The sequence below is a fragment of the Amycolatopsis sp. lyj-112 genome (assembly GCF_046549055.1).
GTDB lineage: Bacteria > Actinomycetota > Actinomycetes > Mycobacteriales > Pseudonocardiaceae > Amycolatopsis.
The window spans coordinates 113,586-168,652 of sequence record NZ_JAJPWS010000015.1 but is presented as its reverse complement, the minus strand read 5'-3'; the positions used below and the strand labels follow the sequence as shown (position 1 = coordinate 168,652).

Sequence of the window (55,067 nt, the reverse complement as noted above, 5' to 3'; positions counted from 1 at the left end):
GACGGTTCCGCCGTGCCGGGGATGGAGATCCGCGTCGTCGACGGCGAAGGCACGGAGGTTCCGGCCGGCGAGACCGGCCACCTCCAGGTGCGCGGCGCGACCCAGTGCCTCGGCTACTACCGCCGTCCCGAGGTCTACGCCGAGAACCTGACCGGCGACGGCTGGTTCGACACCGGGGACCTCGCCCGCGACGACGGTCACGGCGGGATCCGCATCGCCGGGCGGGAAAAGGACGTCATCTCCCGTGGTGGCGAGAAGGTTCCGGTGGTCGAGGTGGAGGCGGCGCTGCTGCGGCATCCGTCGATCAAGGACGTCGCCGTCATCGGCTACCCCGACGACAGGCTGGGCGAACGGGCGTGCGCGGTGATCGTGCCGTCGGACGGGATGCCCCGGCTGCCCGAACTGCGCGACCACCTCGACGGGCTCGGGATGGCCAAGCAGTACTGGCCCGAACGCGTCGAAGAGGCCGAGGCGCTGCCGAAGACACCCAGCGGAAAGGTCCAGAAGTTCAAGCTGCGGGAGCGGCTGGCCACCAGCTGAGAGGCACGACATGGATTTCGCATTCACCGACGAACAACGGGCGCTGGCCGAGAAGGTCCGGGCGTTCGCCGCCGAACGCGTCGCCCCCGGCGCCGCGCACAACGACCGGGAGGAAACGTTCCCGCCGGGGTTCTTCGAGGAACTCGGCAGGGCCGGGCTGACCGGCCTCTGCGTCCCGGAAAGCCACGGCGGGCGCGGACTCGGCGCCGTCGAGGCCGGCATCGCCGTGGAGGAATTGGCGAAGGCCGAGGCGACGGCCTGTTACCCGGTGCTCAACGCGGCCCTGATCGGCGGCATCATCGACCGCAACGGAACGACCGGCCAGAAGGAGCAGTGGCTGCCGCCGGTCGCGGCCGGTGAGTCGGTCGTGGCGCTGGTGCTCACCGAACCGGAGCACGGCACCGACGCCGCCGCGATCGGGCTGCGGGCCGAACCCGACGGCGACGGCTGGGCGCTCACCGGCACTAAGACGTCGATCATGCTGGGCGCGCACGCGACACACGGACTGGTCTTCGCCAGGACGAGCGACGACGGCGCCCGCGGCGTCACCGCCTTCTACCTGGCGCTGGACCATCCGAAGGTACGCCGGGAGCGGTTTTCCGACCTCGGTGCCCGCGCCGGTGGACGGGCGACGATCGAGTTCGACCACTACCCGGCGAGCAAGGACGACGTCGTCGGCGAGGTCGGCGAAGGATTCGTCGGCGTCATGCGAGGTTTCGACCATTCCCGCGCGCTCATCGCGATCCTGGCCGTCGCGTCGGCGGACGCCGCGCTGGCCGACGCCCTGGCCTTCGCTCGCGAGCGCACCTCGTTCGGCGTCCCCATCGGCAAGCATCAGGGGGTGGCGTTCCCCTTGGTGGAGCACGCCACCCGGGTGCGTGCCGCCCGTCTGCTCGCCTACGAAGCCTTGTGGCGCAAGGACTCCGGGCTCGACCATCGCACCGAAGCCAATATGGCCAAGTGGTGGGCGCCCCGGGTCGGAGTCGAAGCGGCGCACCAGGCGCTGCTCACCTTCGGCCACCGCGGCTGGAGCGAGGACAACCCGGCGGCCCGGCGCCTGCGCGACGCCGTCGGCCAGGAAATCGCCGACGGCACCGAGAACGCCACCAAGCTCGTCGTCGCCCGGCAGTTGCTGGGCCGCGAGTACGCACCCTGACCATCGATCTCAGGAAGAGGAAGGAAGGAGTCCCATGACCACCACGCTGTGGTTGACCGGACTACCCAGTTCCGGCAAGTCGACACTCGGCGAGAAGCTCGCCGAACGCCATCGCGGCCATCGCGCCGTCGAGCACCTCGACGGCGACGTCGTCCGGCGGGAGATGTTCCCTGAACTCGGTTTCGACCGGGAAGACCGGATCGAGAACATCCGGCGGATCGGCAAACTGGCCTCGATGCTCGCCTCCCACGACGTACTCGTCGTGGTCTCCGTGATCGCCCCGTTCCGGACCGCGCGCGCCGACGTCCGGGCCGACCACGAAGGCCAAGGCCTGAACTTCGTCGAGGTCCATGTGCACGCCCCCATCGACGTCTGCGTCGAGCGCGACGTGAAGGGCTTGTACGCCAAGGCGGAACGCGGCGAGGTCGCCGGGCTCACCGGCTTCAGCGACATCTATGAGGCACCTTCGAGCCCCGAAGTCCGCGTCGACACGTCCGACTGCGACGTCGAAGAAGGTCTGCAGATGATCGAGCGCGCCCTGGACCGGTGCGAACGAGAGCAGCAGGAGGCGATTCTCCGATGAGCGCACCCACCACGGACCGGGTCGGGGCCGGGATCTCCGCGCTGGAGGCCGAGGCGATCCACGTCCTGCGCGAGGTCGCCGGCGAGTTCGACCGGCCCGCGCTGCTGTTCTCCGGCGGCAAGGACTCCACGGTGCTGGTGCACCTGGCGATCCGCGCCTTCGCCCCGATCACCCCGCCCTTCACGCTCGTCCACGTCGACACCGGGCACAACTTCCCCGAGGTCCTGACCTTCCGCGACGAACTCGTCGAGCGGTACGGCCTGCGGCTGCACATCGCCGCCGTCCAGGACTGGATCGATCGCGACGCCGTCCAGGAACGTCCGGACGGGCTGCGCAATCCGCTGCAGACGGTGCCGCTGCTGGACACCATCGCGGAACAACGTTTCGACGCGGTGATCGGCGGAGGCCGCCGCGACGAGGAGCGTTCCCGTGCCAAGGAACGGGTCTTCAGCGTTCGCGATTCCTTCGGCCGCTGGGATCCCAAGCGCCAGCGGGTCGAACTGTGGAACCTCTACAACGGCAGGCACAAGTCCGGTGAACACGTCCGGGTCTTCCCCATCTCCAACTGGACCGAACTGGACGTCTGGCGTTACATCGAACATCTCGGCATCGAGCTGCCCGACCTGTACTTCGCTCATCGCCGCCAGGTGCACGAACGCGACGGCATGTGGCTCACGCCGGGACCGTGGGGCGGCCCGGCCGAAGGCGAGGAACTCGTCGAACGGCTGGTGCGCTACCGGACCGTCGGCGACGGTTCCTGCACCGGCGCGGTCGAATCCGAGGCCGACACCATCGCCGGGATCATCGACGAGATCAAGGCCAGCAGGCTGACCGAACGCGGCGCCAGCCGCGCGGACGACCGCATCTCCGAGGCGGCCATGGAAGACCGCAAGCGGGAGGGTTACTTCTGATGACTTCGGATCTGTTGCGGCTGGTGACCGCGGGCAGCGTCGACGACGGGAAATCGACCCTGGTCGGCAGGCTGCTCTACGACACCAAGTCGGTACTCAGCGACCAGCTCGACGCGGTGCTGCGCAGCAGCGCAGAACGCGGGCTGACCGACCCCGACCTGTCCTTGCTGGTCGACGGTCTGCGCGCGGAACGCGAACAGGGCATCACGATCGACGTCGCGTACCGCTATTTCGCGACGCCAGGGCGGACGTTCGTCCTCGCCGACACGCCGGGGCACGTGCAGTACCTGCGCAACACCGTCACCGGCGCCTCGACGGCGGACCACGCGGTCCTGCTCACCGACGCGCGAATGGGTGTCCTGCCCCAGACCCGGCGGCATCTCGCGGTGATGGCGATGCTCGGTGTCCCCGGCATCACCCTCGCGGTGAACAAGCTGGATCTCGTGGGCTTCGACGAGGGTGTCCACGAGGCGATCCGGGACGAGTTCGTCGCGCACGCGCTTTCCCTGGGCTACGCCGAAGACCAGGTCACCACGATCCCCATCTCCGCGCTGGCCGGGGACAACGTGGTCACCCGGTCCGGCCGGACCCCGTGGTACGACGGGCCCACGCTGCTGGATCACCTCGAACGGGTGACCCCGGACCAGCGCGGCTGCGACGTCGGGTTCCGGATGCCCGTGCAGTACGTGCTGCGCGACGGTGACCAGGGCTACCGCGGCTACGCGGGCCAGGTGGCGGCCGGCCGGGTTCGTCCCGGCGACCAGGTGGTGGTCCTGCCCGAAGGCAAGGTCACCACCGTCGCCGCCGTCGACACCCCGGACGGTCAGGTCGACGAGGCCCCGGCCGGTACCCCCGTGACCCTGGTGCTGGACGACGACGTCGACATCTCCCGCGGCGACCTCATCGCCGAAGCCGCCCGCCGTCCCGAGGTGGCGCAGGAACTCGACGCGACGATCTGCTGGCTGGCGGGGACTCCGCTGCGCCCCGGCGCACGCGCCCTGCTCAAGCACGGCACGCGGACCACGTCCTGTGTCGTCCCCGAGCTGGTCTCCCGGTTCGAGGAACAGCAACTGTCCACAGAGGACCGTCCGGACGAACTGGTGCTCAACGAAATGGGTCAGGTCCGGTTGCGTGTGGCGGACGCCCTGCCCACGGACGCGTACACCGACTGCGCGGCAACGGGTTCGTTCCTGCTGATCGATCCGCAGGACGGCGACACCCTGGCCGCCGGGATGCTCGGCGACGCGCTGTCGGCGGTGACCACCGGGGCCGGGGATGCCTGAATCGTCGCGGGTCGCGGTGATCGGGGTCGGCGCCAGCGGCGCGCTGGCGGCCCTGCACCTGTTCCGCGCGGCGATCCGGCACGGACGGCGTCTGCACCTCGTCCTCGTCGACCGAGGAGGCGAGTTCGGGCCCGGTGTGGCCTACCGGACCACCGATCCCGCTCACCTGCTCAACACACCGGCGGGGAAGATGAGTGCCTTCCACGACGATCCCGGCCACTTCGTCCGCTGGAACCGGGCGCGAGGCCGGGAAGCCGAAGACGGCACCTTCCTGCCCCGTGGCGAGTACGGGCGCTACCTGACCGAAACGCTGGTGGCCGAGGAAGAACGGGCCGCCGGCGTCGCCACGGTCGAGCGGATCACCGCGAGCGCCACCGGGCTGAGGCCGGACGAGGACGGGGGCGTGACCGTCGAACTGGACGGCCCCGCCCCCGTCCGGGCGGACACCGTCGTGCTGGCCCCCGGTGCCGGGCACGGCGATCCACTGGCGGGCCTGCTGCCCGCCGGGTCGGACCGCTATGTGGCCGACCCGTGGCGGAGCGCGGGGCCGGAAGCGACCGCCGACGGATCGCCGGTGCTGGTCCTCGGTACCGGTCTGTCCATGATGGACATCGCCGTCTCGGTCACCCGCACGCATCCGGAGACGGTGGTGCACGCCGTGTCACGGCACGGGCTGCTGCCCCGGCCGCACCGGAGCGGGCCTCCACCGGAGACCGCGACCGTGCCGGAACCGCCGGAACGAGCGGCTTCCGTGCGCGACCTGCTCGGCTATGCCCGCCATTGCCTGGCACAGGAGCCGGAGCACTGGCGCGAGTTCGTCGACAGGCTGCGTCCGCACACCGCGCGCCTGTGGCGGCAACTGGAGCCCGGCGAACGGCGGCGGTTCCTCGACCGGGTCAACCGGTTCTGGGACGTGCACCGTCATCGCGCCGCTCCGGCGACCCACCGCCGGACCCGGGAACTGCTGCGCTCCGGACGGCTTCGCCTCCACCGCGGCCGGGTCGACCACGTGCGGCCCACCCCGGCGGGGTTCGACGTCAGCCTCGCGACCCCGTCGGGCCGCCGGAAGCTTCCGGTCGGCTGGCTGGTCAACGCCACCGGATTCCGCACGGACGCCGGGGATCCGTTGCTGCGGCGCCTGTTCACCGAGGGCACCGCCCGGCCCGACCAGGTCGGGCTGGGCATGGCCACCGGCCGGGACGGGCGTGTGCTCGGACGGCACGGCGACGGACAGCGCATCTACACCCTCGGCGCGCTACGCCGGGGCGAGGAGTTCGAAAGCACCGCGGTCCCCGAGATCCGCGGCCAGGCGGCGGCGATCGCCGAAGCCACGGTCGGGGCCCACGAGGAAGAGGTGATGCGGCGATGACCGCAGGAGAGATCTTGAGGTACCCGGCCTACATCGACGGCAAGGACGTCGAACACCCTGAGGGCCGCTACGTGCACACTGTCACCGCACGAGCCGTCCTGGAGGACACCTTCGGCGCGCTGGCGCTCAAACGCGATCTCGACACCGGCCGCATCGACCCGCGTTCGGCGGGGCCGGCCGTCGTGGGCGCTTGCGCGCTGGCGGACGACGCGATGGCGCGCCACGCCGTGGAGGCGGCGGCGCGGGCCGCGCCCGAATGGGCCCGCGTCCCCTTGCGCGACCGCGTCGCGCTGGGCGTCCGGATCGGGGAACGGCTGCGGGAAAAGCGCGACGACCTCGTCGAGCTGCTGGTGGCCGAAGGTCAGCCACGGGCGCTCGCCGGTCCGACGATCGACGAGTACTGGTACGCCGACTTCAGCGCGGAGACGCTGAACTGGTGTGCCGATCAGATGGAATCCTCGCGGCGGACGGAGAACCGGCATGCGACGGTCCGCCGCGTCCCCGACGGCGTCGTCTGCGTGAACCCGCCGCAGAACGCTTCGACCCCCAACGCGCTCTTCGGTGTCACCGCGCTGATCGCGGGCAACGCGGTCGTGGTGCGCGCACCACGCGGAGTCCCGCTGGCGACCACGTACGCGCTCCGCGAGGTGGTCGTCCCCGTCCTGGAGGAGGCGGGTGCGCCACCCGGCGTGCTCAACATCCTTTGTGGACCGCCGATGACCGACCTCTGGCTGGAGAGCCCGCACGTCAACGACATCGTCTACGTCGGCGGGAGCACCAAGGGACTCGACTTCGAACGGGCCGCGGTCACGGCGGGCAAGAAACCGATCCTCGAACTGGCGGGCAACGACTGCTGCGTGGTCTGGCACGACGCCGATCTCGACGGCGCCGTGGAGTCCATCACCGAGAACTTCCGCCAGTCCGGGCAGATCTGCAATATCCCCAACCAGGTCATCGCCCATCCCGCCGTCGCGGACGAACTGCTCGACCGGCTGACCGACGCCGCCACGCGGACGAAACCCGGCTTCCCCGACGACCCGGACACCGTACTCACGCCGGTGCTGATGGCCGGCGCCCATTTCGCCGACATCGCCGACGCCGTCGGCAAAGGCGCCCGGCTCCTGCACGGCGGACGACGGCTCGAGGTCGACGGCAAGCCGTCCGACACCGGGCTGTTCGTCGAACCGGCGGTGCTCCGCGTGGACGGGCTGCGGACCGCCCGGGAGACCCGCGCCGTCCGTGAGGAGACCTTTTCGCCGCTGGTGCCCGTGGTCGTCCCGGAACCCGGCGACGATGACGTGCTGCTCGACGACGTCCTGCGGTTCGTCGGCGAAAACGCCTACGGGCTGCGCAATTCCTTCTGGGCCCAGGACGACCAGGTCGTGCGGAAGATCGCGGACGAGGTCACGGACTGCGGCGTCGTCAACATCAACGACTCGCATTCCGCGTTCCGGCCGTTCCTGCCCACCCACGGCGGCACCGGCCTGACCGGCGGCGCTTTCGGTGAGGCCAACTACCTGATGCTGCGGACGACCCGTCTGCAAGGCGTCAACATCGTCACGGGAGGCCGGAAATGACGGAGTACGCGATCACCCTGTCCACCGCTCTGCCCGCGGACGACGTCTTCGAACGCTTGCGAGCGCAGGAACACTTCCCTGATGTCGCCCCGGAGATCCTCGCCGTGGAAGCGGTCGGGCAAGACCTCCACGAGTACGTCCTCGCGTTTCGAGAGGGTGTCGCTCGCTGGACCCAGTCGACCGAAGCCGGCCCGCTTCGTCTCGGTTTCGAACAGACCGACGGCGACTTCGTGTCCTTCGGGGGCTCGTGGGTGATCTCCGAAGAGCCGGGCGGCAGTTCCGTGACCTACCGGGTGGCGTTCCGGACCAGCGTTCCCCAGCTGGCAGGCGCGATCGATCCGATGGTCGCCCGCGTCCTCCTGCGCACCGCCGCCGACGTGGTCACCGGTCTGGCCGGGCCCGCGGAAATCGTCAGCGGCGGCGAAGCGCTCCATGAGGCTTGGGCGGGCTAGCGAGCATCGAGGGCAGCGAATCGCCGGCCCAGCAGGACCGCGGTCGCCGTGAAACCGAGACACAGACCGGCCCAGACACCCCAGCCGCCCCAAGCGAAAACGTAGGCGCACAGGGCCATGGCCGGTACACCGACCACCCAATATCCGACGAGGGTGCAACGGAGCCCGGAAACGGTGTCGCCGAGCCCGCGCAGCAAGCCGACGAGGATGTTCTGGGTTCCCTTGCTGTACTGCTGCGCGATGGCGAACAACAGCAGGGTCGACGCGGTGCCGAGCACCACTGTGTCGGACTCGCCGGCCTCGCCGTGCAGGAACGGCCAGAGCAGCAACTGAGGCACCACCAGGTATCCCAGGCTCACCACCGCCATGAAGGTCCACGACAGCGTGAGCGCCTGACGCGCGATCGTCGGGGCTTGGCGCCTCTCCCCCTGGGCGGCCGCGCGACTGACCAGAATGGACGATCCCTGCGACAGCCCGATATTGGCCTGGTAGACGATGTAGGCGAGCTGGTTCGCGACGTTCGACGCGGCGAGCATGGCCGGCCCGAAAGCGCCCATCAGCATCGTCGCGATCGAGGTGATCGCGGCTTCCGATCCGTAGGTGAAACAGATCGGGGTCCCGTGCCGGACGATCTTCCGGACCACCGCCGGATCCGCGCGCCAGAGCGCCAGGGACACCATGGGGCGCAGGAGCGGGTCCCGGCGGACGGCCGAGGCGAACACCGCGAGGGTGAAGAACTGGACCACCGTCGTCGCCAGGCCGACACCGGTGACGCCCAGTTCGGGCAGGCCCGCCCAGCCGTAGATGAAGGCGGCGTTGAGGGCGGCGTTGACCGCGATCGACACCAGCGTCACCGCCAGAAGAGACCCTGGACGCCGCAGCCCGACGGCGAACTGGCGCAGCACGTTCAGCCACACCATCGGGAACAGGCCGCCCGCCAGCGCGAACATCATCGCCCTGGCGAGCGAGACGATCTCCGGCTTCTGGCCCAGCAACGGCAAAGCCGAAGCGAGTCCACAAAGGACGGCGACGCCGATCGCCGCGGTCAAGCTCGCGACGAGCAGCGCCGACCGCAGCAGCGACCGGATCTCCCGCCGTGCCCGCTCGTCGAGTTCACCGGTGCCGGTGCGGAGTTCGCCCGCACCGGCCGCCGTCGCCACGAGGTTCCCGACGCCGGTGACCATGCCGACGCACATCGTGCGGATCTGGTTGTACAGCAGGATCGCCAGGCCGCCCGCGGCCACCGCGGTCACGCCGAGCAGCCCGAGCATGGCCAGGTCGACGCTGGTGAGCGCCACCTGCGCCAGCTGGATCCCCGCGATCGGCGCCGCGAGCGCGACGAGCGCCCGGTATCCGCTCGCCGCCGCGGGCGCCTTCACCGCCGTGCTCACGCACTCACCGCCATCGGTACCGGCAGGGGACAGCGATCGCGCGTGGCCACCCGCACGGAAACGGCGTAGGTGGTGAACCAGCGCTCCACCCGGCGATGGGCGAGTTCGTCCAGGACCCCGCGCGCCCGCAACCAGTCGTCGTCGTACACCGAGTCGAGGTACTTCTCCCCCGCGTCATTGCACAGCACGACGACGGTGCTTCCGGCCGGGTAGGAGTAGAGCCGCCGCAGCGCGACATGGATCGCGCCGCCGGTGGTCCCGCCGACCAGGACGCCGGTGCGCCGGGCGACGACGCGGGCACCGGCGAAGGCGTCGCTGTCGGACACGCGGTGCGCCTCGTCGATCACCGACCGGTCCACGTTGTCCCCCACCGGGAATCCGGCCGGGCTGCCCGCGCCGGTCTGGTGGTAGATCCCCGGCGCGCCACCGAAGATGATCGAGCCCACCGGTTCGACCGCGACAGCGTGGGTGCCCGCACCCGCCACCCGCAGGGCGCGGGCCGTACCGCACAGCGAACCGCCGGTGCCGATCGCCGCGATGAGCACATCGACGGTGCCGACCTGCTGCACCAGTTCCGCCGCCAGCCCGGTGTATCCGTTGCCGTTGCCGGGATGGTTGTGCTGGTCGGGATGGTAGGCCCCGGTTTCGGCGGCGATCCTGGCCGCGATCTCCCTCCGCTGGACCGAGCTGACCCCGCCGTCCTCCCGGCAGTCGACGAACACCAGTTCAGCGCCCAGTGCGCGCAGCATCCGGAGTTTCTCGCGGGCGGCGTGGTGGTCGACCACGGCGGTGAACCGGTAGCCGCGCTCCAGCGCGACCAGCGCGAGCCCGTTCCCGGTGTTGCCGGAGGTGGGCTCGACGATATGCCCGCCGGGCAGCAGCCTGCCGTCGAGTTCCGCGTCGTCGATCATCTGCCGGGCCATGCGCACCTTGCAGGAGCCGGTCGGATTGAGCTGGTCGAGCTTGAGCAGCAGGCGGGTCCCGGTACCGGTGCGCGCGAGCTCCAGCAGCGGCGTGTCCCCGATCAGGTCGGACGCGCGCCGGACGATGGTCATCGGATCTCCTGGATCGGGTGGTCGGTGTCGACATGCCAGCGGTCGCCGTCGACCACTACCTTGGGCGGCAAGGGAAGCTGGTGGAAACCGCTCTCGTTCTTGTCCATCTGGTAGCCGGCGGTGTTGGGGTACACGAGCAGATCGCCGGTCTTCGGCCGCGCGGGCAGTTCCACCGTGCGCCAGGTCAGGACGTCGTACTCCATACAGCTGGAGCCCGCCACCATGGTGCGCACCCGCGCGGCCGCCGGGTCTGGGGCACCGGCACGGACGAGGACCGGGTCGGGCAGGAACTCGCTGCCCTTCCACTGTTCGGACAGGCTCATGGACAGGCCCGCGATCGTGGTGATCAGGTGATCTCCGGCCGGTTTGCAGCCCAGCACCGGGAAGACCGAGAACCCTGCGCCGTCGACCAGCGCCCGGCCCGGTTCGAGCAGCAGCTCGATCCCGGACGCGCGCAGGCGGTCCGCGAGCGGGAGGCCGTCGATCTCGTGCCGCAGGATGGCGGTGACCATCGCCGCGCCGGTCGGCGCCTGGTGGTACGGATAGGTTCTGGCCGGATTGCGGCAGGCGTGGAACCAGCCGTCGTGCCTGCCGGACTCGAACCGGGCCCAGTCCTCGGAGTCCACATAGGACACGGCGATCCCGCCGCCGATACTGATCTTCGACGCGGGATGCCCGAGCGCGCGGGCGTCCCGGCAGAGATCGATCAGGTACGCGGCGAGTTCCGCCCGCGGCACGGGGTCGTAACCGTCCAGGTGGAAGGAGAAACCACGCAAGACAACCGGGCCCTCACACTGCCGTACGGCCGCGGTCAGCGCGTCGGGATCGAAGCCGAACCGGCTCTCCGGTGCGGACGGCGGACGCACGCGCAGCAGTACCTCGGCGGTCTCGCCGATCTCCGTCGCCAGTCGTGCGAGGCGTTCCAGTTCGTCGGCCGCGTCCACCGCGATGAGACAGCGATGCCGCAGGGCGAGCCAGAGGAGACCGTCCGGTTTGGCGGCACCGGTCACCCCGATCGCCTCCCCGCGCAGACCATTGCCGAGGGCGTGCACCAATTCGGGCACGCTCGCGACGTCGACCCCTGTGCCGGGACGGGTGCACTCGCGCAGCCACGCGGCCGCCTTGTTCGCCTTCTTCCCGTAGTAGACGGTGCCGGACACTCGCTCGGCGGCGAGCGCGGCGACCATTCCTTCGAGGTTTTCGGCGAAGGAATCCGGATGGATCACGTGGAACGGGCCACCGCCGACGCCGCGGGCGATCTCCCACAGCGTCGCCGAGTCACGCACCTTGTGAGCCCAGGGGCGTTCGAGCGCGGGCAAGGGCGGGGACAGGGTGTCGATCAGGTCCACAGGGCCACCTCGCGGCCGCGGCCCGCCGCGATGGCACGCGCGGCCAGCGCGTGGGCCACCGGGATGTCGGTGATGATCATGCCGCTGCTGAAGGCGAACACCCGATCTTCGGCGCCGCGTCGGCCCGGTGCGCGGCCGGCGAGGATCTCGGGCAGTTCGGCGTCGAGGCGGAACACGCCGTCCGGGCCCGCCATCCGCTGCCCGGTCACCTCGACCTGCGCGGCGTTGGTCGCCACGGTGTAGTCGGCCTCGGCGAGCGTGCCCTCCTGAACTCCCTTGCTGGCGACGGAGATCAGCAGCCCGCCCGGCGGCAGCCAGCCGAGGCGGATCTTCGGATGCGCGGCGCGACCCGACGCGGCGACCACGATGTCGGACTCGCGCGCCGCGGCTTCGACGTCGTCGACGAGTTCGACCTCACGGTCCGGGAACTGGTCCTTCAGCGCGGCGACGCTGTCACGGAGTCCGTCGGGATGCGTGCCGAACAGCCGCAGGCGTTCGAGGCCCGGCAGTGCGGTGAGCAGGTACGGCAGGGTCCGGATCCCCTGAGCGCCGGTGCCGACCATGAGCGCGGTCCGCGCGTCCGGGCGGGCACAGGAACGCGCGATCAGCGCGGTGCTGGCGGGGGTGCGGGTGGCGCCGACGCGGTGGCAGTCCATGAGCGCGAACGGCAGGCCGGTGGTGTCGTCGTAGAGGGTGATCGTCGTGTAGTACTTCTCGGCCGACGTGCTGCCCTGCCGGTAACTCGTCTTGAACGCGGCCTGCTCGAGAGAGCCGTCGTAGCCGAGCATCGAGTACGTGACGGCGTCCCGCGCGGGGTCCGGCATCGGCACCATCAGCTTCGCCGGGTTGCGCGACTTTCCGGCCGCGTAGGCCAGATAGCCGTCTTCGACCATGGTGATCGCCTCGTCCGGGGCGAGTTCGAGGTTGTGCAGATCCGTGCGCGTGAGGATATGCAGCGAGGGGTTCATGAACGGGCGGCCTTTCTTGTGGACAGGGTGGCGGACGGTGCGACAAGCGCGTCCCGGATTTCGAGAACGCGATCGGAGCACGCACCGACCAAGGGCAGGTCATGGCTGATGAAGAGCACGCCGAGGCCGTCGTCCGCGGCCCGGCGCACGGTCGTGACGACGGCCGCGGTCGTCGCCGGATCGAGGGCGGAGGTCATTTCGTCGCACAGGAGATAGCCCGGTTCACCGGCGAGCGCGCGGGCGATCGCGGCCCGTTGCAACTGCCCGTCCGACACCTGGCGCGGGAACCGGTCGAGCAGCCCGATCGGGAGATCCGCCTTGGCGCACAAGCGTTCCCAGTCGACGTCGGGGCCGGCCGCGCAGATCTCGATGGACCGGCGCAGTGTCAGGCGGGGATCGCAGGACCGGCGCGGGGACTGGAAGAGCATCGCCACCCGGCCGTCGATGCGCACCTCGCCTTCCAGCGGCCGGTTCAACCCGGCGAGGACACGCGCCAGCGACGTCTTGCCGCAGCCGGACGGGCCGACCAGACCGACGATCTCTCCCGGCTCGACGTCCAGGTCGACGCCGGTGAGCAACGGGCTACGGCCGTGACCGACCGCGACGGAACGAGCCGAAAGCATGGTCAGCTCCCATATCGGTAGTCGGCGGGCAGGTTGACGAGATCGGGAGTGGGGTGGGGCAACGGATGCAGCCCGTTCTCGGGAAGTGCGGCCAGCAGGTCGCGGGTGTAGGCGTGCCGCGGCGCCGTGAGGACGTCGGCCGCGGGACCTGTCTCGACGACGCGCGAAGCGAACATCACCGAAAGGTCCGCGTCGTGCGGCAGCGCCTCGATGTCGTGGGTGGCCACCAGGACGACGTGGTCCCGGCCCAGCCCGGTGAGCAGCGCGACGACGTCCCGCGAGCGCTCCCGGTCGAGCGCGGACGTCGGTTCGTCCGCGACCACCACCGGCGGATCGCCCGCCAGCGCGGCGGCGATCGCCGCCCGTTGCACCATTCCGCCCGACAGCTCGTGCGGGTACTTCTTCAGCGCGTCGGCTTCGAGGCCCACGAGTTCGAGCAGCTCTTCCGGCCCGCGCTCACCACGAAGGTGGCGAACCGTCTCCGCGAGCTGTCCGCCGAGCCGTCGAACGGGCGTGAAGCAGGTCATCGCGGACTGCGGCACCACACCGACGACGCTCCCTCTGCGCATTTCCTGGTGACCGTCGACCGACACCTTCCCGGTCAGCTTCGCCGTACCGGGGAGAAGTCCGGTCACAGCGGCGCACAGGGTCGACTTCCCCGAACCCGAACCACCGATCACGAAATGCGGCCTGCCGGGAACGGCGACGAGGTCGACGTCGGTGAGAGCGTGGACTTCACGACCGGGACCGACGGGGATCCGCACACCGACGCCTTCGAGCGACAACGTCACGCGGTCACCTCCGGGCGTCGGGTCAAAGAGCGGCCCAGCACCGAAAGGGCCAGGGTGACGGCGACGATCGCGCCCGCCGGGAACGCCAGGCGCCACCAGTGCCCGAGCAGCAACGCCTCCCCGGACTCGGCGAGCAGCGTGCCCAGCGACGCCTGATGCGGTGGCAGCCCGACACCGAGGAAGGACAGTGTCGATTCGTGCCACACCGCATGGGCGACAAGGAGAACCGCCGCCACTCCGGCCTGCCCCGCCGCGATGGGCAGGAAATGGATCCGCGCGATCCGCGCCCCGGACAGTCCCCGGAGACGCGCCACCTCGACGTACTCGGCGTGGCGCAGGGAAAGCAGTTCGGCGCGGACGACCCGGGCGGTCGCCGTCCAATGCGTCAGCACGAGCGAAACGACGATGGCGACGAGCGAACCCCGGAACAGCGTGACGATCAGCAGCGACAGCAGAAGACTGGGGATCGCCGTCATCGCGTCGGCCACGCGCATCCCGACGCGGTCCCACCAGCCACCGAACGCGCCGGCCGCGACACCGACGAGAAGCCCGACGAGCGTGGACAGCGCGGCGGTGGCCAGCGAAATCCCCAGTGATACCCGCATTCCCATCGCGACCAGGGTGAACAGGTCGCGTCCCGAGGAGTCGGTACCGAACCAATGCCCGGTGCCGGGCCCCTGGTCACCGGCGGCGAAATCCGTGATGGCCTCGTCGATCGGATGGACGAGCGGGGTGAGGATCGCGTAGGCGGCCAAGGCCGTGACGGCCGCGCCCGCCCACCAGGCGGCGCGTCCGCGGTCAGCCATCGGCTTCGATCCTCGGGTCGACGGCGATCGCGGCGGCGTCCGCGGCGAGGTTGCCCAGCAGGACCAGTCCCACCGTGAGCACCGTGACGATCGCCAGCAAGGGGAAATCCAAGGCCCGGGCGGAATCCACGGTCGCGTCACCGAGGCCGGGCCACGCGAACACGGTCTCCACCACCGTGGCCCCGACGAGCAGTTCCGGCAGCCTGCCGCCGATGAGGGCGAAGAACGGCGCCGAGGCCATCGGCAGAATGTGTCCACTGTGGACGACGCGCCTCGGGAGGCCGCGAGCGTGGGCTCCCCGCACGGCGTCGCTGTTCGCGGCGCCGGTGATGGCTTCCCGCAGTCCCAGCGCCAGCCACGGCACCTGCGAAACCCCGAGTACCAGAGCGGGCAGCACGAGATGACGCGCGGCCGAGGCCGCCGTGATCGGCTCCCCCGGATCCGTGAGCCCCGAGGTGGGAAACAGGCGGAGCGTGACGGCGAACAGCAGGACCGCGCCCAACGCGACGATGAACGGCGGTACGGCCTGCAGCACCACGGCGACCGCGCTGATCACCCGGTCGGCGAGACCGCCGGCCCGCAGTCCTGCCGTGACACCGAGAGCGCACGCGAGCACCACCGCCACCACCGAACCGGCGGCGCCCAGCAAAGCCGTCCACCCCAGCCGTTCGGTGAGTACCTGCGCGACAGGCTCGTGATAGGCCCGCGAGTAACCGAAGTCGCCGGTCACCGCGCCGGTGATCCACTGCCACCAGGCCCCGATCCAGCTCTGGTCGAACCCCAGCGCGTGGCGGAGCACCTCGCGTTCGGCTTCGGTGTAGCCGTCGCCCGCGCCGCCGAGGTAAGCCTCGAGCGGGTCGAACGGGCTCGCCGCGGCCAGCGCGAAAGCCGCGAGCGAAACGACGAGGACCAACGGGACGCCGAACAGCAGCCGGCGAACGGCGAGACGACCGATCCGGGCGCGGCGCGACCGCGTCACTTCCGCGTCCAGCGCGGCAAGGAGTACCACGGACCCCAGGCCACGCCGTGGGTGTGCGGCTCCAGCGCGGTGGGCCCGAACTGCCATCCGTTGTCCCGCACCACGTACACGTGGTTCTCCGAGACGAGGGCGAGCATACCGGGCGCGGCGTGGTACGCGGCCTGGAAATCCCGGTACAGCTTGGCGCGCTTCGCCGGATCCCGTTCGACGCGAGCCGCCTCCAGCGCCTTGTCGACGTCGGGGTTCACGTAGTCCGAAGCGTTGTCCCACTTCGATCCCACGCCCGCGGCCGCGTACCGGGAGTGAAACTTCGGGTACAGCTGAGTGTCCACTGTGTACGGCTGCCCGCCGCCGCCGAGCAGGAACGCGGTGCCCGCCAGGTACTGCGGGGTCATGGTCGACTTCTCCACCGCCACCGGCGTCATCTCGATGCCGATCTTCTTGGCGTCGGAGACGGTGGCCATCGTCAGATCGCGGCGCAGGATCTCCGTCGGGTAATAGGCCACGTCGAACTTCGCCCGCCGCCCGTCACGCTCGCGGACACCGTCGGCGCCGACCCGCCACCCGGCGTCGTCGAGGACCTTTCGCGCGCGGTCCGCGTCGAAAGTGAAGTCCTGCGCGGGATCGTAGGCGTCGCCGAACAGCGGAGTGACCAGCGTCGAGACCGGAGTTCCTTCGCCCTGCAGGATGTCGCGCACCATCGCACCACGGTCGACGCCGAGGTTCAGGGCGAGCCGGACGGCGGCGTCACCTGCCACCGGGCTGCCGCTGGGCAGCGTGACGCCGAGCCAGTCGTTGGCCTTGCTGACCACCGTGCGGTAGCCGTCCTTCGCGACGGCACGGGCCAGCGCCGGGGACAAGCGGGTGCCGTCGGCGCCGCCCGCGAGCTGCGCCGCCCGCGCCTTTTCGTCGTCGGTTCGCCGCACCACGAAGGTCTTCACCTGCGGCTTGGCGCCCCAGTACCCGTCGCGCGCGGTGAGGACCACCTGGTCGGGCCGCAACTCCGTCAACGCGTAGGGCCCGGTTCCGACAGGGTGATCGCCCAGTGCCAGCTTGTCCGCCGGCCCGGGTGTCGCCAGCGACTCCGACGGCGCGATCGCGAGGAACAGCCGATGCGGCACATCGCCGTAAGCGCCGTTCAGCAGGAAATCGACGGTGCCGGGGCCGGTCACCTGTGCGGAGCGCAGGAAATCGAAGTTGGCGGCGATCGGCGACGCGAACTTCGGATCCACCACCGCGTTGTAGGTCGCGGCCACGTCTTCAGGACCGAAGGCCGACCCGTCCGAGAACGTGACGCCCTGCCGGGTCCGCACTCGCCAGCGGGTCAGATCGCCGTCGACGGGTTCGGGTGCCCCCTCCGCGAGAACCGTTACCGCGTCCGGGATCCGGTCGTCCTGACCTTCCGCGACGCGGTACAGGCTCTCGTAGATCTTCGATTCACCGTTGCCGCCGTGCCCGGTCAAGGGATTGAACCGGCCGAGTTCTTCGGCGTCGATCACGACGAACCGGTCGGGCGCACCCCCTGACGCACTCGGCGCGCCACAGCCTACGAGAGCGGCGGCGGAGACAGTGACCAGCGAAGTGGCGAGCAGGCGCGAAGGCCGTCGAAGGAAAAGCACGGCCGCAGCTTAATGAAAACGATAGTCTTTATCGTTAAGTGTGAGCGGTGTCACCGTATCCAGACCCCGATTTTGTCGACCTGCTCGACCGGCCAGGGTCGAGGCCGCTGCACTGTGTGGATTTTGGGACGTCAGATGTCCCAAAATCCACACGGTCCCAAGCCCGGCCACCTCTCGCGGCCGGATCCGCCCCGTGTCGTCCGTCTGGACACGGGTGTCGTCCGTCTGGACACGAGCGTCGTCCATCTGGACACGCGTGGCGGCCCGGGCTAGACGACCTCGAGGTTGGCCATCATGCCCATGTCTTCGTGTTCGGCGTTGTGGCAGTGGAAGAGGTAGCGGCCGCGGTAGCCGTCGAACCGGGTGATGATCTCCACGCCTTCGCCCGGCCGTAAGGAAACGGTGTCCTTCAGGCCCGCGTCGTGGGGCAGTGGCGGCCCGCCGCTGCGCGAGAGCACCCGGAAGCCGACCAGATGCAGGTGGACGGGATGGTGCACGTCGGCGACCAGCCGCCACACCTCGACATCGCCGAGCCGGGTGGTGACATCGGTGCGGGCGGGGTCGAAGGGCAGGCCGCCGATCAGCCATCCGTGTCCGCCGTGCATCTGCCCGGCGCGGAAGGCGAAGTCGCGCACCCGGACGGCGTCCGCCCGGCTCCAGTACGGCAGATCGGTGGACAGGGTGCCGGGGACGCGGCTGTGGTCGGTGGCCTTGCGGGCTATCCGGAAGGCCATCACGTCGCGGGTCCGGCCGGAGCCGAGCCGGTTGAGAATCCTTACCCGGCCACCGATCGGGACACCGGTGAAGTCGACGATCAGGTCGTACCGTTCGGCCGGGGCGATCGGCAGGGTGTGGTGGATGACCGGGGCGGCGAGCAGTCCCTGGTCCGCGCCGACCTGGACGAGGTCGAGCCGCCGTCCGTCGTCGGCGACCGCTTCGAGTTCGTAGTGCCGGGCGTTGGAGGCGTTGAGGACGCGCAGCCGGTACCGGGCCGCGTCGGTCTCGTGCACGGGCCAGGGGGCGCCGTTGACCAGGATGACGTCGCCGAGAACCCCGGCGAGATACGCGTCGTGAACGCCCGGCCGCTCCCGCAGACTGGGGTCCAGCGAGGGATAGTCGAGGCTGCCGTCGGCGGCGAACGCCCGGTCGGCGATCATCAGCGGCAGTTCGCGTGGCCCGGCGGGCAGGCCGAGGTTCTCCTCGGCGTCGTCGCGGACGACGTGCAGCCCGGCCAGCCCTCGCCAGATCGCCGGAGCGGTGAAATCCATCCGGTGGTCGTGGTACCAGAGCAACGTCGGCCGCTGGTCCAGCGGGAAGGTGTAGTCCCGCGTCAGCCTGGTCACCACCGCCCGCGGATCGTGCATGCCGTGCCCGGCGTGCACGGAGGTTTCGGGCAGGACGAGGTCGGTCGGATACCCGTCGGAAGCCGCCGGAGTCCGTCCGCCGTGCAGGTGCACGACGGTCGGTACCGGTAACTCGTTGCGATGTGTCACGGTGACCGGCCAGCCGCGGCGCGACTCGATCGTCGGCCCCGGAAAGCTGCCCTCGTATGTCCACAATGGAGTCCTGACACCGGGCAGGATCTCCGCGCTCGTTTCACGCTGGGTGATCTCATACCGGTCGACGCCGTTCGCGGTGCCGGCCGGCTTCAGCACGAGGGGAATCGGCAGCGGTACCTGGAACGGCGGCGGCAGCGGGATCGCGCTGCGCAGTTCGGCGCCGGTGATCGACGGCCGCCGGGCCAGCGCGGCCGCGGTCGACAAGCCGGTGGCCGCCATCAGCCCGAGTGTCCCGCCGATGCCCAGCATCCGTCGCCTGGTGATGCCGCGCTCACGCATCACGGGCCTCCCCACGCCTCAGGAGGGGCCGGCGCCAGACGGCGATGAACTGCACGACGAGCGCGGCGACGGTCAGCACGCCCAGCGGGATGTGCAGCCATAACGCGCCGTCCAAACCGGCGAAGTACTGCACGGTCTCGGCTGCCACCACCACCATCGTGGCCAGGAACGGCAAGGCCTGACGCAGCCGGACCCAGACCACGATCGCCACGATCACCTGCAGGTAGCCGAGCGAGGTGACCACGTCGGCGCCGACCGCGTGCCACCGCAGGCTGTCGAAGTCACCGGTCAGATACACCCCGGCGAACACCGGCTGACCGACGATCGCCACCATGTGCGCGCTGACCACCGCCCGGAAGACCCACCCGGCCGGTCTTGTCCGATACACGGCAACGGATTCCGGACTGCTGACCACCAAGGACCCCCACTCTGCCTATCCCACTGCGAACGCTCCTGACGTTATGACTCATGAGTTATCTTGTCTAAGATTAATATCGCTATGGCGTTATGCACGGGGAGACATGATGGAGCTGAACTCGCTCAGACAGTTCCTGGTGGTGGCACGACTGGAGCACCTCAGCCGGGCGGCCGACGAACTGCGCACCGCCCAGCCGTCACTGAGCCGCACCATCGCCCGGCTGGAAAGCGAACTGGGCACACCGCTGTTCGACCGCGGCAGCCGGCTCCGGCTGAACGACGCGGGCAAACTCTTCCGCGATCACGTCGAACGTTCCCTCGGCGAGCTCGACGCCGGGCGACGCGCCGTCGCCGAGGCCACCAGTGAAGGCCTGGGCACCGTGAGACTGGCGTCGGAAACCTTCCTCACCCTCACCGGTCCGCTGTCGGCCTACAAACAAGCCCATCCCGCCGTCGAGATCGAGCTCCACTGGTCACCGGCCGAGGACATGACCCGTCATCTGCGGGCTCAGGACGTCGACCTGTGTGTCGCTTCGCAGCCGATCCGTGCCGAAGGCCTGCAGTCGACACAGCTGTTCGAGGAAGCCGTGGGCGTGGGCATGCCACTCGGCCATCCGCTCGCCGGACGGTCGTCCGTGACGATCGACGAGCTCGCCGACCAATCCTTCATCACCGCGCGCGAGGGTCATTGGATCCGCCGGTTGCTCGACCGGCTTTGCGCCGAACGGGACTTCACCCCGAAGATCGTCTGCGAAATCGACGAGCCCAGCGCCATCGCGACCCTGATCAGCGCCGGACTCGGCATCGGGCTCGTTCCCGCCTTCGCCCGCCGCAGCGCCCTCCAAGCCCCCGGCGCCTGGGTCGCCGTCGACCACCCCGGCTGCCGTCGCACGGTCACCCTCTACTGGGGAGCCGACAGCCACCTGTCCCCCGCCGCCCGCCTGATGCGCACCACGATCACCGACTGGGACTGGAATCCCGGCTCCCCTACGTGACACTGAGTGTCATTCAGGCTTCAGCCGCCACCGGGGCTACTTTTGCCGAAGAGCCGCTTGCACTTGAGCGACGACCTCACGCAGGGGCGTCGCCGAGGTCATCACCGCGACCACGGTGGTCTCCTCGCCGGCGGTCTCGCCGTCCGGCCGGAAAGCGTCGACGACCAGGGCGAACGCCTCGGCTGCGCTGGCCGTGAGGTCGTCCTTGCCGCCGCTTCGCAGCCATCGCCGGAGTACGTGGTTGTTGGCGGCCGCGATCGCCGCGGCGGCGACGGCCGCACGAAGGCTCGCCACCTCGTCGTCCTGGTCCTCGAACCGCGCCCGCAGGTAGCGCGCGAGCACGCGCTGGTAGCGGTCGACGGTCGCGACCTCCTTGTCGCGCAGCGAACTCACCGCGCGAGTCAGCTCGAAGCGCTTGAGTGACACATCGAGGTCGGCGGCGTACGAATCGAGCACCAGGCCGACCGCGCCACACGCCACCTCCACCGGCTCGCGCGCCGGGTTCGCGGCGGCGAAGTACTCCTCCATCTCAGCCACGATCTCGTCGTGGTTCGCGAAGAGAACATCGTCCTTGGCGTCGAAGTAGCGGAAGAACGTCCGGCGGCCGACACCCGCAGCGGCCGCGATCTCGTCCACTGTGGTCGCTTCGTAGCCGTTGACCACGAACAGGTCCACGGCGGCGGCGGCGAGCGTGCGACGAAGCCGGCGCCGGCCCGCGGGCGTCGCACCGGCGCGGGTGGCCGGCACACGACGCTTCGAATCCGTCATGCCCGGACGCTAGCAGCCGGGCTTGCTAATGACACTGAGTGCCCTTAAGGTGGCGACGACCTCCTCCCCACCGAGCGGAAGGCGTCAATGATGTCGCTCGACCACCAGCTGCCGCGGATCGAACCGATCGGTTCGGCGGATCCGGTCCGCGATCGGGCCGATGCCTACGGCCGGCTCTTCGGCTGGCCGGTCAAATGGCGCGGCGCCCACCCGTACCTCGCCCTCGAGAACGGGATCTGCGCGGTGACCCTGCCCCGGCTCAGTGCCCGGCCGATGCTCACCCGGCTCGCCGCCGCGGGGTGCGAGGGTCCGGCGTTGACCTTGCCGGCCCAGCGCGGGCCCCGGGTCGCCGTGCTGGCGGAGAACTACAGCCTCCTGCCACCGAGCGAGGCCCTGCCCCGAGACGTCGAAATCCTGGCCTGGGGAACGCTTCTCCCGTTACCGATCACGTCCCGGCACACGGAGACGAGGTCGGAATGGCTGACCGCGCCCGACACGAACCGCAGGTGGCTCCCGAGCCTCGAAGCGGTTCTCTCGAGTATCGACCGCTAGTGTCGTGCGTCGGAAATTCGTGTGCTTTATCGGCGGATCCAGGTTTCCGCTGGGCGTGCGGCCGGAAGCGGCTTGTACTGGTTGTACCTGCGCTTTCGGCTGTGCGTCCAGCGGGAAGCTGGGCCGTCGAGAAGGCCACGAATTTCCGACGCACGACACTAGCGTCCCGGCTCGCCGAGCCCGCCGGTCAGCCTCGGCGGGTCGAACCGGACGTAGCGACCTCCGCCGCCGAGCCCCTCGGCGGCTTCGTTGAGGCGATCCGGCTCCGCGCCATTCCCCCAGCGGCCGGTCTCGATACGCGACTCCAGCGCGTGCAAGGCCGCGATCGTCTCCGACGGCCGGAAAGCGCAATGCCCGGTCGCGCCGACGTAGGCCTGGCGCAGCAGTGCTCCGCCGCCGGCCCGGTGCACCTGCCCGCCGTACCAGTCCTCCTGCTCGACCGGCACGACCTGGTCGGCCGTGGTGTGGATGTTCAGCGTCGGCACGCGTAGACGCCCGGTCACCATCGAGGTGCGGGCGAGGCCGCGGACGGCTTGCGGGTCCGGCCGGATGTCGGCGTCGCGGGTCAGGGTCGCCAGGTCGGCGTCCAGATCGAGGCCCGCCGCCCGGTACAGGGCGCGGACCTGGCGGGCGTGACTGCTGCCGTGCAGCAGCGCGCGGTAGTCGACGCCCGCGGTGAACGCGCTGTTCCCGCCGGCCGCCAGCTCGATCTGGTACCGGCCGGCGACGACGAATCCGAGTACGAGCTTGGACAGTTCCTGCTGTTGCTGGATTTCCTGGCCCGCGTAGTCGGTCGGCGCCGGAGGCTTCGGGCCGGTGAACCAGCCGGGCAGGTTCATCAGGGCCGCCGCGAGAGCGATCCGCGCCTGTCCCTCGGGAGTGCTCTGGGCGTCGGTGGCGATCTTCGTCAACGCCGCGGCGGAGGCGTTGCCTTCAGCCGGGCCGGTGAACCGGACCAGCTTGATGTTCTGCTCCGGAGCGAGCAAGTGGGCCAGCGCGTACTCGCTGTCCAGCTGATAGTTGTTCAGGTTGAGGCCACCGGCGACGAGCCCGCAGGTGCTCAGCACGCCGTCGAGGCGGCGGCCGTCGTCCTCGGCCTCCAGCGCGCTGACCAGCCCGCCCATCGACGTGCCCCAGGCGATCGTGCGTCGCGGTTTTCCGGTCAGCCGCCCAAGTTCCGCCAAGGCCCCGAACTGGTCGCGAACGGCCGATTCGAGAGCCCACCACGAAGGGCCGCTGTAAGAGGAGCCGACCAGTGCGTACCCGCTGCCCAGCAACGCCTGCCTGGTCGCTTCGTCCGGCGCGTTCTGCGGGTTGAGCGGGCCGAAACCGTGGCTGTACAGGATGGTCGTGCCGTTCCAGGCGTCCGGCACGTCGGCCACCCAGGTCGCGCCGTCCGGCAGCCGTCCGGTGTGATGCCCGCTCGTGGTGCCTGCCGCGACGCCCGAGATCAGGCCGATCGCCACGATGATCGAGCCGGCCAGCGCCATGAGGCGGCCGTACCACCTGCGCATACTCGTGCCTCTTCACTCCGGGCCGAATCGCCCGGCTCGCCACGGAACCACTGGCGAGCAGAGTGCCAGGAGACCTCGAAAATGTACAGGTTTCCTGTCTTTATTCAGTGCGACGGACGATCCGACAGCGCTGTGTGGCACGCGACGACGCAGTCCCGGAAACGGGCCGCGTCGCGCGGATTCAACGCTGAGACCATCCGCTGTTCGAGCGCGGCGACGTCGTCGCGGACCCGGGCGAGGATCTCCTCGCCGGGTCCGGTCAACCGGATCACCCGCCGCCGCCGGTCCCCTGGATCGGCTTCCCGGGCGATGAAGCCCTGCCGTTCGAGCGCGACCACCATGTCGGCCATCGCCTGATCGGTGACGAACGAGTTCCGCGCCAGCTCCGCGGTGGTGAGATCCGAGCGGCGCTCCAGCACGGTGAGCGCGGTGTACTGCAACGGAGTGAGCGCGACAGGACGAAGCACCTCGTCCAGCCGGGCACGCACGGCGAGCTCGAGCTGCTTCACCAGGTACAACAGGCCGGGACCGGGCGCGCTCGAAGAAGGTACGGGCTGAGACACCGCTCAATGGTGACCCACGGCCGAACGCCTCACCGAGGCGGCGGCCCTGATCACCATCGAGGTACCGCTGAATTCGCCCGACCCGGAAGGGGCCGATCATCGCCGGGCTGCTGCTGAGCACGCTGATGGTGGGCGCGAGTTTCACCGACTCCACCGCGCTGGTCATCGTGTTCCTGTCGGTGGCCTTCTTCGGCAACGGCCTTGCCTCGATCACCTGGTCGCTGGTGTCCGCGCTGGCACCCGCAACGGTTGCTCGGGCTCACCGGCGGGATGTTCAACTTCATCGGCAATCTCTCGTCGATCGCGACGCCGATCGTGATCGGCCTGATCGTCACCGACGAGAGCTTCGCGCCCGGTTTCGCTTACATGACCGTGGTCACCATCGCGGGGATCCTGTCCTCTGCGTTCTTGGTCGGCAAGGTCGAACGGATCGGCGAGACCGACTCACGACAGATGGCCTGACTCGGCGGGAATCCAGCTGCCGTGCAACCCCAGCGGGACGCGTGCGGGCAGGTGGACCCTGGCGAGCGGCTCGCCCGCGAAGTCTTGGGCGGCCAGGATCACCAGGTCCGCCGCGCCCCGATCGGGGTCGTGGACGTAAACCAGGTTGTAGCCGTCATCCTCCGCGTCCGCCCCTGCCGCCGGGACGAACACGGTCTCCCCCGCGCTCGCGTCACGGCCGAACTCGTGGGTTTCCGTGGTCCCGGTCAGGAGGTCGTGTTTGAGGAGAGCGCTGCTGAAGCCCTCGTTGGGGCGGTCCGGCTCGGTGGTGCTCGGGGTGGCGTAGAGCTCGGCCGCCGCCGAGTAGCCGAAGCGGTAGGGCTTGCCGCTGAAACGGCCGTTCAGGCGCGGGAAATCCTGCGGGCGGTCGTGCAGCAGCGTTCGCGTGACCCTGTCGTGCTTGAGGTCGGCGGTCCAGCGTTCGAGCACGGGCTTCGAGGCGCCGACGTCGGCGAAGTCCAACGGCCGGGGATGCACGACCACATCCACCACCACCTCGCCGTTCCGCTCGAAGGCGTTCAGAGTGTGGCCCACCATGACCGGCGCGGTCTCGAACCAGCGCACCGTCCCGCCCGCCCTCGGCAGCAAACCCAGCCGTGCGGGCAGATCCGGGTTCCAGTGGAACGGCACCCCCATCGCCAGGCGCTCGGGCTCGAAGACCATCGGGGACTCGTAAAACACCACGTAGTGCTCGGTGAGCGCGAAGTCGTGCATGTACGGCAAGGTCGGTGTCCGGATGTCGGTGACGCTCCGGTTCTCCCCGTCCGGGCCGATCACGATGTGCTGCACGAAATCCGCGCCGTAGCGGAAGGCCAGCGAATGCAGTTCACCGGTCGCGTGGTCGTACTTGCTGTGTGCGTTGGCCGAGAAGCCCTGTGCCGTGGCGCCCAAGGTGGCGGGTCCGACGGTGTCGAGTTCGCCGGTCAGCTCATACGGGGCCAGGCCCCCTTCGATGAGCGCGTAAAGGCGGCCACCGTGGCCGGCGATCTGGACGTTCGGCGCGAAGTCCATGCGCTCGTCGGCGACCTGCCCGCGGCGCGGTTCCCCGAGCCGGTCGGCCACGGAGGCCGAGCGGACCCAGCGGTTGCGATACCACTCGGCACGGCCGTCGCGCAGCCGCACGCCGTGGACCATGCCCTCCCCGAGGGTCCAGATATGCGCCGACGCGTCTTCCAGACCGAGCGGATTCGGGCCGATACGCAGGTAGCGGCCGTCGAGGTCGTCCGGGATCTTCCCGGTGACGGGCAGGTCGAAGGCGGTGATCTCCTCGGCGACCGGGGCGAAGTTGCCGAGGACGTAGCGATTGGGGTTCATCGTCATTCCCTTGTGCGAGGCCGGCTCGTTCCGGCACCGACGACCATACAAGCGTCTTGTACATTTGTATAAGACGTCCGTATAAGACGCTTGTCACAGTCCCCCGCTAGGATCGGCACATGGGACAACGAGAGGACCTCCTCGAAGGGGCCAAGCGCTGCCTGGTCGAACGCGGCTACGCGCACACCACCGCGCGCGACATCACCGCCGCCTCAGGTGCGAACCTCGGCTCCATCGGGTACCACTTCGGCTCCAAAGAGGCCCTCATGAACGAGGCCATGATCGAGCTGTCCACCGAGGCGGTCGAGCGGCTGCGCGAACCGGGCGAAACTTCGCTGACCGCCACCTGGCAAGGCCTCATCGACTCCTTCACCGAGCACCGCGACCTGTGGACCGCCGTCCTGGAAAGCGCCACCCAGGCCGTCCGGTTCCCGGACATCCGCGAACGGCTCGCGGATGCCCAGGACGAAGCCCGGAAGGTCTTCGGCGAACGCCTGTCGCGCACCGAAGCCGACGCCGACGCGGCCGGTGCCGTCCAGTTCGCCCTCATCGCCGGCGTGATGATGCAACATCTCGTCAGTCCCGAGCGGGCTCCCAGCGCCGAAACGGTCATTCGCGGCCTGAAGGCCCTCGCCTCGCAGGAGTGATCGCGTCCGCCGCGGCTTCGCCCGATCGCACCGCGCCCTCGATGTAGCCGTACCAGCGCGGCGAGGTTTCCGTTCCCGCCCAATGGATCCGGCCGACGGGGGCGCGCAAGGCGGAACCGAGCTGAGTCCAGGCACCCGGCGGAAAGACGGCGGAGTACGCGCCGCGGGTGAACGGCTGCTCGTTCCAGTTCCGCTCGACGAAGCTGAGAGGTGTGCTCGCCTGCGGACCGAACAGTCGGGTCAGCGAGTCGAGCAGGATCGTCCGGCGGGCAGCCGAGGAGTGCGTGGCAAGGTCCCGGGCGGCCGCGCCGGTGACGAACCCGATCAGGATGCCTCGCCGGCCGGACCGCGGGCTGCTGTCGACGGTCAGCGCGATCGGGCCACGCAGGCTCAAAGCGGCGCCGCTGAGACCCGCCGTCCGCCAGAACGGCTCCGGGTACGTGGCGATGCACTTGATCACGCTTCCCATCGGAAGTCGTTGCAGCAGGTTGTCGCGCGCGGCCGGAAGCGCTGGGCGGTAAGCGATCCGACCCGCGAGAGGCGGAGCGGCCGCCACCACCACATGCCCGGCCCGCCAGGCGGTTCCGTCTTCGGCGGTCACCGTGACACCGGCGTCGTCATGCTCGATCCGCCGGACCGGTGTGTTGAGCCGCAAGGACGTCTCCAGCCTGTCGGCGAGCTTGCCGGCGAGGCCGTAGGCGCCACCGTCCAACCTGTCCTGTTGCGCGCCGCCTTCGAAGTCGGTCAACGCCGACAGGCTGCCCGCGGCCTTGATGTAGAACAGCGCGTGCAACAGCGACAGTTCACTCGGTTCGCAGGCCCAGATGGCATGGCAGGCCAGAGCCAGGAACCCGCGCCCGCCCCGGGTCGTCACGGTGCGGTCGATCCAGGTCTGCAGCGTTTGCCCGTCGAACGTGTTCGCGTTCGGACCGCGCCAGGGTGCTCCGGTGTCGACGGTGCGAGCGAGCCTGTCGAGGCGGGCCTGCGCCCGCGCGACATCCAGCAGCGTGAACGGGCCGAGTTTCGGCACCATGCCACGAAACCGCCGCAACCGCCCGGCCTCGGTTTCGAGTACGTTCGTGCCCGCCGTGTACGTCGGAAAGGTGGCCACACCGAGTTCCTCGGCCAGCGCGTACACCCGGTCCTGACCCGGTCCGATGAACTGGCCACCGAGATCGACGACCTCGCTGTCGACTTCGACGCCGACAGTGCGGCCGCCGACCTGCTGGCAGGCTTCAAGAAGAAGGACTTCAACTCCGCGTTGACGCAGACGGTGCGCGCAGACGAGACCGGCCATGCCGGCGCCGACCACGACAACATCGATGTCGTGATGCTGGTGGGACACTTGATCTCCTAGGTGGGTCGGTCGTGTTCACGACGAACACGACAGCGCACCCACCTACCACCATGGCGCTGACTTATGGATTCAGTTTCTCGGGAGAGCATTTCCGACCACCACCGCGGTGTCAACCGGCATACCGAACCGCACAGTTCAGTCGAGCGGGCGGGCCGGAGTCACCTCCTGGATGTGGACAAGGACGTCGAACCACTCGGCGAGCGAACCACCGGAGAGATGGTGGACGGCGTCGTCGGCGGGGCTGTAGCCAGGGCCGACCAATCGTGTCTTCGCCGGCCGGCTCAGCCATTCCCGGACCGGATCCGGGCTCGTGGCACGCAGATCCAGCAGATAGGCGTCCAAGTCGGTACTTCCCAGCGTGTTCTCGGCGAACTCGGCCGGCGGCGCGGGGACGGCGTAGGACGTCGCCCCATGGTGGAAGGTCAGCCCGACCGAGCGGTGACCGGAGCCGAAATGCTCCCGAAGGTAGCTGCCCGCATTGCGGTGGACGTCCTGCGGCCCTTGCGTGGAGATGGCGCGTGTCCTTCCGTTCATCACATGCACCATGCCGCCCCAGTAGACGACCTTGTGTCCGGTGTGTTCGTGCCAACGGATCGTGTTCTCGGCCAGCAGCCGTTCGATGTCGGCGAGAGTGCCGGGAAGGGTTGCCACGCCCGGTGAAATCTCTGCCATGGCGGCGATACGGACCGGGTCGGCCGGATTCCGCTCGTTGTGGCGCCGGATCCAGCCGACGACATCGAGGAGTTCCCCGGTTCGCCAGAACGACCTGGCGCCGGCCAGCAACGCTCGAGGGTCACCGATTCCGGTCCGCACGTACTCATCGAGCGCGACGCTCGTGACGTCGTCACCTTCGATCACGAGGGAACGAAATTCCAGTTCCTCGACGAGGAATCTCACTATCCGCTGGGAGACAACGGAAAGCTCGTGGGTGTCGCGGGCCGACGCGCCGAGCGTGACCAGATTCGCGTCACGCACCATGCCGCGCAGTGGCGCGAGATCGGCAAGCGGTCCCTCGGGATCGAAGGTGGCCAGGGGATGCGCGTGCTGTCGGATCCAGCGCGCCGGCGAGTCGGTTGTCGAAGTCTTCATCTGACCAGTCTTGTACCTGAACTTAAGTAGAGGTCCAGTCAAAACCTCGGTCAGGCGGGCTTGATCCCGTTGAGGATCAGCCGGTTGCCCGTTGTCTCCAGATACCCGGTCGCGGTCCACTCGGGTCCGGGTGCACCCGGACCCAGTTCGGGGTTCCCGCCGAGCGCGGTGTTCAGGTCGAGACCGGCCAGAAACGGGCCCGGCGGCAGGTGAGGTCGCAGCGCATCGCGTACGGAAGGCAGGCCGCTGTTCGACGTGGTGGCGCGAAGCTCGTCGGCTCGCTGCGGCTCCAGGTCGACGATCGCGTCGATCCAGAGAGTGGACGGCCCTGGTGCTGACAGTCGACCGGAGTTGTTGTCCCAGCTGACCCAGGTCGCCTCAACCGGATGGCCGAGGCCGGGGAATCGCGAGACCAGCGGATCGAGCTCATGGCGGAGCTCCTCGGATGGCGCGTCGCCGGACGGCGCGGCGCATCCCGTGGCCAGCACGGCGGCGACTGCCGTCGTGACCACCCAGCGTCCAACTTTCATCCGCGCATCCTCCTCAGCAGATTTCCGGTACGCGAGCCCGGCCGGCACAACGTGGGGCCGAGACGAGCGTGCCGATGGCCCCGCACGGAGCCAAGGGCACGATGGCGCACTTTAGATGAGATTCCGATGACACCCGCATCTCTCGGCCAGAAGCACGTGCTTGGCAAGGGCGCGCTTTGCGGCATAGAGGGTGTTTAGCAGCGCATTCGCCCGGCCCCAGCCGCAACGTCTGCCTGGGCTTGATCGCCGATGGGGGAAGCCTGGCCGATCCTGCTCAGCCGGCCGTCGGAGCTGGCAGCGTGACCGTCTCGCGCAGTTCGGCGGCGGCCTGGGCCATGAGCTGGGAGAGGGTGGTATCCGGCTCGGCCAGCCAGCGAGGCATGGCACGCCGGTGGATCGCCAGCACCACGTCGACGATGAAGCGTGCTTTGCCGGGCTCGACGCCGCGGCGCTCGAGTGCCGGTACCAGCGCGTCGGCGATGTAGGCGAGCTTGATCAGATCGCGCTCGGCCAGTGCCGGGTTGGCGGCGATCACTCTTCCCCGGCGCAGCAGGAACTCGCGCGGGCGGAAGATCTCCTCGGCGGTCCCCACCGCGGTCAGCAGCGCCTCGATCGGGGCGAGGTCCGGGTCGGCTGCCTCGACCTGGGCGACGAGGTGGGCCTCGAGTTCGTTGCCGGCGAAGAGGACTTCCCGCTTGTCGGGGAAGTAGCGATAGAAGGAGCGCTCCTTCAGGCCGGCGGCGCCTGCGATCTGCGCGACCGAGGTGCGTTCGAACCCCTGTGTCTCGAACAGCTCGAGCGCCGCGCGCTCGAGCCGGCCCTGTGCGTCGGATTCCCATCGCGGCATACCCGCCAGCATACGACAACAGAAGCTGTCATCAGCTGGTACGGTCGATGACAACAGATGCTGTCATCACAGAGGAGATCGTCATGAAGGCTCTTCAGTTCGACCGGTTCGGCTCCCCGGACGTGATCGTGCTCCGCGACGTCCCACAGCCGGAGCCCGGACCTGGTCAGATCCGGATCGCCGTGCGGGCGTGCGGCCTGACACCGGCCGACTGGCACGTCGTCGACGGTCTCCTCGCCGACCATCTGCCACCGCTGCCGCGCGGGCTCGGCCTCGAAGTCGCGGGCACCGTCGACGCGCTCGGCGACGGCGTCACCGGCGTCCAGATCGGCGACCGCGTGTTCGGCCCGGCCACCTTCGACGGCCCGACGGCAGGCGCCGCCGAGTACGCGCTGATGCCGGCCTGGGCACACATCCCCGACGGCGTCACCGCCGAGCAGGCCGCCGCGCTGCCGATGGCGGCCGAAACGGCGTGGCGTGCGCTCGACGACCTCGGCATCCAGCCGGGTGAGCTGCTGCTCGTCCACGGCGCGGGCACCACCGTGGGTGAGGCGGCGGTGCGCTTCGCGCTGCACCAGGGTATTCGGGTGATCGCCACCGCCGGGCCAACTCGGGCCGCGGCCATGGAAGAGATCGGCGCCCAGGTGACCGGCTACGGCGAGGGCATGGCCGAACGCGTCAGCGCACTGGCCGGAGGCCGCGTCGACCGCGCCCTGGACACGGCGCCGACCGGCGGGCGGATCGACCGCGCCGACCAGCCCAGCCCGGCCGGTGGCTCGCTGCCGATTCTGATCGAGCTGACCGGCGACCCCGACCGCGTCCTCACCGTCTCGGACTTCGCCGCGGCGGCTGACCTGGGAGTCCGGATCACCACCGAGATCCGCTACGACCAGATGGACGAGTTCGCCCGGCTCGCCGGCGAAGGCATCCTGGTCGTACCGGTCGCCCGCACCTACACACTCGACCAGATCCAGGAAGCGGCCAAGCTCAGCCAATCCCGCCGACCCGGCGGCAAACTCATGCTCGTCCTGTGATCACCTTGCCGCCCGGCCAGGCGATCCCGCTGCCGAACAAGTACTAAGACCCGAACACCCCTATAACCGAGTCAAACCGCTCGAACCATCCATGTGAGCAGCGCCGACGGTGACCAATTCCAACTCCCGCTTTTCGGCACGAGAGGACGTCTGCGTGTAGGTGTCCGGCCGATCTGGCTGAGTGCTGCCGGCGGCCTAGTGTCGTGCGTCGGAAATTCGTGTGCTTTATCGGCGGATCCAGGTTTCCGCTGGGCGTGCGGCCGGAAGCGGCTTGTACTGGTTTGTACCTGCGCTTTCGGCTGTGCGTCCAGCGGGAAGCTGGGCCGTCGAGAAGGCCACGAATTTCCGACGCACGACACTAGGGGCATTTCGACGCGTCGCTCGAAGTAGCCGGTGAAGTTTCGATAGATCGTCCAGGGGGTAGTCCAGCGACACGAACTGCAGTCTGGGGAGTGGTGCTCGTGTATCGGATCAAGCCGTCCAAGCCCTCCGCCGTGTTTGGCGCGGTTGTCGGCGTCGCGATGATCATCTTCGTCCTGGTGCGGTTCCCGCTGCGCGAGCCGTTCATCTGGCTCTGGCTGGCCGTCGCGGTGGGTGTCGTGGGCTTCAGCCTGTGGGCGGCGTTTGCCAAGCGCGGCGCCGAGAAAGTGGTTGTCGAAGATCGCCCGCAGTCGGATTCCTGAGTGGTACGTCCGAATTCGGTCAGTCCGTCTGCTGCCCGTCCGATCGTCGGCAAGTGCTTGCGTCGCGGCCCCGAGGTCACCGGCCCGAGCAAGCGATAGGCACGTCATGCAGGCGAAACCCCATTGCTTGCAAAGGCAGCGGCGTGATCATGGGCCCGTGGCTGGAAGGGTTGAAGTCCGGGCTCCGCAGCGCCTTCACCTGGCACGGAGACCGCACAGACCAGCATCGTTATGCCGACATCACAGGGCTGGTCGCGTCGGCCTGACCCGCTCGGGCACCTCGGCCCTACGCTGGCGCACCTGTTCGCCGGCGAGCGTCCTGCCCGTCACATGTGGGGGTGACAGCCCGTTCGAGCCGGGCCGGGACCGGGGAGCTCACGCCCCGCCGGGAGGTGTCGGGGCTCCCGCGTCAACGTGCGCTCATCGGCATGAGAGTGCGCCGACGCGGTCACCGCCGAACCCAGCGGTGATAGGCATCGAGGTCGACGTTGCCGCCGCAGATCACGGTGACGACGTGACGGCCGTCGAAACGGTCGCGGTCTTCCAGGATGGCGGCGATTCCAAGCGCGGCTGAGGGCTCGACGACCAGGCCCGTGTGCTCCAGGAGCAGTTGCATGCCCGTGATGATCGACGACTCGCGGACGAGGACGGCGTCGTCAGCAACCGCGAGAAGGTCGTCCAGGACCTCGGGGATGGGGAAACGTCCGGCGACGCCGTCGGCGATGGTGTCGGTCGATTCGGTGGTGATGACGCGGCGCTCGCGCCACGAGCGGGTCAAGGCCGGGGCGCCCAGGGGCTGCACGCAGATCACCTCGGCTCCAGGTACCAAGGTCTTCAGGACGTAACCCACGCCGGTGGCCATCGCACCGCCACCCAGGGCGATCAGAACAGCGTCGAACGGGGATTCCTTGCCCGCCAACTCAAGCCCGATAGTCGCTGCGCCCTCACAGGTCTCGATGTCCAGACTGTCCTCGGGCAGCCGGATGCCGCGCTCATGCGCGATACGCACGGCTCGCTCGCGGGCCAGTTCGAAATCGCCGTCCACCAGTTCCAGTTCCGCGCCCAGCGCGCGGATCCGATCGAGCTTGGCAACGGGTGCCCGCCCGGACGCCACGACCGTCACGTCGAGGCCGCGGCGGCTGCCTGACCAAGCAAGCGCCTGCCCGAGGTTGCCGGCGCTGGCGCACACCACGGCATTCCGGCCCTGCTCGGCCAGCTGGCTCGTGACGAGCTCGGTGCCCCGGGCTTTGAAACTGCGGACCGGGTTCACCGTTTCCAGCTTCCAGCCGGACCTGGCTGATAGCGTGATCGCCGTGGTCGATTTCGAGACCGGCGCGCCGGTCACCGGCGATCTGGCCGTGCGGTGGAACCATGGGTCGCGGTCGGTTCGGCGCGACACCGATCCGCCCATCCAGGTGCATGCGTACGACGCCCATACTTTCGTTCTCCGGCAGAACAAGGCCGTGCACTACGAAGCGCCGTTCCTCTACCTGTTCTGCGGTAACGACCGGGCTTTGCTGCTCGACACGGGCGCGACCACGGACCCGGACCGGTTTCCCTTGCGTGAGACCGTGGACGCCTTGCTCGACGACTGGCTGGCCGAGCACCCCCGGCCCGCGTACGAGCTGATCGTCGCGCACACGCACGGACATGGCGATCACGTCGCCGGCGATGCGCAGTTCGACGACCGTCCACAGACAACAGTGGTGCCCGCGGACCTGGCCTCCGTACGGTCGTTCTTCGGAATCACCGACTGGCCGACCGACATCGCGCGGTTCGACCTCGGCGGCAGGACGCTGGAGATCACCGGCATCCCAGGCCACCATGCCGCGTCCATCGCGATCTACGACCGGTGGACCGGGTTTCTGCTCACCGGCGACACCGTCTATCCCGGCCGGCTGTACATCGAGGACTTCGCCGCCTTCCAGGAAAGCCTGGACAGACTGATCGCGTTCACCCGGACCCGGCCGGTCACCCACATCATGGGCTGTCACATCGAGATGACCGCCGACCCGGCCGCGACTACCCGATCGGCGCCACCTACCAGCCGGACGAACCACCGCTGCAGATGACCACGGCACAACTCGTGGCCATCCGGGACACCAGCGAGAAGATCGCCCGTCTGCCAGGTGTGCACGTACTCGACGACGTCATCATCTTCCACGGCCCGTGCCGGCGAGCCAGGCGCCGACACAGGGCAAGGAACTTCTGGAGCACACTGCGAACCCGCTTCTTGCCCTGATTTCGTGCTAGCCGTAGATGGAGCCGGCCCATTCGGGGTGGTCGATGAAGGGGTTGCGGTTGTGCTGGAACTGGTCGTAGATGACCTGGTTGCGACGCTGCTCTCCGGCGTCGGGCGGGTCTTGGGTGTTCCAGGTCAGCAGGACCGACAGGCGCCCGATGTTCGGCTTTGAGCCGTTGTCGACGGCGTCGTTGGGTTCCAGATCGGGGTAGCCCTCGGCGCCGTCGTAGCGGACCGCCATGTAAAGGATCATGCGCGCTACATCGCCCTTGACCGCGTCGCGGGGCTCGTACGAGTCGTCGTCGGTCGAGTTCCCAGGTGCTTCGTCGACCGGGGAGCCTCCGACGTCGAAGTCCTTGTTCCCGCGGGCGCTGTTGACCGAGACATCTGTCGCCCTCAGGTGGTGCAGGTCGGTGCCGGGCCCGACCCCTGTACCGAAGTCGCCGTGGGACTTGGCCCAGACATGTTCCCGGTTCCAGTCGTCGGCCTCTCCGCCATTGGCGGTCTTCGCCCGCGAGAAACCGCTGTAAAGCAGGATGACGTTCGCCGCGTTGGCGGGATCTTCGTCGGTGGCCTTGATTCCGTCCCACACCTGCTCGTAGGTCAGCTTGGTGTTGGTGCTGATGATGCCGTGCAGCGCCGTCTTGAGCTCGGCGCCGGTCTTGCCCAAGGCATCCTGGTAATAGTCATCGGCAGACGCGTCCGCGGTCAGGGGAACGGCTACGGCCGGTGCCGCGGAGGTGATCCCGATGGCGGACACGAGCGCGAGAACGAGGGGGATACGGCGGGGCGCGTACATGGACAGTTCCTCTCCCCAGAGACGCCTGCCCTGGATCGCACTCGTCGTGGCCGCGACCCAGGAAACGTACTAGCTGACTAGTTGGAAAAAGACTGTCATGCCTGTCAATGGCCCATTCGGCCCAGCGGCGGCTCCCGGCGTCGGCTATCGATGACCGGCGCGGCGGGCGGGCCCTCTGGAGGGAACCATCGCGAGGTTCAGCTCTTCGACAGAGAACCGCACTAAATCCTGCGGCTTTCCACGCAGGGGAGATACAACGAACTGACCACCGACAAGAATGTGGTCACGAACAAAAGCTCAAAGAACTGGACGAAGCCCCAAGATGTCCCGGCGCAGTGCGCCGGTTCTGTTTGCGGGTTGCCGTTGGTGCCCCCGGTGAGATTCGAACTCACACTGGACGGGTTTTGAATCCGTTGCCTCTGCCAGTTGGGCTACGGGGGCGTTACCGCGATGAACTTTACGGGATCACGGGTGCACACCTTTCGCCGGGCCCGGCAGTGTGACGACCGTCTGACGTGGTGAACGCCATCTCGCCAACTGGATCGTTCCCGGTAGGCTTCAGGTTCGCGGACGGACCGCGAATCGAACTGCCCGACGACCCTTCAGGAGGACCCCGGTGACCGAGCAGGCTGCCGAGGCCAATGGTGCCGTCGCCGCACCTCAGCGGCGGGTGCTGGTGGCCGAGGACGAGGCCCTCATCCGTTTGGACCTCGTCGAGATGCTCCGCGAAGAGGGCTACGAGGTCGTCGGTGAGGCCGGTGACGGCGAACAGGCCATCAACCTGGCCACCGAATTGAAGCCCGACCTGGTGATTCTCGACGTCAAGATGCCGAAGCTCGATGGTATCGAGGCCGCATCCAAGATCACCGGCGACCGGATCGCGCCGGTCGTCATTTTGACCGCGTTCAGCCAGCGCGACCTCGTCGAGCGGGCCAGGGACGCGGGCACGATGGCGTATCTGGTGAAGCCGTTCGCCAAGCGCGACCTGGTGCCGGCCATCGAGCTGGCGGTGAGCCGGTTCGCCGAACTCCAGGCGCTCGAATCCGAGGTCGCGGGTCTCACGGACCGGTTGGAGACCCGCAAGGTCATCGACCGCGCCAAGGGTCTGCTGATGAGCAGCCAAGGGCTCACCGAGCCGGACGCTTTCCGCTGGATACAGCGCACCGCGATGGACCGTCGGACCACGATGAAGGCGGTGGCCGAGGCCGTCGTCGAGAGCATCAGCTGACGCTTCGCTTTACGGATTCAAAACCCGTCCAGTGTTAGTTCGACTCAGTCCGTGAGGGCCACCTTGAGGGGCTCAGAGTCCCTCAAGGTGGCCCTCACGGACTCGAAACCGGACCAGAAGCGCGGGCCGTGCGGCGCATCGGCCCGACCAAAGCAGCGACGGTCGTCGCCAGTCCATCGACATCGACGGCGTCCGGGTCCAGCAGCAACAGGCGTCCGAAGTATTCGCCGATGGCGATGAGCGAATGCGCGACAACGGCGGGGTCGACCTCCGCTGTGCCTCGACGTCCGGTGAGGGTCGCTTCGACGAGGGTCTGAATCCTTTCCCGGACGACGTCCCGGTTGCGGTCGATCCGGTCACGCACGATCGCGGGTGCTTCCACCGAGATCAGGAAGATCGGCTTCCAGGTGAGCGGATCGGCGGTGACCATCGTGGCCAGCGCGGTGATCGTCGACTTCAGATGCGCGGCCGGGTCGAGCAGGTCGACCTCGGTCGAGATCGTGGCCAGCAACTGCTCGACGGCGCGCTGCTCCTGTCGTTCGAGCAGAGCGGTCAGCAGGGCGTCCAGCCCGTCGAACGCGTTGTAGACGACCGGCCTGGTGACGTCGACTTCCCGCGCGATGCGATCGATCGAGACCGCGCGGTACCCGTCGTCGGCGATGATCCGCAAGGCGGTGTCGAGCAGTTGCGCACGTCGTTGCTCGGCCGGCATCCGCGCGGCGTAGGGGCGCCTACCGCTCACGCGATGGATCCCAGGATCGGCTCGGACTCGATGAGGCCGGCGTCGCTCGGCTTCTGTTTGCCTTCGAAGACCTTGGCGTGCTGCTTGGCGCGCCATTCCAGGTGCGCTTCGGCGGGTTTCGGGTAGCCGTACAGTTCCCGCGCTTCCGCCGGGGTGAACGTGATCGGTTTCGACGGCGGGATGCCGAGCAGGACAGGTGCCACGACGGGCACTGTAGCGGGCGAAAGCCGCTTGAGGAGGGCCAGTTTCACGCGCCGGTTGAACTGCGGGAGCCGGAACGCGATCTTCATGACCGGCGTGATCAGCCGGTCGAGAAGGCGGCCCTGCCGCAGGCCCGACATCTCCCGCATCCACTGCGGCATGGTCGCGATGGTCGCGATCCGCAGGGCACGCCCGATGAGCACGGTGACCGGCCGGAACAGTGCCGGTGTCGGCGGGAGCATGACTTCGGCGTGCAGCAGATGATCCATTGTGGACCGGGCGACGTCGGAACCGACCAGTCTCGGCCGCATGTACTCGAAGTACTCGCGCACTCCGGCGCGGTCACGCGGGATGTCGGCGACATCGCAGGTCTGGAATTCCGCGGCGATGGCGCATTCCCGCCAGTACCGCGTTTCTTCCGCTTCGCTGAGCTTGCCCGGCCCGAACTTCTCGTAGGTGTAAAGGATCGAGTGCCAGGCTGTCAGGTGGATCCAGAGTTGCGACTTCGGATCGTTGGCGTCATAGGGTTCGCCGGAGAGCGGTTCGATCCCGATCCCCTTGGAATGCACCTTCACCAGGATGTCCGCGGCCTTCGTCATCTCGCGCGAACCGGCGAAGACGACCATCGCGAAATACCGGAGGGTGCGGTCGTAGCGGGTTCGCGGCCGGTCGCGGATCGCCCGTGTCTCGTCGACCGAGGCGACCAAGGCCGGGTCCAGTTCCTCGACCACGACGGCGCGCTGGAAGCCGACGGTCAGCGAGGTCGGGTAGCTCCATACCTTCCAGGACACCGAATCCGGCCCGAAGAACCCGTAATCATCGTGCGGCTGAACGTTTTCCGCTTTGCCGGCCATCGCTGCCTCCATCGATAGGTGCGCGTCCGGGCTCAATATACAGAGGTGTAGTAATTGGGCAACCCCTCAGCCGCCCAGCGCGGCCAGGTGCTCGGTCAGCATCCGCCGAGAACGGCGCCGCACATCGGCGAGCAGTTGCGGTGCGCCGCCCGCCATCAGCCCGAGCCCGCCGATCAGCACCTGCATCCGGTCGCTTTCATAGCGCGGATCGAGGTCTTCCGGCAGCTCTCCGGCGGCCACGGCGTCACGGAAGGCCTGGACCAGCCATTCGCTGAAAGCCCCATATCCGGCGGCGGCACCCTCGCGGCTGACGAGCTTGTGCGCCTCGTGCTGACCCCAGAAGGCGAGCCAGACCGTCCAGGATTTCAGCCTGTCCTCATCCAGCGGCAGCATCGCTTTGGCGAACTGGTCGATGGCCTTCAGGCCGCTCTTCCCCGCGGTGGCTTCGAACACCCGGACCGTGGCGAGTTTGTTGTTGTACCGCAGCACCGAGGCCATGACCTCGGCCTTGTCCTCGAAGTAGTGGGTCACCGCTCCGGTGGTGACACCTGCCTCGGTGGCGATGCCCCGCATGGTCGTCGCGTGTACCCCTTGCACGGCGACGAGCCGCCACGCCGCGGCGATGACACGGCGACGGCTTTCCGGATCTCGGATACGGCGGACCACGAAATTCATCCTAGCTTCCATAACGCTTGTTGCGTAACCTGCGTTACGTTGACTCGTTCTTACCGCAGAGTAGGTAGCCGGGCGCAGGCAAGGGGGCCGCATGACAGCACCTGCACGATGGCGCACCGGCTCGGTCGCGGAGATCGGGATCCTGTTCGGTTTCGCCGCCGACACCCTGGTCGCGGCAAGGTCGGCGATCGTGCACCGGCGGTTCAACGTCCGCGAAACCCTGAACCAGATGTGGTTCCTCGCCGGAGTCACCGCGCTGCCCTCGATCCTGGTGATGATCCCGTTCGGCGTGGTGGTAGCCGCCCAGGTGGGCTCCCTGACCGCGCAGATCGGCGCGCAGAACTACAGCGGGGCCGTGGTCGGGCTGCTGATCGTCGGGCAGGCCGCACCGCTGGTCTGCGCGCTGATGATCGCCGGTGTCGGCGGCTCGGCGATGTGCGCCGACCTCGGCGCCCGCACCATCCGCGAGGAGACCGACGCGCTCGAAGTGATGGGCCTTTCGGTGCTCGAACGCCTCGTGCTCCCCCGTATCGCCGCGGCCGTGGTGATCACGATGCTGCTGGACGGTCTCGTGATGGCGGTCGGCATCTCCGCGAGCTTCCTGTTCCAGGTGACCGTCCTGGACGTCCCCGCGGGCAGCTTCCTGGCCACCATGACCGATTTCGCCCATCTGTCGGACTTCCTGGTCTCCCAGGTCAAGTCGGCGGTGTTCGCCCTGCTCGCGGCCGGTGTCGCCTGTTTCAAGGGAATCACCGTGAAGGCCGGGCCGGCCGGTGTCGGCAACGCGGTGAACGAGGCGGTGGTCCTCGCGTTCCTGCTGGTGTTCCTCGCCAACGTCGGGATCGGCGAGCTCTACGCCTTGATCTCCCCCGCGGACGGGGGTTTCTGATGTCCGTCCCGCTCGTCGGTTTGCTCGGCACGCTCGGCCGGAAGGCTCGCCCCTGGTGGCGCCGAGGGCTGGGCGCGGTCACCGAAGCCGGTGCGCAGTTCACCTTCTACCTGCGGGTGGCGGCCGAGATACCTCGCGCCGTGGCCGACCATGGGCGGCATATCGTCCGGCTGGTCGCGGAGATCAGCTTCGGTTCGGCCACCCTGCTCGCCGGCGGCGGCACCATCGGGGTCGTCTTCGCGATGAGTTTCGTGACAGGCTCACAGATCGGCTTCGAGGGCTTTCGCGGCCTCGACCTGGTGGGCCTTTCCCCGTTGTCCGGCGCGATGTCGGGCCTGGTGAACACCCGCGAACTGGCACCCGTCGTGGCCGGGATCGCCCTCGCCGCGAAGGTGGGCACGGGATTCACCGCGCAACTGGGTGCGATGCGGATCGCCGAGGAGATCGACGCGCTGGACGCGATGTCGGTCCGCTCACTGCGGTTCCTGGTGGCCACCAGGATGGTCGCCGCCTTCATCGCGGTCATCCCGCTCTACCTGGTCGGCCTGTTCGCGTCCTACGTGGCGACCCGGTTCATCGTGGTCACCGCGAACGGCCAGTCCGGCGGGAACTACGACTACTACTTCCACCTCACCGTGCCACCGCAGGACATTCTCCTGTCCCTGGCGAAGGCCTTGGTGCTGGCGATGCTCGTGACCCTGGCCCACTGCTACTACGGCTACACCGCCGGCGGCGGCCCGGAAGGTGTCGGAACGGCCGCGGGCCGCGCACTGAGGACCAGCATCGTGCTGATCATGGTGGCCGACATCCTGCTGTCGTTCGCCTTCTGGGGCGTCTATCCGACCCTTCCCGGATCGGGGGCGGGTGGATGATGGCGCGCAGGTTCACCAGCGCCAGGACGCTCGCCTTGCGCGGTATCGCCGGAATCGTCACCGGGGCACTGGTCATCGTGCTCGTGGTCGCGTACGGCGCCGGGGCGCTCAGCGCCGATCCGTCGGTGACCTCGGACATCCCCGCCCAGAGCGTCGGCATCATGGAACGGTCCACAGTGGAGTACCGGGGCGTGGTGGTCGGGACCGTCGAAGCGGTGCACAGCGACCACGCTCGCACGCGGCTCACCCTCCGGCTTTCCCCCGGCCAGGTCGAGAACATCCCCGCCGGGGTGCGCACCAGGATCCTGCCGCGCACCTTGTTCGGCGACCAGTACGTGGACCTGGCGCCGCCCGAGCGCCCCGGCGGCGGCAGCCTGGACACCGGCCGTCCCATTCCCGCGGACACCTCCGGCGAGACCGTCGAGTTGTACACGGCCTTCAAGCGGCTGTTCAGTGTCCTCCAGTCCGTGCAGCCCGCGAAGATCAATACCGCGCTGGCGGCGGTGAGCCAGGCGCTCTCGGGCCGCGGAGCCGACCTCGGCAAGCTGATCGACCAGGCCTACGACCTCACCGCGGACGCGCCGGGCCTGCTCACCACGTTCAGCGACACCCTCGGTTTCGTGGCGGATCTCAGCGAGCAACTCGACGACGTCGCACCGGAAGGCATCCAGGCGCTCAAGAACGCGACTGCCCTCTCCCAGGAACTCCTCCGGCAGAAAGCCAACATCGAGGCGCTGCTCAGCGGCGGCCTCGAACTGATAGGGCAAGGGCAGAAACTCCTGGGGGACAACAAGGATCGCGTCATCCGCCTGGTTGGCGCGGGCGGAAAGGTCACCAGCACGCTCGCCGACAACGCGAAAGGGATCACCGACCTCTACGGAAGTTTCGGCATGCTGATGACCAATATCGCCGGTGTGGTCGGTAACGGCCACACCCTGCCGGTCGATCTCGACGTCACGCTGGACGGCGTGCAGCCGTACACCGCGGCCGACTGCCCGCGCTACGGCCTCCTGTCCGGACCCAACTGCGGGTCTGTCCCGAAGCAACGGCAAGCACCGCCCCGAACGGACGCCGTCGTCGCTCCCCCGTCCTTCGGCGGAGCGTCCGGCCCGGTGGGCAGTGACGCCGAAGCGAAAGCCCTCACCCGGTTCGCGGACGGGTTGTCAGGCCAGCCGCGGCCGGATCCGGGCGCGCGCACCGGGATCCTCGGGCTGCTCGCGGGCCCGATCCTGCGCGGGACCCAGGTGCTGATGCCATGAGGACGCTGCGTGGCATGGCGCCGACCCTGGTCAAACTCGGTGTGTTCACCACGATCTGCGGGCTGTGCACCGTGCTGGTGGCCAACACCCTGACTCGTCCGTTCCAGACGGACACCGCCGGTTTCACCGCCGTCTTCAGTGACGCGCTCGGGGTCAAACCCGGCAGTGACATCAGGATCGCCGGCGTCCGGGTCGGCGAGGTCGGCTCCGTGATGCTGCGCGAGGGCAAGGCGCTGGTGTCGTTCGAGGTGACCACCGACCAGAAACTGCCGTCGGACACCGGCGCCGCGGTGCGCTACGCCGATCTGCTCGGCGCGCGGTACATCGCCCTGCTCCCGGGGCCCGGGGCCCAGGGCTCGCTCGCCGAAAACGCCACGATCCCGCTGGAGCGCACCACACCCGCGCTCGATCTCACGACCCTGTTCAACGGGTTCAAGCCGATCTTCGACGTTCTGCAGCCCGCCGACGTCAACCAGCTGGCCAAGGAGATCGTCGCGGTCTTCCAGGGTGAAGGCCCCACCATCAACGCGCTGCTTTCGCGGATCGTCTCCCTGACCGACACCTTCGCCGGGCAGGACAAGGTGATCGGGCAGGTGCTGGCCAACCTGCAGCCGGTGCTGGACAGCACGATCGGGCACGCCCAGGACTTCAAGGATCTCATCGCCGGGCTCGGCGCCCTGGCCGGCGGGCTGGCGGGCGACCGGAAGCTCATCATGGACGCGCTCGACAGCGGAGCCCGGTTGGCCAGAACCGTTGCCGGAGTGGTGGAACAGACGCAACCTTCGATCAACCGTGACCTGAAGTCGCTGTTCACGCTGTCCGGGAAACTCGACGAGAACAAGAAACCGATCGTCCAGGCCCTGCAGGATCTGCCCAAGCTGCTGGGCAAGGTCGACACCATCCTCGGCTACGGCGGCTGGGCGAACATCTACTTCTGCAACCTCGGCATCGAGATCATCGGCCCGCCGGTGGACATCGGCAGCGGCCCGCATTCGGAGGTGTGCCGGTGAGGAGAACCTTCCGCGAACGCGATCCCGCCAAGCTCGCCGGCGCGGGGCTGTTCCTGCTGATCACCGCGGTCGCGGCCGCGATCGTCCTGCCGCAGGTCGTGTTCTACCAGCGCACCACCGATTACGCGGCCGAACTGGCGAACGCCTCCGGGCTCCGGCCGGACGACCAGGTGTTCATCGCGGGGGTGCCGTCCGGCCGCGTGCGCACCGTCGAACTCGCGGGTGACCGGGTGCGGGTCGGCCTCCGGCTCGACCACGACCAGACGCTGGGCGCGGCCACCACGGCCGGCGTCAAACTGCAGACCATCCTGGGGAAGCGGTACCTCGACGTCCAGCCGCGGGGTGACGGCCGGATTCCCGCGGGCGGCACGATCCCGCTCGCCCGGACCTCGGTCCCGTTCTCCTTGGACGACCTCGGCCGCTCGGCCGCCAAGACCACCGAGCAACTCGATCTCGGTGCGCTCAAACAGATGATCAGCACTCTGCGGCAGAACACCCCGGACGCGAACCTGGCCGCACAGGCCCTGCGAGGCGTCGGCGCGGCGACCACCGTGTTCGACAAGTACAGCGAACAGCTCAAGGGCCTGCTGGCCGGCGCCCAGTCGGTGACCGGCACCCTGGTGAGCCAGCAGGACAGCCTGGTCAAGCTGCTCGGTGACGCCGACCTGATCACCAAGGCCCTGGTCGATCGCAAGGCCACCCTGGAGACCCTGATCGCCGATCTGGCCTCGTTGAGCACTCAGGTACGGTCCTTTTTGGACACTCACCGGCCGATCGTGAAACCCTTGCTGGACCGGCTGGAGACGGTCTCGAAGACCCTGGCCGAGAACCAGCGGCAGATCGGCCGGACGCTGGACCTGCTGGCTCCGGCCGGCCGGTATCTCGCCAACGCCGGCGGCAACGGTCCCTGGCTGGACGTCACCGGACCGGCGGGCCCGGTTCCGGACGACATCCTCTGCGCCCTGGGTGTCGTGAAGGGATGCAAATGAACGCGGCCGCACGGGTGCTGGCCCTGCTCTGTGTCGCCACCCTGCTGGTGAGCGGCGCGATCCTCGCCCTCCGCCCGGCACCGGCCTTCACCATCGTGGCGGAATTCCCGCAGGCGGACGGGATCTACCCCGGCAGCAAGGTGGGGGTGCTCGGCGTGCCCCTCGGCGAGGTCACCGCCGTGGAACCGCTCGGGGCCAAGGTCCGGGTCAGCCTTTCCCTTCCCGAAGGCACCAAAGTGCCCGCCGACGCGCAGGCCTGGGTGATGTCGCCGGCCGTGATCAGCGATCAGTACGTCGAGCTGACCCCGGCCTACACCGCGGGCGCCACCCTGGGCGACGGTGGCGTGATCCCGGCCGGACGCGCGCACGCGCCGGTGAAGTGGGACAGCCTGATGGCGTCGCTGAACACCTTGCTCACCACGTTCGGCCCCGAGCCGGGGAAAACGACGGCGCCACTCGGCGAACTGCTCGACTCGGTGGCGAATCTGTTGCACGGTAACGGGCCCGCGTTCAAGGACGCGATCACCCACGTGGCCCAGGCGAGCGGTTTCGTGGCCGGTGAACTGCCGGACGTGGCCGCCTTCCTGGACACGCTCAAGGCACTGGTGAGCACGCTGGACAAGAACAAGAGCACCGTCGATTCGGTGACCGGCTCGGTGAACCTGGCCGCGGCGGAGTTCGGCAAGCAGCAGGAGACCATCGCCACCACGATGTCGAACCTTTCGGTGGCCCTCACCGACGTCGCCGATCTGGTGAAGAACAGCGGTGGCACGCTGAGCACTTCCTTGTCGCAGCTGAACAACGTGGTCGCGGACGTCGCCGCCCACGGGCCGCAGATAGCCGAGATCCTCGACACGCTGCCTCTGGGCGCCCAGAACCTCAGCCGGGCGGTGTCCGAGGACGACCGGCTCCGCACCCGGCTGGACGTGTCCACGAACCTTTCGCAGTTCGCGGCCGGGAAACAGCTGTGCGAGAAGTTCCCCATCCCGCTGTGCTCGGGTGCGGGGCTGATCAACCCGGTCCGGTTCCCGCCGTCGGTGAACGATCCGCTCGGCCTACCTGTGCCACCAACACCGCAAGGAGGCAAGTGATGCGCGGCAAAGCGATCGGCCCGCTTCTGCTGGCGGGGCTGCTCGGCGGCTGCGGGGTGAGCCTGCAGAGTCTCGACGCGGTGACCGGTGTCGACGGGCCTTCCTACCGCGTCACCGCGGTCTTCACCGAGATCTCCGGCCTGCAGGTGGGCGGCGACGTCAAACTCGGGCCCGCCGCGGTCGGCAAGGTGCTCTCGACCCGGTCCGAGAACTTCCAGGCCCACGTGCTGATCGAACTGCGGGACGACGTCCGGCTGCCGCGAGGCACCCGCGCCGAGCTGAAACTGAGCACGGCGCTCGGTGCCCAGTACGTGGACCTGCGACCACCGCAGCGATCGGGCGGTGAGGTCCTGGCCCCCGGCGCCGTCATCCCGGCCACCGACACGGCACGCGGACCGGATATCGAGAACACCCTCGCCGTGCTCGGAACGGTCCTCGAGAACAGCGGGTTCGAGCAGGCTAAAACGATCATCACCGAACTCAACACCATGCTGTCCGGGCGCGAGGGCAAGATCCGTGAGCTGCTGACCCGTATCGAGGGCATTCTGTCCACATTGGATGGCCGGACCGCCGATTTCAAGCGCACCCTGGATTCGCTCAACCGGCTGAGTAAGACCGCCGCCGACAACAAGGCCCTGCTGGACGACGCCTTCGCCCAGATCACCCCGGCGGTGAACATGCTGCACAGCCAGCAGGGCTCCCTGAACGCGATGCTGGCGAGCCTCACCCCACTCGCGAACACCGCCGGTGAGACCCTCGGCCGCACCAAGGATTCGATCACCGGCATGGCGCGCGATCTCGGCCCGATCCTCGACGCGTTCAACGGGTTCGCCGGTGACCTCGGCCGGACACTCGGCACCTTGAAGACGGTCAGCGGGGTGCTGGACAAGACGATTCCGGGCGACTATCTCAACATCGACCTCAACGTCAACGTGCCGGGCTCGCTCGCGTCCCTGTTCACCTCGTTCCTCGGCGGCGCGCCCGCCGCCGCGGGCGCGCCCGTTCCCGGCGGCGCCGGGCAGCCCTTGCTGGGAGGGACCCGATGAGGATTCGCGGCGGCACCAGGCTGCCCCTGGTGCAGATCGCCCTGTTCCTGGTGATCGGCGTCGGCTGCTCGATCTACCTCGGCGTCACCGCGGTCGGCCCGGCGGAGTTCCGGGACGCCACGCACGTGACCGTCCAGATGTCCGACGCGGGCGGCATTTCACCCGGCGCGCCGGTGACCTACCGCGGGGTGCAGGCCGGGACCGTGGACGCGGTGCGGCTGCGCCCGAACGAGTCCGGTGTGGACATCGAGATCAGCTTCGACAGCCGGTTGCGGGTACCCGCCGACACCGCCGTCGCCGTGGCTCAGGACACCGCGGTCGCGCTCAAACACCTGGACCTGCGCCCGGCCGCGGACAAGGAGCCCTACCTGACCGACGGCGCGATCATCCACTCAGGACAGACGACGAAGGTGCTGCCTCTGCAGACCGTTCTGGTGAACCTGATGCGGCTCACCGACAGCGTCGACCTGGACAAGGTCTCCTTGATCGCCGACGACCTGTCCCTCGGGTTGAACGGGACAACCGCGCAGCTCGAAGAACTCATGGCCAACGGCAGTGAGATCGTCGCCGGGCTCAACTCGATGCGGCCCACCGTCACCGATCTGCTCGGCGACGCCAAGGACTTCCTCGGCGAAGGCACCACGGCGCGCCTGCCCCGGCTGGTGAGTTCGCTCAACCGGATGACCGGTGAACTGCGCGGCCTCGTCCCCCGAGTGACGCCGCTGCTGGAAAAGGCACCTGAGCTGGCGCGGCAACTCGTTCCGCTGCTGCGGGCGAACCAGCCGGTGATCGGCGCGCTGCTGGCCAATCTGGTGTCCCCGCTCGAAGTGACCGCCGACCGCGTCTCAGCCCTGCGGGCCCTGCTCACCGACGGTCCGGACGGGCTCGGCGCGCTCGCGAGCATCGCCAGAGACGACCACGCCGCGTTCACTCTGGTGCTCGCGCAGGGCAGCATCTGTTACTACCCCGTCGAGCGCCGTACGCCGACCGACACCGCGGCGAGAGAACCCGGACTCGACTTCCACTGCCCCGGCGGCCAGAAGGACGGCGCAGGGGTACGCGGTGCGGCGAACGCCCCGAGACCCGGTGGGCCGACCGCACCCCCACCCGGCGGGCCGAACCCGTCGTCCGGCGACTCCTGGTCCTCCCTGTATCTGCAAGGAGCACGATGATGAAGAACTCCCAGGTCAAGACCGTTACCCGCCGGGTGGCCGGCCGCACGCCCGCCGCCAGGGAAACCACCCGCGTCGTTCCGTCGCCGGTGCCGAGGAGGCCGAAGGCACAACCGCCCTCCGAAGAAACCGAACCTCTCGAAGGGGTGGAGGTCCCCGAAGAGGACGCGGACGAGGAAACCCCGCCCGGCCAGGCCGGGCTCAAGGCTGCGCTGCACCCGCGCCGGATCATCGCGGGTGTCCTGGCTCTGCTGCTGGTGGGCGCGGCCGCCTACGCGGGATGGCAGTGGTACCGGCAAGAACAGCTGGCCACCGCGCGGGCGGAGGGCTCCGCCGCCGCCGGCCGCTACGCCGTCGACCTGACCAGCTACGACTTCGGCAAGCTCGACGAGAACTTCAAGACCGTCGCCGGGAATTCCACCCCGGCCTTCGCCCAGCAGTACCAGGACACCACCAACGGCATCAAACCTCTTCTGCAGCAGTACAAAGCGGTGTCCAAGAGCACGGTGCTGCAATCCGGGATCGTCAGCGCGACCACCGAGCGGGTGGTGGTCGCGCTGTTCGTCAACCAGACGATCACCAACACCAACAGCCCGCAAGCGCGCGTCGACCGGGGCCGGGTCGAGCTCACCTTGGTCGAACAGGACGGCCGCTGGCTCATCGATGCCCTGCAACTGCGGTAAGCCCCCCGTTCAGGCCGTCGGGATCGTGGAGACGGTGGGAAGTCGGCCGACGAGCAGCAGATCCTCGCGAATAGCGATCTTGCGAGGCCCAATATGTGAAGCACCGAATTCCCTGCGGTACAAGAACTTTGCACCGCGCAACCCCTACTTTCCCACTAAGGCAACATTTGCGCGCCACATCGGCTAGTGTCGCCAATGGGCGAGTGGCGCACCTGCGATGCACACTAACAACCCCTCACCAGCAATTCGGCCATGCTCATCGCATGAAAGCCAGCGTTGGCGCGTCGACCCCATATGGCGGACGACTGGTGCGCCGTGCGGGCATTGACATCGTCATAATGCTGACCAGCGACTACCGTCACACTGGGCCAGTCTGGACAGACGGGCGCCCAGTGGACAACAACCGGACAGATCATGGTCAAAAAGATGACATTCAGCGACTTTGCAGGCCCTATCAGCAATCCTGTTGTCGCGATCTGTCTATTGACCTAGGCGCGTCGCCGAAGGGGCCCCGGGGTTGCAGCCGGCGGCCCCTTCAGTCTGTTACCGCATCACTACTCAGCGTAGTCCCTCTACCGATCTTGAACACTCTGCGCAAGACTCAGCCTGTCCACGCGGCCGGAACTGCAACTCCTGCCGCACCTCAGTGGATACGACGCCTAGGTCAATGTCAGAGAGGATCTCGCAGTCCCATGTCACTAGCACCCAAGGATCAGCCCTGCACTCCCGATCCAATTCCTAGAGCGCATCGCAGTTACCCGTGGGATACGATAATCATCGTGATCATGATCCAGGTCTTCACCGGATTCTTGATCATTCGCGGGTTTACGTTGGAGGCCGCCCTCGCCGCCGCCGGGGGGAGCTGCCTGCTCGCAGGACAATTCGGGCACGGGTTCAGCAGGTTCCAGTCACGGAGGATTGCTTGAGCGCGGCCGCGCGAAGGACGCCTCCTACGGTCTCCAGAAACACAACTAGCGGGACCAGCCTCCGCGCGGCCGACCTCTTATCGGACGAGACGCCGGCATCCATCGGAGTTCAGCGATGAACGTCAGCGCCGCAGACATAGGCGCGGAACTCAAACTACTCCGCCGAGGAAGGGGCATCTCCGCACCGCAGATCAGCGAGCGAATCGGACCTGCCCTGAGGGCTATCTTTCAGATCTCGGATCATGAAAACAACGCGGCGATCCGACAGAAGGCCTCGGAGGGCTTGCTGACTCTGACTTCTGCATTGCCAGATGACCTACGTGTCGCCGTGCTTGCAGCCTTCGCACTCCACGAACAGGCACAGAATGCGTTCTACCAGGACCGAGTTCGACGAGTGGCTAGCTTGTTGGGTCGAGACGACCGCACGGCTCGCCGCCGTATCGATGAAGGTATTGAGCACCTTGCGATACTGGCAATGGACGCAGCGCAAGCCCGAGAACCTGTGCGCCCGAGCCGAATGTGGCACACCCAAGAGCTACGAGTAGCGGTCGCCCTCGACCAACAGACGGCCGAGGCGTTCGAGTTCCGCCGGATCGTCGCAGATTCCGATAACATCTCCGAGCTCGACTTAGCAATGACATTGGCCTCACGGACGAGTGAAGGCGGCAACACTCAAGAAGACGTGAAGATTGACGTCTTCCATGGTGGACGCCTGACCACTCGCGCCATGGAATCGAGCGAACGGATCGGACTAGGACTTCAGCTGCCGAAGGCGCTTGAGCGCGGCGAACGACATGACTTCACGTTGCGAATCCGCGCTTTGCTGCAACACACGCATTTCGTCTGCGTACCCCGGCACCCGGTCGACCTGTTCGATCTGCACATCCGCTTCGCCCTACCTGTCACAGTCCAGGTCGTCCAACTGGACAGAGTCTTTCAAGACGACGTCCGAGACGGCGACACAAGCGGCCTGCAGCTGACGCCTGACGTTGCGGGCGAAGTACACGTGAGGTTTAGGGGCCTCGCACCCGGATTCGCGTACGGCGTCCGGTGGAGTGCGACAAGCGCCACCGGAATCCAGACCCACTGAACGCACTCATTCTCACGCTCCGTCACGTTCCACCCCACCCAGCCGGCGCTACGATGCCGTGCGTCACCTGGCCGATCGCGAACACGAACACCAGGTCGGAGTACAGCTCGACCCACCCGACGCGCTCCCGTCGCCCGCGCCTCCGGCCTTTGCCTTTGCCTTTGCCTTTGCCTTTGCCTTTGGCGGATGCCCTAAGGCGCCGGTGTTCACCCGATCGGCGTTCCAGTGCGACTTGACTATGCCCCGACGGCACACTTTCTACTGGGGGCGACAGTCGTGAGCCGTTCACCGAAGAGGGAAGCGAAGCATGGTCAAGAAGCTGAGACAGCGCTGGCAGCTCGGCAAGGTCCGGCCGGGGGACGGAAGCGCGCTCGCCGAGTACCGGCTCTGGCAGGTCTTCTCCCGTTCGCTGTTTTTCCTCGAACTTCCCGCCCCCGCGGGCAAGAGCAACGCCTACGCCGTCGACGTCCGCTACCTCGCCGACGCGAAGACCAAGAAGCAGCACCACGCCGCCGCCGGGCGCAGCCCTGCCGCGCTGTACCGGGACGGCGTCCAGATCAACCGGTCCAACCTCCCGACGACCTTTCCGGTGGACGGCGGCGTCATCGAGGTGGCCACCAGCGCGTTCGGGCTGAAGCGCATGCACTTCGTCTCCGACAGCGGCGGCGAGCAGGCGCTGCGCCCCCACCATCGTTCCCAGGAAGGACTACGGGCCCGGTTCGGGCAGCGGTTCCCCCGGACCAGCGCCCTCGTCGGCGCGGTGACCCTGACCATCCTCCTGGCCGCGCTCGCCCTCGGCCTTCTCCACGGCATCGAGACCGTCACCAAAGTCCCCGTGATCGCCGAGCACGTCGGCACCTTCACCGCACCGATCCGGCTCCCCGGATGGGCGACCATCACCATGACCGCCGCCGGAGCCCTCTCCGCCGTCGAACGCGCTTTGAGGCTCCGGTACAACCGGCTGATCGATTCCGTCACGGCCTGATCGGAGCGAGAGGCTTCACAACCTCCCGGCCTCCCGCATCACGTGATAGACCTCGGTGTTCTCGACCGTGCCGCCCAACCGGGCGGAACCGGGCCCCTCGGCGTTGACCGGGGTGTCGGCACCGGTGTGGTCGTGCGTCGTCCAGTCCACGGTGAACTCGAGCTTCGAACCCGGGATCGCGAACGGGCCGTCCTGGTTCTCGTGCTCCGGACCGGTTTCCGACGAGTCGTAGTTCTCGATGCTCAGGCCGCCGGTCTCGTGGTCGCCGCCGATGATCACCAGCGTGTCCGGATGCGTGCGGACGAACCGCATGACCTCGGCGACCGTGGCGTCGAGCGAACGGCCGGCGTCGATCACGCCGTGCGCGTTGTTCTCGTGCGACATCCCGTCGGTGCCTTCTTCCTCCAGGAACAGGAAGAACCCGCGCGGATTCTTCGACAGCGTGTCCAGCGCCTTGCGCGCCATCTGCTGCAGGGGGACCCGCGGCGCGTACTTGCCGACGCCGTCCGGGCCGTAGTCGATCATGTCCTCGTTCGCGAACAGGCCGAGGAGCCGGTTCGCGCGCGTGTCCCGCAGTTCATCACCGTTGCGCACGTAGGTGTAGCCCGTTCGCTGCGCGCGTTCGACCAGGTTGCCGTACGGGCTGCGGCTCTCCTCCCCCGGCTTGTCCGGCCAGAGCCCGGGGTTCCCCTTCGGGTACCACCAGTCTTCGCCGCCGCCGAGCAGGACGTCCGGGCGGCTGTTCTCGATGTACTGCTTGGCGATGTCGCTCTGCGAGTCCCGGCTGGGCACATGCGCCGCGAACGCCGCCGGCGAGGCGCCCGTCACCTGCGCGGTGGTCACCAGCCCGGTCGACTTCCCCGCCCGTTTCGCCCGCTCCAGCACCGTCTCGAGTGGACGGCCTTCGGCATCGACTCCGACGGCGCCGTTGCGCGTCTTGTGCCCCGTGGCCAGCGCGGTGGCCGAGGCCGCCGAGTCGGTCACAATCTCGTCGGGGTCGTCCGAGGAAGTGCGCACCAGGCCGGTGACGGCGAGCTTGTCCAGCGCCAGTTCGCCGTGTTTTCCCTTCAGCGCCAGCCGGAGCAGGTTCCGCTGCCCGAGACCGAGGCCGTCACCCTGGATGTAGATGATGTTCCGCGCCACCCGGGCGCCGGCCTCCGCCGTCGTCGTCGGTGCGACGGCGGCGGAGCCACCGCACAGAACCACCAGTACCGCCGCTGCCGCCAGACCACGTCCGCGCACGTCGCCTCCCAAACCCGAGTTAGTTAGGAACCTTTCCTAACAGAGAACTCGCGAGAAGACCAGGGCCGGCCATCCGGTACCTGAAGACGACACCCCGAAGAGATACCCACTGTCCGTGAGATCCAGACCACACGATCGTGTCGTGACGATCTTGGCGCGACTGGGTCTATGGGGTGTGGAAGCGAAACGGGACATCCCACGGAACTTCCCGGACAGCAACGGAATCCGAACCGAGGAGATTGCGATGACGACCACCGCCACCACCCCCGCCAAGGCGAACTCGAACTCCGCTGCCGAGAACGGCGCGCTCAACTCCGCTCAAGGCGTGACCACGATCGCCGACACCGTCGTGCAGAAGGTCGCGGGCCTCGCGACCCGTGAGATCACCGGCGTCCACGCGCTCGGAGGCGGCGCCCAGCGGGCCTTCAACGCGCTGCGCGAACGCATCCCGGGCGCCACCGCGTCCGCCGGGCAGGGCGTCTCCGTCGAGGTCGGCGAGCGCCAGGCCGCGGTCGACCTGCAGATCGTCGTCGAGTACGGCGTCGCGATCGCCGACCTCGCGAAATCGGTGCGGCGCAACGTGATCGGCGCCGTCGAGCAGATGACCGGGCTCGAGGTCGTCGAGGTCAACATCACCGTGTCCGACGTCCACATCCCGGGCGACGACGACACCGACGAAAGCACCGAATCCGGCCGAGTCCAGTGACCCGTGGCGCCGGTCCGCGCGCCACAGCAAGGAGAACGTTCATGAACGCCACTCATCTCGGCCTGTTGACCGGTCTCGTGCTCGGCGTGGCCGGCGCGTTCGGCGGGTTCGGCGCCTTCCTCGTCGTGCTCGTCCTCGCCGCCCTCGGCCTGCTGGTCGGCCGGTTCCTCGACGGCAAGCTCGACCTTTCGGCCCTGGCCGGCCGCGACCGGGGCTGACCGCCATGACGACCATGACCGCCGCCTCGCCGGAAACGGCCGGGCGGGGCGGGCTCACCGTGGCCGGCGGTGCCGTCGAGCGGATCGCCGCGCGGGCGATCACCGAACTCGACGGCATCGGCGGCGCGGCGTCGCGGGTGCTCGGGATCGCCGTCGGCGGCGAAGACCTCGAACACGGCGCGAAAGTGAGCGCGAACGTCACCGCCGAAACGGCCACTTTGGACGTCCGGCTCTCGGTGAAGTACCCGCTTTCGGTCCGCGCCACCACGGAAACCGCGCGGGAGCACCTGATCCGGCGTGTCGGTGAACTCACCGGGCTGACCGTCACCCAGGTCGACTTCACGGTCACCGCTCTGCATGCCGCGGAGCCCGAATCGAGGAGGGTCCGATGAAACGGCGCCCCCGCCGCAGCCTTCCCGCCGTGCTCGTCGCCCTCGTGGTGCTGGCCGGCTGTGTCCTGGCCGCCACCGTCGCGGTCCAGCTGATCATCGGGGAGAAACCCTGGATCAGCTACGACTCCGTGGCGTCCGCGCTGCACGGCGTCCGCTGGAGCGATCCGCTCCCGGCGCTCGCCGGCGGTGGCGCCGCGCTGCTCGGGCTGATCCTGCTCGTCAGCGCGGTCGTCCCGGGCAGGCCGACCGTGCTGCCCCTGGACGGCAGCCCGGACTCCGGCGCCTCCCGGCGCAGCTACCGGTCGACGCTGCGCACCGCGGCGTCCACAGTGGACGGCGTCTCGGGTGCGAAGCTGAAGGTCAAGCGGCGCAAGGTCGTCTCGGTGGTGACCACCGGGCGCACGAACACCGCCGGGCTCGCCGACGCCGTCCGCGCCGCCGTCGAGCACCGCCTCGCCCAGATCGGCCCCGCCACCGTCCCGGCCGTACGCGTCCGGGTCAAGGCCACCAGGAGCCCGTCATGACCGACCTCAACCGTCCCGCCCGGCTGAACCGCACGCTGCTGATCCTGACCGGGCTCGTGCTGCTGGCCGGTGGCGCGTTCGCCGTCGGCACCCATTTCGGCGGGATTCCCCTGCTCGAACCGGACACAGCACTCGTTCCGGGCACGGCGATGCCGCCCACCTGGGCCTGGTACGCCGTCGCCGCGGGCGCGGTGGTCCTCGGGCTGCTGACACTGCGCTGGCTCATCGCGCAGCCCGTGCGCAAACCCAAGAGCCGCACCTGGCGGTTCGACGAGGACGCGGGCCATACGACGCTCGCCGCGAGCACCGCGGTGGAGCCGTTCGCCACCGAGATCGCGGCCTACCCCGGCGTGCACGACGCGCATGCCACGCTCGGCGGCACGCAGGAGGCGCCGGTACTGGCCCTGGTGGTGAGCGCCGAGCAGGACGCCGATCTGGCCGCCGTCCGCGAGCGCGTCACCGAGGAGGGGCTCCCGCGCCTGCGCCAGGCCCTGGACCTCGACACTCTTCCGACGACCATCGAGTTCCGCTTCTCGGCCAAGGCCGGGCCTCGCATCCAGTAGGCGCCCGTCCGCGACGCCTTCGGTGACGAACACCTTGCGAGAGGTGTTCGGCGAAGGGGAGCTGGGTGCGATGAGTGGTGGGCAGGCGGATCTCGAAGCCGAACTGGAGCGGCTGTGCCGCCGGGTCGCGGGCGCCGCGGAAGTCGCCCTCGACCTGGGTGATCGTCCCGACCTGAGGCGCGTCCGGTCGGTCGTGGCCGAGCACCTCGGCTTCGGCCGCGGCAAGGCCGAGCCGCTCGGCGCCCTGCTCCTGGTGATCGACGAACTCGTCAGCAACGCCTATCGGCACACCGCCGCGCCGGGTGATCTCCGGATCACCCGGCGCCTTCGCGGCTTCATGGTCGAAGTCTCCGACGGCGATCCTGACCTGCGTTCAGCGTCCGCGGCGCAACACCACGGGCTCCGGCTGGTCGGTCAGCTTTCCCGCGATTGGGGTTTCCGGGCCGAGCCGACCGGGAAAACGGTCTGGGCACTGGTTCCCGCACAGATGTACTACGAGATGTGAACCGACCGCCCCGATCAGAGGAGTCCCGCATGTCCGCCGTGACCAGGGCCGCCGACACCTTGC

The 55,067-nt window shown here is 68.7% G+C and carries 59 protein-coding genes and 1 tRNA gene (2 of these 60 cut by a window edge); 34 read left to right on the top strand and 26 right to left on the bottom strand.

Going from position 1 to position 55,067, the window contains the following annotated elements:
• The 8 genes in view from ACLJRL_RS34845 to ACLJRL_RS34810 are tightly spaced (at most 34 nt apart) and all read left to right on the top strand, a layout consistent with a single transcriptional unit that may run on beyond the window.
• Window positions 1-540: the end of an AMP-binding protein gene (locus tag ACLJRL_RS34845; protein WP_410660618.1), read on the top strand. It extends 1,113 nt beyond the left edge of the window; only the last 540 of its 1,653 coding nucleotides appear in the window; the start codon falls outside the window, past its left edge; it ends in the stop codon at window positions 538-540.
• Window positions 541-550: 10 nt separating this feature from the next.
• Window positions 551-1,696, top strand: coding sequence for an acyl-CoA dehydrogenase family protein (locus ACLJRL_RS34840; protein WP_410660617.1), 1,146 nt, complete (start codon window positions 551-553; stop codon window positions 1,694-1,696).
• Between the two features lie 34 nt (window positions 1,697-1,730).
• The gene (gene cysC, locus ACLJRL_RS34835; protein ID WP_410660616.1) at window positions 1,731-2,279 is read left to right on the top strand and encodes an adenylyl-sulfate kinase; all 549 of its coding nucleotides are present in this window, start codon (window positions 1,731-1,733) and stop codon (window positions 2,277-2,279) included.
• A complete protein-coding gene (gene cysD, locus ACLJRL_RS34830) occupies window positions 2,276-3,190 on the top strand; it encodes a sulfate adenylyltransferase subunit CysD (protein ID WP_410660615.1) in 915 nt (304 codons plus the stop codon). Before cysC ends, cysD begins: the two co-directional genes overlap by 4 nt.
• Window positions 3,190-4,473 carry a sulfate adenylyltransferase subunit 1 gene (locus tag ACLJRL_RS34825; protein ID WP_410660614.1) on the top strand — a complete coding sequence of 428 codons (1,284 nt, stop codon included), beginning with the start codon at window positions 3,190-3,192 and terminating at the stop codon, window positions 4,471-4,473. Before cysD ends, ACLJRL_RS34825 begins: the two co-directional genes overlap by 1 nt.
• Window positions 4,466-5,842, top strand: coding sequence for an FAD/NAD(P)-binding protein (locus ACLJRL_RS34820; protein ID WP_410660613.1), 1,377 nt, complete (start codon window positions 4,466-4,468; stop codon window positions 5,840-5,842). Before ACLJRL_RS34825 ends, ACLJRL_RS34820 begins: the two co-directional genes overlap by 8 nt.
• Window positions 5,839-7,419 carry an aldehyde dehydrogenase family protein gene (locus ACLJRL_RS34815; RefSeq protein ID WP_410660612.1) on the top strand — a complete coding sequence of 527 codons (1,581 nt, stop codon included), beginning with the start codon at window positions 5,839-5,841 and terminating at the stop codon, window positions 7,417-7,419. Before ACLJRL_RS34820 ends, ACLJRL_RS34815 begins: the two co-directional genes overlap by 4 nt.
• Window positions 7,416-7,871, top strand: coding sequence for an SRPBCC family protein (locus ACLJRL_RS34810; protein ID WP_410660611.1), 456 nt, complete (start codon window positions 7,416-7,418; stop codon window positions 7,869-7,871). Before ACLJRL_RS34815 ends, ACLJRL_RS34810 begins: the two co-directional genes overlap by 4 nt.
• Here the strand turns inward: ACLJRL_RS34810 and ACLJRL_RS34805 are convergent.
• From ACLJRL_RS34805 to ACLJRL_RS34755, 11 genes are all read right to left on the bottom strand, one after another.
• Window positions 7,868-9,262 (bottom strand): MATE family efflux transporter, encoded by a 1,395-nt coding sequence (locus ACLJRL_RS34805; protein WP_410660610.1) that lies wholly within the window; start codon window positions 9,260-9,262, stop codon window positions 7,868-7,870. The two genes, ACLJRL_RS34810 and ACLJRL_RS34805, sit on opposite strands and share 4 nt — an antisense overlap.
• Window positions 9,259-10,317 carry a PLP-dependent cysteine synthase family protein gene (locus ACLJRL_RS34800; RefSeq protein ID WP_410660609.1) on the bottom strand — a complete coding sequence of 353 codons (1,059 nt, stop codon included), beginning with the start codon at window positions 10,315-10,317 and terminating at the stop codon, window positions 9,259-9,261. The genes ACLJRL_RS34805 and ACLJRL_RS34800 overlap by 4 nt, the downstream gene beginning before the upstream one ends.
• Complete coding sequence (locus tag ACLJRL_RS34795) at window positions 10,314-11,666, bottom strand: Y4yA family PLP-dependent enzyme (RefSeq protein ID WP_410660608.1); 1,353 nt, start codon at window positions 11,664-11,666, stop codon at window positions 10,314-10,316. Before ACLJRL_RS34795 ends, ACLJRL_RS34800 begins: the two co-directional genes overlap by 4 nt.
• A complete protein-coding gene (locus tag ACLJRL_RS34790; RefSeq protein WP_410660607.1) occupies window positions 11,657-12,634 on the bottom strand; it encodes an ornithine cyclodeaminase in 978 nt (325 codons plus the stop codon). Before ACLJRL_RS34790 ends, ACLJRL_RS34795 begins: the two co-directional genes overlap by 10 nt.
• Window positions 12,631-13,257 carry an ABC transporter ATP-binding protein gene (locus ACLJRL_RS34785; RefSeq protein ID WP_410660606.1) on the bottom strand — a complete coding sequence of 209 codons (627 nt, stop codon included), beginning with the start codon at window positions 13,255-13,257 and terminating at the stop codon, window positions 12,631-12,633. Before ACLJRL_RS34785 ends, ACLJRL_RS34790 begins: the two co-directional genes overlap by 4 nt.
• Window positions 13,258-13,259: 2 nt before the next feature.
• On the bottom strand, window positions 13,260-14,048 hold the full coding sequence (locus ACLJRL_RS34780; RefSeq protein ID WP_410660605.1) for an ATP-binding cassette domain-containing protein: 789 nt from the start codon (window positions 14,046-14,048) through the stop codon (window positions 13,260-13,262).
• Window positions 14,045-14,854, bottom strand: coding sequence for an ABC transporter permease (locus tag ACLJRL_RS34775; protein ID WP_410660604.1), 810 nt, complete (start codon window positions 14,852-14,854; stop codon window positions 14,045-14,047). Before ACLJRL_RS34775 ends, ACLJRL_RS34780 begins: the two co-directional genes overlap by 4 nt.
• Window positions 14,847-15,833, bottom strand: a complete 987-nt coding sequence (locus ACLJRL_RS34770) for an ABC transporter permease (RefSeq protein WP_410660603.1) — start codon at window positions 15,831-15,833, stop codon at window positions 14,847-14,849. The genes ACLJRL_RS34775 and ACLJRL_RS34770 overlap by 8 nt, the downstream gene beginning before the upstream one ends.
• Window positions 15,830-17,452 (bottom strand): ABC transporter substrate-binding protein, encoded by a 1,623-nt coding sequence (locus ACLJRL_RS34765; protein ID WP_410660602.1) that lies wholly within the window; start codon window positions 17,450-17,452, stop codon window positions 15,830-15,832. The genes ACLJRL_RS34770 and ACLJRL_RS34765 overlap by 4 nt, the downstream gene beginning before the upstream one ends.
• A gap of 269 nt (window positions 17,453-17,721) precedes the next feature.
• Window positions 17,722-19,290 carry a multicopper oxidase family protein gene (locus tag ACLJRL_RS34760; protein ID WP_410660601.1) on the bottom strand — a complete coding sequence of 523 codons (1,569 nt, stop codon included), beginning with the start codon at window positions 19,288-19,290 and terminating at the stop codon, window positions 17,722-17,724.
• Window positions 19,283-19,639, bottom strand: coding sequence for a hypothetical protein (locus ACLJRL_RS34755; RefSeq protein ID WP_410660600.1), 357 nt, complete (start codon window positions 19,637-19,639; stop codon window positions 19,283-19,285). The genes ACLJRL_RS34760 and ACLJRL_RS34755 overlap by 8 nt, the downstream gene beginning before the upstream one ends.
• Before the next feature lie 172 nt (window positions 19,640-19,811).
• Between ACLJRL_RS34755 and ACLJRL_RS34750 the strand changes: the two genes are divergently transcribed.
• Window positions 19,812-20,702, top strand: a complete 891-nt coding sequence (locus tag ACLJRL_RS34750) for a LysR family transcriptional regulator (protein WP_410660599.1) — start codon at window positions 19,812-19,814, stop codon at window positions 20,700-20,702.
• A 36-nt stretch (window positions 20,703-20,738) separates the two neighbouring features.
• Here the strand turns inward: ACLJRL_RS34750 and ACLJRL_RS34745 are convergent, their stop codons facing one another.
• Window positions 20,739-21,470: a TetR family transcriptional regulator gene (locus ACLJRL_RS34745; RefSeq protein WP_410660598.1), complete on the bottom strand. Its 732-nt coding sequence runs from the start codon at window positions 21,468-21,470 to the stop codon at window positions 20,739-20,741.
• A 90-nt stretch (window positions 21,471-21,560) separates the two neighbouring features.
• Here ACLJRL_RS34745 and ACLJRL_RS34740 point away from each other — a divergent pair, with 90 nt between their 5' ends.
• A complete protein-coding gene (locus ACLJRL_RS34740) occupies window positions 21,561-22,022 on the top strand; it encodes a glycogen operon protein GlgX (protein ID WP_410660597.1) in 462 nt (153 codons plus the stop codon).
• Window positions 22,023-22,180: 158 nt separating this feature from the next.
• Here the strand turns inward: ACLJRL_RS34740 and ACLJRL_RS34735 are convergent, their stop codons facing one another.
• Together ACLJRL_RS34735 and ACLJRL_RS34730 are read right to left on the bottom strand one after the other, a co-directional pair.
• Window positions 22,181-23,536, bottom strand: a complete 1,356-nt coding sequence (locus ACLJRL_RS34735; RefSeq protein WP_410660596.1) for an alpha/beta hydrolase — start codon at window positions 23,534-23,536, stop codon at window positions 22,181-22,183.
• 104 nt (window positions 23,537-23,640) lie between these two features.
• Complete coding sequence (locus ACLJRL_RS34730; RefSeq protein ID WP_410660595.1) at window positions 23,641-24,099, bottom strand: MarR family winged helix-turn-helix transcriptional regulator; 459 nt, start codon at window positions 24,097-24,099, stop codon at window positions 23,641-23,643.
• Between the two features lie 249 nt (window positions 24,100-24,348).
• Here ACLJRL_RS34730 and ACLJRL_RS34725 point away from each other — a divergent pair, with 249 nt between their 5' ends.
• On the top strand, window positions 24,349-24,561 hold the full coding sequence (locus ACLJRL_RS34725) for a hypothetical protein (protein WP_410660594.1): 213 nt from the start codon (window positions 24,349-24,351) through the stop codon (window positions 24,559-24,561).
• On the opposite strand, the gene ACLJRL_RS34720 is transcribed toward ACLJRL_RS34725, so the two are convergent.
• The gene (locus ACLJRL_RS34720) at window positions 24,544-25,914 is read right to left on the bottom strand and encodes a carotenoid oxygenase family protein (protein WP_410660593.1); all 1,371 of its coding nucleotides are present in this window, start codon (window positions 25,912-25,914) and stop codon (window positions 24,544-24,546) included. The genes ACLJRL_RS34725 and ACLJRL_RS34720 overlap by 18 nt on opposite strands.
• 119 nt (window positions 25,915-26,033) lie before the next feature.
• Here ACLJRL_RS34720 and ACLJRL_RS34715 point away from each other — a divergent pair, with 119 nt between their 5' ends.
• A complete protein-coding gene (locus tag ACLJRL_RS34715) occupies window positions 26,034-26,561 on the top strand; it encodes a TetR/AcrR family transcriptional regulator (protein WP_410660592.1) in 528 nt (175 codons plus the stop codon).
• On the opposite strand, the gene ACLJRL_RS34710 is transcribed toward ACLJRL_RS34715, so the two are convergent.
• The 4 genes from ACLJRL_RS34710 to ACLJRL_RS34695 form a co-directional block, all read right to left on the bottom strand.
• Window positions 26,524-27,906, bottom strand: a complete 1,383-nt coding sequence (locus tag ACLJRL_RS34710; RefSeq protein WP_410660591.1) for a flavin monoamine oxidase family protein — start codon at window positions 27,904-27,906, stop codon at window positions 26,524-26,526. The genes ACLJRL_RS34715 and ACLJRL_RS34710 overlap by 38 nt on opposite strands.
• Before the next feature lie 147 nt (window positions 27,907-28,053).
• Window positions 28,054-29,007, bottom strand: a complete 954-nt coding sequence (locus tag ACLJRL_RS34705) for an erythromycin esterase family protein (protein ID WP_410660590.1) — start codon at window positions 29,005-29,007, stop codon at window positions 28,054-28,056.
• Between the two features lie 50 nt (window positions 29,008-29,057).
• Window positions 29,058-29,537, bottom strand: a complete 480-nt coding sequence (locus ACLJRL_RS34700; RefSeq protein WP_410660589.1) for a hypothetical protein — start codon at window positions 29,535-29,537, stop codon at window positions 29,058-29,060.
• A 274-nt stretch (window positions 29,538-29,811) separates the two neighbouring features.
• Window positions 29,812-30,384, bottom strand: coding sequence for a TetR/AcrR family transcriptional regulator (locus ACLJRL_RS34695; protein WP_410660588.1), 573 nt, complete (start codon window positions 30,382-30,384; stop codon window positions 29,812-29,814).
• 83 nt (window positions 30,385-30,467) lie between these two features.
• Between ACLJRL_RS34695 and ACLJRL_RS34690 the strand changes: the two genes are divergently transcribed.
• Window positions 30,468-31,418 carry an NADP-dependent oxidoreductase gene (locus ACLJRL_RS34690; RefSeq protein ID WP_410660587.1) on the top strand — a complete coding sequence of 317 codons (951 nt, stop codon included), beginning with the start codon at window positions 30,468-30,470 and terminating at the stop codon, window positions 31,416-31,418.
• Window positions 31,419-31,870: 452 nt separating this feature from the next.
• On the top strand, window positions 31,871-32,101 hold the full coding sequence (locus ACLJRL_RS34685; RefSeq protein WP_410660586.1) for a hypothetical protein: 231 nt from the start codon (window positions 31,871-31,873) through the stop codon (window positions 32,099-32,101).
• 448 nt (window positions 32,102-32,549) lie between these two features.
• Here ACLJRL_RS34685 and ACLJRL_RS34680 read toward each other — a convergent pair whose 3' ends face one another.
• Entirely contained in the window at window positions 32,550-33,446 is an 897-nt protein-coding gene (locus ACLJRL_RS34680) for a threonine/serine dehydratase (RefSeq protein ID WP_410660585.1), read from the bottom strand.
• Between ACLJRL_RS34680 and ACLJRL_RS34675 the strand changes: the two genes are divergently transcribed.
• Window positions 33,415-34,173 (top strand): MBL fold metallo-hydrolase, encoded by a 759-nt coding sequence (locus tag ACLJRL_RS34675; protein ID WP_410660584.1) that lies wholly within the window; start codon window positions 33,415-33,417, stop codon window positions 34,171-34,173. The genes ACLJRL_RS34680 and ACLJRL_RS34675 overlap by 32 nt on opposite strands.
• 177 nt (window positions 34,174-34,350) lie before the next feature.
• Here ACLJRL_RS34675 and ACLJRL_RS34670 read toward each other — a convergent pair whose 3' ends face one another.
• Window positions 34,351-35,142, bottom strand: a complete 792-nt coding sequence (locus ACLJRL_RS34670; protein WP_410660583.1) for an endonuclease I family protein — start codon at window positions 35,140-35,142, stop codon at window positions 34,351-34,353.
• Between the two features lie 364 nt (window positions 35,143-35,506).
• A tRNA-Leu gene (locus ACLJRL_RS34665) sits at window positions 35,507-35,583 on the bottom strand.
• A gap of 175 nt (window positions 35,584-35,758) precedes the next feature.
• Here ACLJRL_RS34665 and ACLJRL_RS34660 point away from each other — a divergent pair.
• Window positions 35,759-36,370: an ANTAR domain-containing response regulator gene (locus ACLJRL_RS34660; RefSeq protein ID WP_410660582.1), complete on the top strand. Its 612-nt coding sequence runs from the start codon at window positions 35,759-35,761 to the stop codon at window positions 36,368-36,370.
• 94 nt (window positions 36,371-36,464) lie between these two features.
• Here ACLJRL_RS34660 and ACLJRL_RS34655 read toward each other — a convergent pair whose 3' ends face one another.
• The 3 genes from ACLJRL_RS34655 to ACLJRL_RS34645 form a co-directional block, all read right to left on the bottom strand.
• Complete coding sequence (locus ACLJRL_RS34655) at window positions 36,465-37,112, bottom strand: TetR/AcrR family transcriptional regulator (RefSeq protein WP_410660581.1); 648 nt, start codon at window positions 37,110-37,112, stop codon at window positions 36,465-36,467.
• Entirely contained in the window at window positions 37,109-38,167 is a 1,059-nt protein-coding gene (locus tag ACLJRL_RS34650; RefSeq protein ID WP_410660580.1) for an oxygenase MpaB family protein, read from the bottom strand. The genes ACLJRL_RS34655 and ACLJRL_RS34650 overlap by 4 nt, the downstream gene beginning before the upstream one ends.
• A gap of 66 nt (window positions 38,168-38,233) precedes the next feature.
• Window positions 38,234-38,833 carry a TetR/AcrR family transcriptional regulator gene (locus ACLJRL_RS34645; RefSeq protein WP_410660579.1) on the bottom strand — a complete coding sequence of 200 codons (600 nt, stop codon included), beginning with the start codon at window positions 38,831-38,833 and terminating at the stop codon, window positions 38,234-38,236.
• 100 nt (window positions 38,834-38,933) lie between these two features.
• On the opposite strand from ACLJRL_RS34645, the gene ACLJRL_RS34640 reads away from it, so the two are divergent.
• From ACLJRL_RS34640 to ACLJRL_RS34590, 11 genes are all read left to right on the top strand, one after another.
• Window positions 38,934-39,731 carry an MlaE family ABC transporter permease gene (locus tag ACLJRL_RS34640; protein WP_410660578.1) on the top strand — a complete coding sequence of 266 codons (798 nt, stop codon included), beginning with the start codon at window positions 38,934-38,936 and terminating at the stop codon, window positions 39,729-39,731.
• The gene (locus tag ACLJRL_RS34635; protein WP_410660577.1) at window positions 39,731-40,603 is read left to right on the top strand and encodes an MlaE family ABC transporter permease; all 873 of its coding nucleotides are present in this window, start codon (window positions 39,731-39,733) and stop codon (window positions 40,601-40,603) included. Before ACLJRL_RS34640 ends, ACLJRL_RS34635 begins: the two co-directional genes overlap by 1 nt.
• The gene (locus ACLJRL_RS34630; protein WP_410660576.1) at window positions 40,600-41,862 is read left to right on the top strand and encodes an MCE family protein; all 1,263 of its coding nucleotides are present in this window, start codon (window positions 40,600-40,602) and stop codon (window positions 41,860-41,862) included. The genes ACLJRL_RS34635 and ACLJRL_RS34630 overlap by 4 nt, the downstream gene beginning before the upstream one ends.
• On the top strand, window positions 41,859-42,872 hold the full coding sequence (locus tag ACLJRL_RS34625) for an MCE family protein (protein ID WP_410660575.1): 1,014 nt from the start codon (window positions 41,859-41,861) through the stop codon (window positions 42,870-42,872). Before ACLJRL_RS34630 ends, ACLJRL_RS34625 begins: the two co-directional genes overlap by 4 nt.
• Entirely contained in the window at window positions 42,869-43,861 is a 993-nt protein-coding gene (locus ACLJRL_RS34620) for an MCE family protein (RefSeq protein ID WP_410660574.1), read from the top strand. Before ACLJRL_RS34625 ends, ACLJRL_RS34620 begins: the two co-directional genes overlap by 4 nt.
• On the top strand, window positions 43,858-44,952 hold the full coding sequence (locus ACLJRL_RS34615; RefSeq protein WP_410660573.1) for an MCE family protein: 1,095 nt from the start codon (window positions 43,858-43,860) through the stop codon (window positions 44,950-44,952). Before ACLJRL_RS34620 ends, ACLJRL_RS34615 begins: the two co-directional genes overlap by 4 nt.
• A complete protein-coding gene (locus tag ACLJRL_RS34610; protein ID WP_410660572.1) occupies window positions 44,952-45,998 on the top strand; it encodes an MCE family protein in 1,047 nt (348 codons plus the stop codon). Before ACLJRL_RS34615 ends, ACLJRL_RS34610 begins: the two co-directional genes overlap by 1 nt.
• A complete protein-coding gene (locus tag ACLJRL_RS34605; protein ID WP_410660571.1) occupies window positions 45,995-47,170 on the top strand; it encodes an MlaD family protein in 1,176 nt (391 codons plus the stop codon). Before ACLJRL_RS34610 ends, ACLJRL_RS34605 begins: the two co-directional genes overlap by 4 nt.
• Entirely contained in the window at window positions 47,167-47,853 is a 687-nt protein-coding gene (locus ACLJRL_RS34600) for a hypothetical protein (RefSeq protein WP_410660570.1), read from the top strand. The genes ACLJRL_RS34605 and ACLJRL_RS34600 overlap by 4 nt, the downstream gene beginning before the upstream one ends.
• A 1,041-nt stretch (window positions 47,854-48,894) precedes the next feature.
• Window positions 48,895-49,869 carry a hypothetical protein gene (locus ACLJRL_RS34595; protein WP_410660569.1) on the top strand — a complete coding sequence of 325 codons (975 nt, stop codon included), beginning with the start codon at window positions 48,895-48,897 and terminating at the stop codon, window positions 49,867-49,869.
• Between the two features lie 307 nt (window positions 49,870-50,176).
• Window positions 50,177-50,854, top strand: a complete 678-nt coding sequence (locus ACLJRL_RS34590; protein ID WP_410660568.1) for a hypothetical protein — start codon at window positions 50,177-50,179, stop codon at window positions 50,852-50,854.
• A 15-nt stretch (window positions 50,855-50,869) separates the two neighbouring features.
• Here the strand turns inward: ACLJRL_RS34590 and ACLJRL_RS34585 are convergent, their stop codons facing one another.
• Window positions 50,870-52,096 (bottom strand): alkaline phosphatase, encoded by a 1,227-nt coding sequence (locus ACLJRL_RS34585; protein WP_410660567.1) that lies wholly within the window; start codon window positions 52,094-52,096, stop codon window positions 50,870-50,872.
• A gap of 244 nt (window positions 52,097-52,340) precedes the next feature.
• On the opposite strand from ACLJRL_RS34585, the gene ACLJRL_RS34580 reads away from it, so the two are divergent.
• From ACLJRL_RS34580 to ACLJRL_RS34550, 7 genes are all read left to right on the top strand, one after another.
• On the top strand, window positions 52,341-52,802 hold the full coding sequence (locus ACLJRL_RS34580; protein WP_410660566.1) for an Asp23/Gls24 family envelope stress response protein: 462 nt from the start codon (window positions 52,341-52,343) through the stop codon (window positions 52,800-52,802).
• 41 nt (window positions 52,803-52,843) lie between these two features.
• Entirely contained in the window at window positions 52,844-53,020 is a 177-nt protein-coding gene (locus ACLJRL_RS34575; protein ID WP_037321503.1) for a hypothetical protein, read from the top strand.
• Between the two features lie 5 nt (window positions 53,021-53,025).
• On the top strand, window positions 53,026-53,412 hold the full coding sequence (locus tag ACLJRL_RS34570; protein WP_410660565.1) for an Asp23/Gls24 family envelope stress response protein: 387 nt from the start codon (window positions 53,026-53,028) through the stop codon (window positions 53,410-53,412).
• On the top strand, window positions 53,409-53,936 hold the full coding sequence (locus tag ACLJRL_RS34565) for a DUF6286 domain-containing protein (RefSeq protein WP_410660564.1): 528 nt from the start codon (window positions 53,409-53,411) through the stop codon (window positions 53,934-53,936). The genes ACLJRL_RS34570 and ACLJRL_RS34565 overlap by 4 nt, the downstream gene beginning before the upstream one ends.
• Window positions 53,933-54,499 carry an alkaline shock response membrane anchor protein AmaP gene (gene amaP, locus ACLJRL_RS34560; protein WP_410660563.1) on the top strand — a complete coding sequence of 189 codons (567 nt, stop codon included), beginning with the start codon at window positions 53,933-53,935 and terminating at the stop codon, window positions 54,497-54,499. Before ACLJRL_RS34565 ends, amaP begins: the two co-directional genes overlap by 4 nt.
• A gap of 70 nt (window positions 54,500-54,569) precedes the next feature.
• Window positions 54,570-55,004, top strand: coding sequence for an ATP-binding protein (locus ACLJRL_RS34555; protein ID WP_410660562.1), 435 nt, complete (start codon window positions 54,570-54,572; stop codon window positions 55,002-55,004).
• Between the two features lie 29 nt (window positions 55,005-55,033).
• Window positions 55,034-55,067, top strand: the 5' end (the start) of a protein-coding gene (locus ACLJRL_RS34550; protein ID WP_410660561.1) for an SDR family NAD(P)-dependent oxidoreductase. Its footprint extends 902 nt past the window's final position; 34 of the gene's 936 nt are visible here — the first part of the coding sequence; the start codon lies at window positions 55,034-55,036; its stop codon lies beyond the right edge, outside the window.

Excerpts from the sequence above, each read along its gene's own strand:
- ACLJRL_RS34760 (WP_410660601.1), bottom strand. The coding sequence starts at position 19,290 with ATGCGTGAGCGCGGCATCACCAGGCGACGGATGCTGGGCATCGGCGGG.
- ACLJRL_RS34565 (WP_410660564.1), top strand. The coding sequence starts at position 53,409 with ATGAAACGGCGCCCCCGCCGCAGCCTTCCCGCCGTGCTCGTCGCCCTC.
- ACLJRL_RS34690 (WP_410660587.1), top strand. The coding sequence starts at position 30,468 with ATGAAGGCTCTTCAGTTCGACCGGTTCGGCTCCCCGGACGTGATCGTG.
- ACLJRL_RS34825 (WP_410660614.1), top strand. The coding sequence starts at position 3,190 with ATGACTTCGGATCTGTTGCGGCTGGTGACCGCGGGCAGCGTCGACGAC.
- ACLJRL_RS34605 (WP_410660571.1), top strand. The coding sequence starts at position 45,995 with ATGAGGATTCGCGGCGGCACCAGGCTGCCCCTGGTGCAGATCGCCCTG.
- ACLJRL_RS34735 (WP_410660596.1), bottom strand. The coding sequence starts at position 23,536 with ATGCGCAGGTGGTACGGCCGCCTCATGGCGCTGGCCGGCTCGATCATC.
- cysC (WP_410660616.1), top strand. The coding sequence starts at position 1,731 with ATGACCACCACGCTGTGGTTGACCGGACTACCCAGTTCCGGCAAGTCG.
- ACLJRL_RS34640 (WP_410660578.1), top strand. The coding sequence starts at position 38,934 with ATGACAGCACCTGCACGATGGCGCACCGGCTCGGTCGCGGAGATCGGG.
- amaP (WP_410660563.1), top strand. The coding sequence starts at position 53,933 with ATGACCGACCTCAACCGTCCCGCCCGGCTGAACCGCACGCTGCTGATC.
- ACLJRL_RS34670 (WP_410660583.1), bottom strand. The coding sequence starts at position 35,142 with ATGTACGCGCCCCGCCGTATCCCCCTCGTTCTCGCGCTCGTGTCCGCC.
- ACLJRL_RS34595 (WP_410660569.1), top strand. The coding sequence starts at position 48,895 with ATGAACGTCAGCGCCGCAGACATAGGCGCGGAACTCAAACTACTCCGC.
- ACLJRL_RS34610 (WP_410660572.1), top strand. The coding sequence starts at position 44,952 with ATGCGCGGCAAAGCGATCGGCCCGCTTCTGCTGGCGGGGCTGCTCGGC.
- ACLJRL_RS34695 (WP_410660588.1), bottom strand. The coding sequence starts at position 30,384 with ATGCCGCGATGGGAATCCGACGCACAGGGCCGGCTCGAGCGCGCGGCG.
- cysD (WP_410660615.1), top strand. The coding sequence starts at position 2,276 with ATGAGCGCACCCACCACGGACCGGGTCGGGGCCGGGATCTCCGCGCTG.
- ACLJRL_RS34635 (WP_410660577.1), top strand. The coding sequence starts at position 39,731 with ATGTCCGTCCCGCTCGTCGGTTTGCTCGGCACGCTCGGCCGGAAGGCT.
- ACLJRL_RS34775 (WP_410660604.1), bottom strand. The coding sequence starts at position 14,854 with ATGGCTGACCGCGGACGCGCCGCCTGGTGGGCGGGCGCGGCCGTCACG.
- ACLJRL_RS34840 (WP_410660617.1), top strand. The coding sequence starts at position 551 with ATGGATTTCGCATTCACCGACGAACAACGGGCGCTGGCCGAGAAGGTC.
- ACLJRL_RS34700 (WP_410660589.1), bottom strand. The coding sequence starts at position 29,537 with ATGAAAGTTGGACGCTGGGTGGTCACGACGGCAGTCGCCGCCGTGCTG.
- ACLJRL_RS34580 (WP_410660566.1), top strand. The coding sequence starts at position 52,341 with ATGACGACCACCGCCACCACCCCCGCCAAGGCGAACTCGAACTCCGCT.
- ACLJRL_RS34750 (WP_410660599.1), top strand. The coding sequence starts at position 19,812 with ATGATGGAGCTGAACTCGCTCAGACAGTTCCTGGTGGTGGCACGACTG.
- ACLJRL_RS34815 (WP_410660612.1), top strand. The coding sequence starts at position 5,839 with ATGACCGCAGGAGAGATCTTGAGGTACCCGGCCTACATCGACGGCAAG.
- ACLJRL_RS34590 (WP_410660568.1), top strand. The coding sequence starts at position 50,177 with ATGGTCAAGAAGCTGAGACAGCGCTGGCAGCTCGGCAAGGTCCGGCCG.
- ACLJRL_RS34720 (WP_410660593.1), bottom strand. The coding sequence starts at position 25,914 with ATGAACCCCAATCGCTACGTCCTCGGCAACTTCGCCCCGGTCGCCGAG.
- ACLJRL_RS34650 (WP_410660580.1), bottom strand. The coding sequence starts at position 38,167 with ATGGCCGGCAAAGCGGAAAACGTTCAGCCGCACGATGATTACGGGTTC.
- ACLJRL_RS34800 (WP_410660609.1), bottom strand. The coding sequence starts at position 10,317 with ATGACCATCGTCCGGCGCGCGTCCGACCTGATCGGGGACACGCCGCTG.
- ACLJRL_RS34790 (WP_410660607.1), bottom strand. The coding sequence starts at position 12,634 with ATGAACCCCTCGCTGCATATCCTCACGCGCACGGATCTGCACAACCTC.
- ACLJRL_RS34740 (WP_410660597.1), top strand. The coding sequence starts at position 21,561 with ATGTCGCTCGACCACCAGCTGCCGCGGATCGAACCGATCGGTTCGGCG.
- ACLJRL_RS34705 (WP_410660590.1), bottom strand. The coding sequence starts at position 29,007 with ATGAAGACTTCGACAACCGACTCGCCGGCGCGCTGGATCCGACAGCAC.
- ACLJRL_RS34555 (WP_410660562.1), top strand. The coding sequence starts at position 54,570 with ATGAGTGGTGGGCAGGCGGATCTCGAAGCCGAACTGGAGCGGCTGTGC.
- ACLJRL_RS34625 (WP_410660575.1), top strand. The coding sequence starts at position 41,859 with ATGAGGACGCTGCGTGGCATGGCGCCGACCCTGGTCAAACTCGGTGTG.
- ACLJRL_RS34810 (WP_410660611.1), top strand. The coding sequence starts at position 7,416 with ATGACGGAGTACGCGATCACCCTGTCCACCGCTCTGCCCGCGGACGAC.
- ACLJRL_RS34615 (WP_410660573.1), top strand. The coding sequence starts at position 43,858 with ATGAACGCGGCCGCACGGGTGCTGGCCCTGCTCTGTGTCGCCACCCTG.
- ACLJRL_RS34570 (WP_410660565.1), top strand. The coding sequence starts at position 53,026 with ATGACGACCATGACCGCCGCCTCGCCGGAAACGGCCGGGCGGGGCGGG.
- ACLJRL_RS34785 (WP_410660606.1), bottom strand. The coding sequence starts at position 13,257 with ATGCTTTCGGCTCGTTCCGTCGCGGTCGGTCACGGCCGTAGCCCGTTG.
- ACLJRL_RS34715 (WP_410660592.1), top strand. The coding sequence starts at position 26,034 with ATGGGACAACGAGAGGACCTCCTCGAAGGGGCCAAGCGCTGCCTGGTC.
- ACLJRL_RS34630 (WP_410660576.1), top strand. The coding sequence starts at position 40,600 with ATGATGGCGCGCAGGTTCACCAGCGCCAGGACGCTCGCCTTGCGCGGT.
- ACLJRL_RS34820 (WP_410660613.1), top strand. The coding sequence starts at position 4,466 with ATGCCTGAATCGTCGCGGGTCGCGGTGATCGGGGTCGGCGCCAGCGGC.
- ACLJRL_RS34600 (WP_410660570.1), top strand. The coding sequence starts at position 47,167 with ATGATGAAGAACTCCCAGGTCAAGACCGTTACCCGCCGGGTGGCCGGC.
- ACLJRL_RS34745 (WP_410660598.1), bottom strand. The coding sequence starts at position 21,470 with ATGACGGATTCGAAGCGTCGTGTGCCGGCCACCCGCGCCGGTGCGACG.
- ACLJRL_RS34575 (WP_037321503.1), top strand. The coding sequence starts at position 52,844 with ATGAACGCCACTCATCTCGGCCTGTTGACCGGTCTCGTGCTCGGCGTG.